Raw genomic sequence first — 47207 nt, forward strand, 5'->3', positions numbered from 1 at the left:
AGGGCGAAGACGGTGCCTGCGGGGACGGCCAGGTCGATGCCGTCCAGGACGGTCTTGTCACCGTAGGACTTGCGCAGCCCGTTCGCCGCGATGGCGGTCGGCGACGGGTGACTGTCCTGGTGTTTTGAGGTGGACATGACAGACGAAGGCATGGTGCCCTCCCGTTCGAAGGCTGGAATGGATGGGGGAGCGGCTGGGCCGTGAGTCGGGGGCGGAGCCCCTGGCCTCAGACCTTGGCGCGGCGGACGTCGATGTTGCCGTAACGGGTGCGGGCGCGGATCTTCACGGTGTCCTCCGCGTCCCCCGGGGTATCGGACGCGGTGAGCGAGTTGCGGACCTGGCCGGAGCCCGAGTGGACATCGAGCCAGGCCGCCGTGCCCTCCCGGACGCCGACCTCGATGGCCCCGTAGGAGGTCTCCAACTGGACGGTGCCGCGCGCCACTTCACCCACGCGCAGGGTGCCGTGGGCGGTGGTGGCGGTGACCGAGTCCTCGGCGCGACGGATCTCGATGTCGCCGTTGGCGCCGCTCACCCGCAGTTCGCCGGTGGCGGCGTCGACGGTCGTGGTGCCGTGCGAGTTCTTCAGGACGGCGGGGCCGTCGACGACGCCGACGCGCAGGCTGCCGGAGCTGGTGGTGATCTCGGCCGTGCCGTCGATCCGGTCCACGGTGATGGAGCCGTGCGAGGCGGTCAGCTTCAGCGGGCCGGTCGCGTCGAGGCGGACGTCGCCGGACGAGGTCTTCACACGGACCTCACCGAGCCGCCCCTCGCCGACCACCTGGGTCCAGGCGCCGGTCGTGTCGATGCGCGAGCCCATGGGGAGTTCGACCGTCACGTCGACTGTTCCGGTACGGCCGAGCAGGCTGGACTTGGGCGTCCTGACGGTCAGTACGCCGCCCGTGTACGTGACCTCGGTCTGGTCGGCCGTCCGTACGTCCAGGTCCCGATTCGGATCGCGGGGCCGCACCTCGACGACCGTGTCGGGGCGGTCGCCCGCGGTGAACTGGATGGAACCGGCTTCCACGCGTGCGGTGACCGAGACCGGTTCGGGAGTGTCGAAAGAAGGCATGGCTGTCCCGTCCTCTTGGCTCTTGTGGGCGTCCCCGCTGGTGGGACGTGGTGTGGGTGAAGTGGAAAGGGAAGGGGGAGGGCGGCTAGCGGACCCATCCTGTGAAGCTCTGTCCGATGGTCCGGGACTTGTGCGGCGTACCCGGTCGGGCGCCGCCCTCGACCGCCGCCGACACGGCCCGCACCAGCCACGCGTTGACCGACAGGCCCTCACGGCCGGCGGCCTCCTCGGCCCGCGCCTTGAGGTGGGCGGGCAGGCGCAGGTTGACGCGGGCTGTGCCGGTCTCGTCGCCCTCGGCGAGCGCCTGCGCGCCGACCGGTTCGACGGGTGCGGAAACCGCCTCCACGGCGCCGCCGTCGGAGGGCGGCAGCGTCACCACGAAGTCGGGGTCGAGTCCGCGCAGTCGTACGTCGACCGAGCCGGGGGCGAGTTCGCGGGTGATCTCGTCCATCGCGGCGGAGAGTACGTGGAGCATGGTCAGCCGCGTCGCCGACTCCAGGGGAGCGGTGAGCCTCTCGGCAAGCTCCCGGGCTTCGTCGCCGCCGGCTTGGGCGGCCACCGCGAGTTCACGGCGGAGGGTGTCGACATACGGGGTGAGGTCCATGGCGCCATCATGGCGCCATAGTGGCGCCATGCGCAAGGGGTTCGCGGGCGTTCGGGGGCCGGCTTCTGGGTGAACTGGCTCTGACCTGGGGAAATGTGATGGCATTGGCAGGCGCGCGCTGTGGTGTCATCCATGCCCATGGGGCATGGATGTGGCGGATGGAGCCGAGTGGTGCCAGGTGGTGCCAGGTGGTGCCATCAGGGTGTGCGGGGGTGCCTGCGGCCCGGTGCCCGACGGGGCGGTCGCGTCGGGCCCGCGCGGCCCGGGGGAGGCGCTGCCGCGGGACGTCGCGACCCTCGTCGAGGTGCACGTCCGGTCCGTCGCCGACTGGGCACCCCTGGTCGGTCGGGCGGGGCCCGGGCGACTGCCGAAGTCCGTTGCAGGGCATACCGCCGGCGCGGTCGCGGTTGGTGCGACAGTGACCAGGATTCTCGTGACCGGCGCGACCGGCACCACAGGCAGGGGGTCGTCCGCCGGCCGTACGGGCAGGCCTCCAGATCCTTGATCCACGAGCGTGACATCGCGGACGTGGCCGTACGCGTGCTCACCTCGTCCGGGCACGACGGGGCCGCGTACGTGCTCACCGGCCCCGAGTCGATCACTCATGCCGAGCAGGTCAGGATCATCGGTGAGGCCGTCGGCCGCGAGGTGTGGTGGGAGGACCTGCCGGTGGAGGTGGCGCGGAGGCAGTTGACGGCGGCGTGGGGGAACGCGGAGTTCGTCGACGCGAGACTGCGGGCGTGGGGGACGTTCGTGGAGTCCCCCGAGCGGGTGAACGACACCGTGGAGCGTGTGCTGGGGAAGCCGGCGCGGACGTTCCGCTCGTGGGCCGAGGAACACGCGGACGCGTTCCGCTGACCGGCTACCGGGGTGGGCGGGGGTCAGCCGTGCGGATGGCCCGGGTGATGGCCGGGGTGGTGGCCCGGGTTCCCCTGCCAGGGCTGGTACGCCGGAGCGCCGTGTGCCGGCTGCCCGTAGGGAGCCGGGGCCGGGCGGGCGTTGCGCAGCAGCGTCTCGAAATGGTCGTGCAGGTTGCGGGCCTTGTCGGCCGGGGGAACGTACGCGGTGACGGATCCGTCGGTCCGCTGGACCGTCACCACGGCGACGCCCCGCGGATCCACTTGATGCCACACCCCGAGGAGAGCGGTCCCCGCAACCCACCCCGGCTCGGTCTCCGGACCGCCGCCGCGCAGCCGGCGCGCCACCGTTCGCCGGTAGCCCGGAATCAGCAGCCCGGGGAACGTCACCATGACGAACAGGAACAGCAGCACGTTGGCGACCACCCCGGCGGTCCAGTGCAACAGCGCGATGAGCGTGCCGTAGCAGACCGCCACGATGAACACCCACATGCAGGCCGTGACGGCGGCCTCCGGCGCCCCGTTCTTGCGGAGCAGAGTGAACACCCCCACCGAGGCGAGCAGCACCAGTGCGGTGATGCACCCGGCTCCGTCGCCGAAGAGGGTTTCGGCGACGCGGCCGGCGCGCCGGTCCGGTCTGACGACGAAGCCGTGCTTGTGGAACCGGACGTTCAACCGTCCGCCCGGCGTGGCTCTCACGCCCTTGATCTCGTACATGGTGATCACGCTAGCGTCGGCGTTCACCCCGAGGAGGACCGCCCCCCTTCCGCCTGCTCTCCGGACGGGCCCGGTACAGCACACAGCGGCGGAGCGGCCCCTCGGGCACGCTCGGATCCTCGAAGTCGTCGGCCTGATCGCGGGTCATCCCGATGCGCCGCATCACCGCCTGGGAACGGAGGTTGCCGACGGTCGTCGTCGCGATGACCTCCGGCAGCCCGAGGGTCTCGAAGCCGAAGGCCAGGCAGGCGCGAGCGGCCTCGGTGGCGTAGCCGTTCCCCCACGCCGAACGCACCAGCCGCCAACCGACGTCCACCCCCGTGAACGGCATGCCCTCGTCCACCGTGTCCAGGCCGGCACGCCCGAGGAACTCACCGGTTTCCCGTGCTTCGAGTGCCCACCAGCCGAATCCCCGCGCGTCGAAGTCCGCCCGCATACGGGCCACCACGGCGTCGCTCTGCCGCCGCGTCAGCAGTTCCCCCAGGTGTTCGCGCACTTCCGGATCGGCGTTCATCGCCGCCCACGGCTCGAGGTCGGACTCCCGCCACCGGCGGAGCACGAGACGGTCGGTACGCAGCTCTGGCATGCCGGTCAGCAAACGTCATCACGGCCACCGTGTCGACCGGATATTCGGTTGCGACCCGGCGGCGTGGTCGATGCAATGTCCCACACGGTCGCCCGGGTGCGCCCGCCGGGGCGAGTCGACGAGAACGCGAACGACCGGGCGCCGCTCAGCGATCCGGGCGCACCCCGACCGGATCGCCACACGGGAGACACCCACACATGAACACGCCCCCATCGCCTTCCGCTGCGGTACGCACCGACGGACCCCCCGTCCGTATCGGCGCCCTCGTTCCGCTGACCCCTCCCGGCTGGGTCGAGGCGGGGCGGCACCTGCTCGCCGGCCTCGAACTGGCCGTGCGCGAGGTCAACGACACCGGAGGGATCTCCGGAAGCCCACTGGAACTGGTGGTCCGGGACACCGCGGCCGATCCGCAGAAGGCCGCGGCGGCCGTCGACGAACTCGACCGCCTGGGCGTGGCCGCAGTGGCGGGGGAGTACCACAGCGTCGTCGCCCGCACGGCCGCTGCCAGGGCCGACGCCCTCGGCCTGCCGTTCCTCTGCTCGTCGGCGGTGCTCGACGCGCTCACCGAACAGCCGACGCCATGGGTAGCGCGCCTCGCCCCGGCGCAGTCCCACGGCTGGCGGACCTACGCGGACTTCCTCCTCGCCGCCGGCCACAGCCGCATCGCCCTGGCGGTCGATCCGAGCGTCTACTGGGCCTCCGGGACCCGCATCCTGCGGGACCACCTCGCTCCACGCGGCGCAGCCGTCATCGAACTCGACATGCGTGAGCTCGCCCCCGAGGCCGTGTGCGACGCACTCGTCGACCACCGGGCGACGGCCCTGCTGCTCCTGGTCGGCCACCCGGAGCCGACCGTGCCGATCGTCCGGTCCGTCCGCCGCGACCCGCGCCTCGCCGACGTCCTGATCGGCGCCCCGGCCGGGCAGCCGGAATTCTCGCAATGGGCGACGCTGCTGGGCTCCGCCGGCACCGCGGTCCCGTTCCTGCGCTACCTGCCCCAGCACCTCGGCCCACTCGGCGCACGGGTCGCGAAGGCCCTTCGCGAGCGGCTGGCCGAAGCGCCCTCCTTCGTCGCCTTCGAGGGCTACGACACGGTCACCGTCCTCGCCGACGTGCTGCGCTCCCACGGCCCGGACCGGGCGCGCATCGCCGAATCCTGGCCGCACGTCACGGTCGAAGGCACCCGGGGGCGGATCCGGTTCTCCCGCACGCCGGACATCAGCGTCTGGCAATGGGCCTGGGCACCGGTCCAGGTCGTCGACCGGGATCCGGCGGAACCGGCGCGCTTCCGGATCCTCCACACCGGCTGAGGGACGACGCGGGGACGGGGCGGTGCCGTGACCGCCCCCGGGACCGTCCGTAATTCACTTGCCCCGACCGCGGATCAACGCTGCACTGTGGCCCGGCACCACGAGTCGTGGTGCCGGTTCATCGAGGAGGCGGCGGCCCGCAATGGAGATTCGTTCCACGACCGATGAAGACTTCGACGTCTTCGTCGATACGGTCCATGCCGCGTTCGGGCGTTTCCGGGAAACCCCGGTCGACGGCGGCGGACTCTGGTGGTCGGCACTCGAAACCGATCGCTGCCTGCTCGCCCTGACGGCGGACGGGAGGCCCGTCGGCACCGCCGGCGCGCACTCCTTCGAGCTCACCCTCCCCGGTGGGGTCCCCGTTCCGGCCGCCGGAGTGACCGCCGTGGGCGTCCTGCCCTCGCACCGGCGCCAGGGCGTGCTCGGTGCGATGATGCGGCACCAGATCGCCGAGTTGCGGGACCGGGGGGAGTTCCTCTCCGTGCTGCTCGCCTCCGAGGCCCTCATCTACCGCAGGTTCGGCTACGGACCGGCGACCTACACGACGCGCCTGACCGTGCCGCGCCGCGAGGCCGCCCTCGCAGTACCCCGGGCGCGCGCGGTCGCCGGGGCACCGGCGACCGGCTCGGTGGAGGTGCTGCGGCGCGCCGAGTGCGGCGAGATCCTGGAGGAGGTCTACGACCGGTACCGCCGGGCACAGCCCGGTGCGCTGTCCCGGCCGCACCGCTGGTGGGCCCTGGGCGCGGGGCAGCCCCCGGTCGCCCCGGCACCGCGCTACGTCGCCGTCCACCGTGACGCCGACGGAATACCGGACGGGTACGCCAGCTACTCGGTCGACGGACCGGCCACCTTGACGGTCGACGAGACCATCGCCACCGACGACGCCGTCTCCACGGCCCTGGCCCGGTTCCTGCTCGGCCACGACCTGGTCACTCAGGTCGTGTTCAAACGCTTCCCGCCACAGCATCCGCTCCGCTGGCAGCTCGCCGACTTCCGGGCCGGCCAGCTGAGCGACGACACGGACTGGCTCTGGGTGAGGCTGCTGGACGTACCGCGTGCGCTGACCGCACGGGGCTGGTTCACCGACGGCGAGCTCGTCCTCGACGTCGACGACCCGTTCCTCGGCGAACGCAGCCGCTACCTGCTGACCGTCCGGAACGGCACAGCGGACTGCGTCCCGACGGACCGGGAGCCCGACCTGTCCCTGGACGTGAGCGATCTGGGCTCGGTCTACCTCGGAGGCACCGCCCCGAGCACGCTCGTGCGCGCCGGGCACGTCCGGGCCCATCACCCGGACGCGGCCGTCCTCGCCGACGCCCTCTTCCGCGCCGAGCGCACCCCGCACTGCCTCCACTGGTTCTGACGGCGCACCCGCGGCCGGGCCGGTCAGGGAGCCAGCAGGGCCCGGGAACCGGCCGGCCGCGGGGAGGCGATCAGCCGTTCGCCGCGGCCAGGAGCACGTCCACGAGCCGGTCCGCGGCGTCCGGCCTGCCGTACGCACGCGCCCGGTCCGCCATCGCCGCGCGCCGACCGGGGTCGGTCAGGAGCGGGCCCAGAGCGTCCCCGAGGGCCTGCGTCGTGACCTCGCCCAGCAGGGCGACCGCCGCGCCCGCGTCGGCCAGGTGCTGGGCGTTGTGGGCCTGCTCGTTCCCCGCGGAGGTGGCCAGCGGCACGAACACGGCCGGCTTGCCCAGCGCGGTCAGCTCCGCCAGCGTGCCGGCCCCGCTCCGCGACAGCACCACGTCGGCCAGCGCCAGTACGTCGGGCAGCTCCGGCCCGACGAAGCCGGTCAGGTGGTACCGCCCGGCCAGGACCGGGTCGAGGGCGGCGGCGGCACTGCGGAGTTCGTCCACGTTCGCCGGGCCGCACTGGTGGATCACGTTCGCGTAGGTCAGCAGCCAGGGGAGCAGGTCCCGCACGACGCCGTTGATCTGCTGGGCGCCCTGCGCACCACCCGTGACGTACACCGTGGGCAGCCGCCGGTCGAACCCGTACAGCGCCAGCGCCTCGACCGCCTTGTCCGGGTGACCGGACAGCACCTCCGGCCGCACCGGGTTCCCGGTGACGACCGCCCGGTCCCGCACGTCGGCGGGCAGCAGGGCCAGCGACGACTCCGAGGACACCGCGATCCGGGTCGCCGAACTCGCGAGCTTGCGGTTGGCCAGGCCGAGCCGGACGGTCTGCTCGTGCAGTACCAGCGGGCGCCGGTTGAGCCGTGCGGCGAGACCTGCCGGAACCGCCACGTAACCGCCGGTCGCCAGGACGACGTCGGGCTGGAACTCGGACACGATCGCACGGGCCTGTGCCACGCCGAGCGGCACCCGGGCCATGTCCTTCACGTTCGCGGCGGACAGCATCTTCAGCGGGTTCGACGAGCGACGGATCTTCCCCGTGGCCACCGTCTTGAAGGCGATGCCCTCCGCCGGGGCGACACGCGCCTCAAGACCGTCCTGGGTACCGATCCACAGGACGTCCAGGGTGCTGCCCGCGGCTGCGAGACGGCCCTGCAGGGTCCGTACCGCAGTCAGGGCCGGATAGGTATGACCGCCGGTGCCGCCGCCCGTCACGAGCAGCCGGAAAGAACGCGGGAGCGAGGGAGTATCCACCTGGTCACCCTACTGTTCGACGGCCGGTGACCACGACCGGGGGTCGGGCGTCGTCGCGGCGCGACCGTCGCGACGCACGACCCCCGGCCGGTCGCGCCGCGCCCGAGCGCGCCTCGCGAGGGTGCGGGTGCGGGCCCAATTCCCTGTCCCCGGGCGCCGATCCGTCCGTAGGGGGGGGAACGTCGTCCATCTGCACAGGAGCTGGACGGGCCACGGGGGCGTCGAGCGACCTTCGCTCCGCTCGACGGCGGCAGCCGCCCGGGGGCCGGGCCGCGCCGAGGCCGTCCCCCCCCGCCCCGCCCCCCCCGCGATGGGGGCGCGCTCGCGGTCGGGGTATCAGACCCAGGTGTAGTTCGCGTCCGTCACGGCTTCCAGGGCGGGGTTGGCGACCGGTGCGCGGGGGTGGTCCAGGGCGGCGAGCGCGGGCCCGATGGGCGGGAAGACCGGCAGCAGGGCGGCATCGCGGTAGGGGACCCACTCGATGACGCCGATCTCGTGGCCGCCGTCGGGCAGTTCGTCCAGCTCGTGCGTGGCGAGGCGGGCGCGGACCTCGGGGGTGATGTGGAGGCGGTAGATCAAGTGGATCTTGCGCGGGGACGGGGTGGGGCCCGGGCGGGTGACGCGTTGGTCGACGACCCACATGAGGTCACCGCCCTCCGCCTGGTCCACGTCGAGTTCGAGCTCTTCGTCGAGCTCCCGGCGCAGGGCCCGCTGGAAGTCTTCGCCGTCCTCGACGTTGCCGCCGGGAGGGGTGTAATGGACGGAGCCGGCGCGCTCCCGCCGGATGAGCGCGATGTCATCGCCGCAGAAGACGACGGCCCCGGCGCGGACCTTGATCCGGGAGAAGGCGGTCGCGTGGTCGTCGGGAGTGTTGGCCATGGCGCCAGTATCACGGTGATGACCGGGCGGCGTGCCCGGCCGCTCCGGTGTGGGTGACCGCAGGGCCGTGGATCGAGGCGCCTTGACAGCCCAAGTGATTAGGCGCCATATTACTTGCATGACGAGGAACGGAACCGACGGCGAGGCGCCCACGCTGGACCAGGCCAGGCGGCAGGTCGAGCGCTACGGCCTGGAGGTCGATCCGCAGGCGGTGCTGGTCGCGGTGCGCCTGATCTCGGCGGGTGCGAGGGTCGGCCGGGCGGCCGAGGCGCACTTCGCCAGGTTCGGCCTCTCGACGGGGCGCTACCGGCTGCTCGCCGACCTCGAAGACCACGGCGGCGAGAAGACCCCCTCGCACCTCGCGGCCGACCTCGATGTCTCCCGGGCCACGGTCACCGGCCTGCTGGACGGCCTTGAGCGCGAGGGCCTGATCGCCCGTCGCCCGTCCACGGAGGACGGACGGGGCACGGTGGCCGTCCTGACCGCGCGCGGGGCGCAGCGTCTGCGCGACATGGCGTCCGAGCATTTCGGGCGGCTCGAGGCGATGGTGGACGGTCTCTCCGGCGAGGAGCGTGCGGTGTTCCTGGACCTGCTGGCCCGCGTCGTGCGCGGTAGTGCGGCCCTGTTCGCGGACTGACGCGACGCGCATCGGGGCTTGGTCCCGCCCTTGGGAGGGGCCTCTTTTACGGCGTAATAGTTAGCTGCCTAATCATATCGGCGTACGTGGCGCGCTGACCCCGAAGGCCCCGCCGTACCCCTTCGCTTCCCTCCCACGAACGAGAAAGGGGCCAACATGCCCGCAACGAAGGACAGCACCCGCGGAACCCGCGGAATCCGGGCAGCCTCCCGGCCGGCCCGGCCGTTCACCCTGTGGCGAGAGGTGCTGACCGCCTATGCGGCCCCCGCGCTGACGGCCGGTGCCGCCGGAGTCGTCACCGGGCAGCGGGACCTGGCCGTGGCCGCCTGCACCTCCATCGCCGGCACCTCCGCCGTCGTGGCCTTCCTGGTCGGCGCCTGGCTGCGGCACGGAGGGCAGCCCCGACGGTGGACGACCACCATGCCGCGCGTCGTCCTGACCACGGCCCTCGTCCTCGCCACCGTCGGCGCGGCGGCCCCGCTGGGATGGTTCGCCGCCCAATGGCTGCCCTCCCACACCCCGGTTCCCGCCGGCCCGTGGCTGGAGCGCCTGCGCATCGACCTGCCCGCCTCCGCGGCCCTCGCCACCACCATCGTCACCCTGCGCTGGCGCGGCACCACCACGGCCTCCCCGGCATAGCCCGCCCCAGCGACACCCCGGCCGGGCCGCCGTACAAGAACGAGCCCGACCGAACCCACCCCGACCGAACCGAGCCCGACCAAACCCACCCAGGAATGAGCACACGATGATCGTCGTCATGGGAGCCACCGGAGCGACCGGCAACGCCCTGCTCCACCGCCTCCTCGCACTCGGCGCACCGGTCCGCGCCCTGACCCGCACCCCGCACAGGCCCCTCCCCGGGATGACCGGCGCCCACCAACCGCCCGTCGAGGTCCAGTACGCCGACGCCGCCGACCCCCGTTCCCTGCGCACCGCCTTCGAGGGCGCCGACCAGCTCTTCCTCGCCATGGCCAACGGCCCCGCACAGGTGGAACTCGAAACCCGCGTCATCGACACCGCCACCCGGGCCGGCATCGGACACATCGTCAAGATCTCCGCACCCGCCGCCGAACCCGACTCCCCTGTGGCCGTCTCCCGCGGACACCACGCCGTCGAGGAACACCTGCGCGCCAGCGGCCCCACCCACACCATCCTGCGCCCCTACGCCTTCATGCAGAACCTCCTGCGCCTGGCCCCCACCGTCGCCCGGGGCATCATCCTCGGCACGACGGGCGACGCGCCCTGCAACCACATCGACGTCCGCGACATCGGCGACGTCGCCGCAGCCGCCCTCACCAGGCCGGACATCGCGGGCGGCACCTACGTCCTGACCGGACCCGAGGCCGTCACCTACTCCGAACTCGCCGCGAGGCTCACCGTCCTGACCGGAAACCACATCCGCTACGTCAACCTCGCCCGGGACGAAATGCGAGAGGACCTCGTCCGCCGCGCCCACATGCCCACCTGGCTGGCCGACCACGTGACGGAGATCCAGCAGCTCGCCGTGACCCGCCCCGAAACCCCCACCGGCACGGTCGCCGAGATCCTGGGCCGCCCGCCCCGCACCCTCGACGCCTTCCTGCGGGAACACCGCGCCCATTTCCGGCCGCACGGTGCTGCGGACCGGGGGACGGCCTAGGCCGTCTCCTTCAGATCATCGGAGCGTTGGTTGATGTGTTTCGTTGACTGACGCCCAGTGGGCCCGTATTGAGCCGTTGCTGCCGGACCGGACCCCGAAGCGGGGTGGCCGGTGGCGTGATTACCGGGAGGTGATCGACGCGATCGCGTTCAAGTACCGCACCGGCACGCCGTGGATGGACCTGCCCGAGCACTTCGGGTCGTGGAAGGGCGCCCACAACCGGCTGCGGATGTGGGCGGCCGACGGCACCTGGGCCGTGGTCCTGGCGGACAAGGCCTACTCGTCCCGGGCGATCCGCCTCCACCTGTGACGGCGCGGAATCCGGGCTGTGATCCCGCAGCCCGCCGACCAGGCCACCAACCGCCAACGCCTCGGCCGCCGCGGTGGCCGACCGCCGGCCTTCGACCGCGAGGCCTACAAGCAGCGGAACACCGTCGAACGGTGCATCAACAAGCTCAAGCAGTGGCGCGGCCTCGCCACCCGATACGACAAGACCGCCACCAGCTACCTCGCCGGACTCCACCTCGCCGCCATTTTCATCCGGTCAGCCAGGTGATCCGCAGGCAACGGCCTAGCCGGCCGGCGGCGCTGCCGGTCGGCCGGCTCAGGGCTTCCAGACCGCGCGTACGGTGTCCACGTACGAGGCGGCCTGGACGTGCCCCGCCCGGGCGGCGGCGGCACGGCGGCTCTGGTCGAGCATGTTGCGGCCGAACGCCGCGCGCGAGGCGCGGTCGGGGGTGAGGACGGCCACCGAGGCCCCGCCCGCGGCGAGTTCCGCGCCCTGTTCGGTCGCGCTCGGGTGCGGACCGACCGCCTTCGGGATCGGGGCGATGGCGACGACCCGCCGATGGCCGCGGGCAAGCTGGACGTTGGCCGTCGAGCGGCTGCCGCCGTCCATCCAGCGGCGGCCGGCCACCGATACCGGCGGCCAGACCAGAGGTACCGCGCAGCTCGCCGCCACGGCTTCGGGCAGGGTGACGCCCGAGGCGGCGTCGAAGAACTCCAGGGCTCCGGACCGGGCGTCGACGGCAGCCAGGCGCAGGCCGTGGGCGGGCCACTCCCGTACGCCCTCCAGGAGCGTGGCGACCGCGCTGTGGACGGCCGACTCGGGGGCGGTACGGGCAGCCAGCGCGGCCCGGCCGAGTCGCCGGACGGAGCGCTCCGGGTCGCGTGATCCGAGGGCGGCCCACAGGAAGCGGGCGGTCTGGCCCAGGGTGACGGTGACGTCGAGCTCGGGGGCCCCGGCGAGGTTCTCCTCGTACATCGCCTCGGCCGTCACGCCCGAGGCGAGCCGGGCGCCGATCACCGAGCCCGCCGAGGTGCCGATCGTCACGTCGGCGCCGGAGAGGTCCAGGCCCGCTTCGGCCAGGCCCGCCAGCATCCCGACGGTCCAGGCGAGCCCGACCGCTCCGCCGCCGCCCAGTACCAAAGCCGTGTCCGCCATCGTCCGCGTCCTTCCCACGAGTCAACCGGCAACCGGTGAGTATTCCCCGTTTCCCGAGGGGTTGACGTTACCACGCAAAGCGGGGAGCGTTCCCCGTTTCATGCCCGATCGCCGCGTGCCCCCTTGCCCGCACCCCCTCGCGCACGCCGGACCGGGCCGGACCCCTCTGCCGAGTGCCGTTCCGTTTACCCACTCCCCACCCGGCGCTGCATTCCCTCGGCTCACATTTGCCGGCGTCCGGGTGTGTGTAAGGGAACCCCAGTTTGCTTTTCAGTCGATCCCGAGCAGCAGTTCGGTATTCGTTAATTCTTCAACCTTCGTGAAGAGGTGCAGCTCAGGGGCGTGATCGTGAATCGCGGTGACAAGCCGGACCCTGTCCCGCAGCAGGTAGGCGTCGTGGCGGGATCGGACCTTTACTGCGGGCGGAGTGGGAGGAAAGCTGTACGGCGTAAGTGCCTCGCAGATAGCGTTCAGTGCAACCGGAAAAGCCTCTCCTGTCGAATGTGGCGCTCGGGTCGACACCAAGAACCCCCTGGTGGGAGAGGTGAAGGGGGCGACACCGGTCGCCGTCGAGCGTGAAGACCTTGATGGCGGTGCGGAAAATAGTGTGTTCACTCGCGGTCGGCCAGGATTTAACATCCGCAGCCTCTTCGGTCCATGGAGAATTCCGAATGAATAAACCCGGGACGCATTCATCCCCCGGAGTCGGAGTCATTTTCGGTGCACTGCCGGGTGCGCGGGGCCTATCGCCACCCCATACGCTCCCGCGCACTTCTTTTCTGCGCCGGTTGACACCATCCGACAGCACAACAACACCGTGCGCTCGTCAAACCGACTGACGTCCATCGGGCCACGGCTATACGTTTCTTCTTACCGAAGGCATATTCCAACCAGCGGTCCTCGCCGTTGAGAGGGACGGGCATGACGAGCCACGCAACCGAAGTCGACCTCGAAGATCTGCTCCGCCGGGCGCTGGACGCCACCGGTGAGGGCGCGCGTTGGAGCACCGACGCGGACGAGATGTGGTGCCGCCTCACGCCCCTGTCCGCGACGCAGCACCAACAGGGCTGGAAACTGCACGTGTCGGCGACCTCCGCCTCCGCGCCGGCAGTCCTCGGGAAGGCCCTGGACGTGCTGCTGAGAGAGCATTCGGCGTTCAAGTTCGCCCGGTCCCTGGAGCAGGTGAGCGCACTCAACTCCCGTGCCACGCCGCGGGGGAGCTCGGGGAAGTTCATCACCGTCTACCCGCGCTCCGACTCCGACGCTGCCCGGATCGCGCTGGAGCTGCACCAGGCCACGGCGGGCCTGGCCGGCCCCCGGATCCTGTCGGACCAGCCCTACGCCGCGAACAGCCTGGTGCACTACCGCTACGGCGCCTTCGTGGGCCGGCGGAGACTGTCTGACGAGGGACTGCTCGTGTGGTTCATCGAGGACCCCGACGGCAACCCCGTGGAGGACGTGCGCACCGGTCAGTACTCCCCGCCCTCCTGGGCGGTCAGCCCCTTCCCCGCATCGGTACCGGCTCCACCGCGTCCGGAGAAGGCGGCGGCGGGCCCGGTGCTGCTCGGCGGTCGCTTCTCGGTCCGGGAGGCGATACGCCACACGAACAAGGGCGGCGTCTACCGGGGTACGGACGCCACCACGGGCGCACCCGTCGTCATCAAGGAGGCCCGGCCCCACGTGGAGGCCGACGCGTCCGGCAACGACGTACGCGACTGGCTGCGCGCCGAGGCCCGGACACTGGAGAACCTCACCGGCACGGGCCTGGCACCGGAGCCCCTCGCGATGTTCGAGCACGGCGGGCACCTGTTCCTGGCGCAGGAGGAGATACCGGGCGTCCCCCTGCGGAACTGGGTCGCCGAGCACTTCCGCGACGTCGGCAGTGAGCGCTACCGCACCGACGCCCTGGCCCAGGCCGGGCGCCTGGTGGACCTCCTCGCCGCGGCGCACGCGTGCGGGTGCGTCCTGCGGGACTTCACCCCCGGCAACATCATGGTCCGGCCGGACGGTGAACTGCGCCTGATCGACCTCGAACTCGCCGTCCTGAAGGACGACGACCCCCTGCCGACGACGGTGGGAACCCCGGGCTTCAGCGCCCCCGAGCGGCTGGCGGACGCACCCGTCTCCCCGACGGCCGACTACTACAGCCTCGGCGCCACGCTGTGCTTCGTCCTCGCCGGGAAGGTACCCAACCTGCTGGCCGAGGAGCCCGCCACCAGATCCGCGGAGCAGCGGCTCGCCGAGTGGCTGGCCGCCTGCGGACGCACGCTCCGCCTGCCGGACGGCCTCCCCGAGACGATCCTCGGGCTGATGAAGGACGATCCGGCCGAGCGCTGGGACCCGGCCAGAGCACGCGCGGCCCTCCGCCGCGCCGGCAGGACGCTCCCCGGGCACCCCGCCGCCGGGCCGACGGGCCAGGACCCCGGGCGCGACGCGACGGCGGCCTCGATCGAGGGGATCGTGGACCACTTCCTCGATGCGATGACCCCCGGGGACGAGCGGCGGCTGTGGCCCGTTTCCACCATGGCGGGGGAGACCGACCCCTGTACCGTGCAGCAGGGCGCGGCCGGTGTCCTGGCGGTCCTCACCCGGTACTTCGAGCTCACCGGTGATCCGCGCCTGCCGGAGGCCATATCCACCGCGGGCCACTGGATCGCGGCCCGGACGGACACCCGCTCCACGCGCCCCGGCCTGCACTTCGGGGGCCGGGGAACCGCCTGGGCCCTGTACGACGCCGGACGCGCCGTCGACGACCGCACCCTCACGGACCACGCGCTGGCCCTGGCCCTGGCTCCGCAGGAGCCGACGCCCAGTCACGACATCACCCACGGCTCCGCGGGCAGTGGACTGGCCGCCGCCCACCTGTGGCACCGCACCGGCGACCCGCGCCTCGCCGCACTCGTCGCCGACGCGGCCGACCGGCTGGCCGCCGCCGCACGGCCCGAGCCGTCCGGCGTGAGCTGGCCGATCCCCGCGGAAGCCGTCGCCAAGGAAGCCGGCAAACGCTACCTCGGCTTCGCCCACGGAACCTCCGGCATCGGATGCTTCCTCCTCGCCGCCGCTGCCGTCACGAACCGCCGGGAGCACCTGGACCTGGCCCTGGCGGCGGGGGAGGAGCTGGTGGCCACCGCCATCATGGTCGGCGAGACGGCCCAGTGGCCGGCCCAGGCCGCGGACGTGCCCACGGCCCCCTACTGGTGCCACGGTTCGGCGGGAATCGGCTCCTTCCTGGTCCGGCTGTGGCAGACCACCGGGGACGACCGGTTCGGCGACCTCGCCCGCCGCGCCGCCCGCGCCGTCGTGGAACGGGCGTCCCGCGCACCCCTCACCCAATGCCACGGACTGGCGGGCAACGGCGACTTCCTCCTCGACATGGCCACGGCCACGGGGGATCCCGCCCACCGCACGTCGGCCGAGGACCTGGCCCGCCTCATCGTCGCCGAACGGGCCCACCGCGACGGCCACGTCGTCTTCCCCAACGAGTACGGGGACGTCTCGACGGGCTGGAGCGACGGATCCGCGGGAATCCTGGCGTTCCTCCTGCGGACCCGCCACACAGACTCCCGGCACTGGATGATCCAGCAGCCGGGTTGAGCGGCAGGGAACCTGCCGCCCACCTCACAGAGAAGGAGAAAGCCATGGAGAACCGCGACCTCGAACTGCTGGCTCACCTGCACGCCCTTCCGGAGACCGACCCGGTCGGCGCCGACGGTGTGGCGTTCGCCAACACCTGCGAGTGCGTCGGCCTGCTGACGCTGCTCAACACCGTCTGTGTGGGCATCAGCTGTAACTGACCAGGTGCCGAGCCCCTTCGGATCCGGTACCGCCCAGCGGTCAAGACGACGGCGGTCCCGTTTCCGAGGAGCTGAACACCGGCCCCGCCGGGAGGGAGCACCCGTGCTCCCTCCCGGTCGACGCCCGAACGGAACAAGACGAAACGGGCCCCACGAACCTCCGGCCGGCGGCTGCCCCACCGGCGCCGCCGGCCGGAGCGTGGCCCCTCCACCACCCCACGCCCGAGTCCGCAGACGACACCCCGCAGACGAGGACCCGACCATGCAGCCACACGCCGGCGGCGACGCCCCCGCCCAGGCACCCGCCCCGACGCCCGCCCTCACGAGCCCGCACGCCACGGGGGCCGCGCCCGAGCCGGCGTACGCCATCAGCACACGCGGTCTGGTCAAGAGCTACCCGGGCCCGGACGGCACCACCACCCACGCCGTTCGCGGCCTGGACCTGGACGTCCGGCAAGGCGAAACCTTCGCCTTCCTCGGCCCCAACGGCGCGGGGAAGTCCACCACCATCGCCCTGCTGTGCGCCCTCGCCCGCCCCACCGCCGGAGAGGCCACGGTGGCCGGCGCCGACGTGCTCGGCCAACCGGACCAGGTGCGGCGACAGGTCGGCATGCTCTTCCAGCACAGCGCCCTGGACACGGACCTGACGGCCGAACAGAACCTCCACATCCACGCACGCCTCTACGGGATGAGCCGCCGCCACGCCCGCCGGCGCGCCACCGAGACCCTCGAAGCCGTCGGCCTGACCGACCGGCGACGCTCCCCGGTACGCACCCTCTCCGGCGGCATGCGCCGACGCCTGGAGCTCGCCCGCGGCCTGCTGCACGAACCCCGGATCCTGTTCCTCGACGAGCCGACCACCGGACTCGACCCCCACGCCCGCGCCCAGGTCTGGGAACACCTGCGCGCACTGCGCGACCGGCAGGGCACCACGCTCTTCGTCACCACCCACTACCTGGACGAGGCGGAGAACTGCGACCGCCTCGCCATCATCGACGCCGGCCGCCTGGTGGCACAGGGCACCCCCCTCGCGCTCAAGGCCGCGATCGGCGACGACCGGGTGGTCCTGCGCACCAGCGACGACCCGGCCGCACACCACGTCGTACGCCGGACCGCCCCGCCGGGCACCCTCACGACCCTCGACACCGAGGGGATCAGCCTGCGCGTGCCGGGCGGCAGCTCCTGGATCCCCCGCCTGTGCGCGGCCCTGGAAGCCCACGGCATCCCCGTCCGGGCCGCCTCCGCGACCCCGCCGACGCTCGACGACGTCTTCTTCCACCACACCGGCCGCAGCATCCACACCGCCCGCCCCCACCCCACGCCCGCCACCACCCAGCCGACCGGAACCACCCAGCCGCCCGGAACCACGGCGACGACCGGAACCACGGCGACGACCGGGGGGAGCCCGTGACCACACCCGCCCTCAAGAAGCCCGGAGCCCCGGACACCCCCGGCAGCCCCGACGCCGAGGCCCCCGCGCCGCCGCACCGCCTGCGCCGTGAACTGCGCGCCGTCCACGCTCTGGTCCACCGCGATCTGCTGCGCCTGTCCACCCAGCGCACCCACACCGCCCTGATGCTGATCCAGCCGGTGCTCTACCTCTTCATCCTCGGAGGCGGTCTGGCCGCCCTGATCCCCAACTCCACGCTCGGCGTCGGCTACCAGACCTACCTGTTCCCCGGCATGCTGATGATGACCGTCCAGACCCCGGCCATCATGGTCGGCATCCGCCTGATCACCGACCGCCAGAGCGGCTACCTGCGCGAACTGCTGATGGCCCCCGTACGCCGCTCCACCCTCCTCCTGGGCAGCTGCGCCGGAGGCACCACCGTCGCCGCCGTCCAGGGCGCCGTCCTGCTCGCCCTCGCCGGAGCGGTCGGCCTGCCCTACGATCCGCTCCTCCTGGCCCTGCTCCTCGCCGGCATGGTCCTGGCCTCCTTCACCATCACGGCCCTCTCCCTGGCCCTGGCCGTGACCCTGGGCCGCCCCGAGGTGTTCCACATGCTGCTCGGCCTGGTGATGATGCCGCTGCTGTTCCTCTCCGGCGGCTTCTTCCCACTGGAGAACCTGCCGGGCTGGGCCCGCTCACTGGCCGCCCTCAACCCCCTGGCCTACGGAGTGGACCTGCTCCGGCGCAGCATCACCCTCCGGGTACCCGACCGGGCGGCCGTGGCGGGCCTCGAATGGTTCGGCCAACAGCCCCCGCTCCTCCTCGAAGCGACGGCCCTCCTGGCGACCGGGGCCCTGGCCCTGCTCTGGGCCGCCCACCGCTTCAACCGCCCCGAATGACCCCGCGCCGCGCCGTGATCCCGACCGGTCAGGGCGTGGGCGAGGCCTCGGTGAGGGACATCCAGTCCCGGACCGCCATCCGGTGCGAACCGCTCGCCGTGCCCGTGGCCACCGCTTCCGCGTCCTCGACGGAGCACGGCGTTCCCCCGCGGGTCAGCAGGACCAGCGGCCATCGCGGACCCGCGTCGGCCGGTCCTCCGTCGAAGGCGGCCCAGTCCCAGGGCCCGTCGAACCGCCACGCCCGCCCGGCGGCGTCGGCGACCTCGTCGCCCGCCCGGAGCCAGGCGTACGGACGCATCAGCAGCTCGAAGGTGAAGGGGATCCCGTCGCCGGGATGGATGGGGTACCCCGTGCCGTCGAGATGACTTTCTTCCGGGAACTCGCGATAGGACAGGCCACGACGCAGCACGCTCACGGTCAGACGCGGGCGCGGCAGCCAGCCCGTCTCCGGCGGGGGGGGGGCGTGGTGGTCGACGGCCGTCACGTGCACCACGGTCGGCGGCACTCCGACCCGGCACGTGTCGCCCGCCCTCAGCTGCCCGGGCGGCGCTTCGGTCCGGAACAGTTCCGTCTCCACCTCGGGCGAGGTGCGCCCGTTCCCCTCCACCCCCAGAGCGACGATCCCGTTCCAGTGCAGGAATTCACTGCCGGTGTCGATCTCCCACCAGGGCCACCGCACCGACACGTGGTCCCACGTCACCCCCCGCTCGACTCGGGCAGGCGTGAAGGGACAGGCGACCGACAGCACGTCACCGACCCGGAGTTCCCCCACATCCATCATCCGGCCAGGGTAAACAGGTCGGAGGAGACCACGAACGGGCACCGCGGACCGTGCCGGTTCGACGAGCCCCTTCAGACCTTGTCGAGGTAGGTGAGCACCGCGCGGACGCGGCGGTTGGTGTCGTCGTCGTCCGTGACGCCGAGTTTGCCGAACAGGGAGGTCGTGTACTTGCTGATGGCGCCCTCGCTGAGGAAGAGGCGCCGCGCGATGGCGTGGTTGGACAGCCCCTCGGCCATCAGGCCCAGTACGGAGTACTCGCGTTCGGTGAGCCGCCCCAGGCCCCGGTCGGGGGCGCTGCCGGACAACAGCTTCGCGATCACGGCCGGGTCCATGGCGGTGCCGCCCTGCGCCACGCGCTCCAGGGAGCCGATGAACTGGTCGGCGTCGAACACGCTCTCCTTGAGGAGGTACCCGACACCTCCGGAGCCGTCCGCCAGCAGTTCGCGGGCGTACAGCTGCTCGACGTGCTGGGAGAGGATCAGGACCGGTAGGCCGGGGACCTCGGCGCGGGCGGTGAGGGCCGCGCGCAGGCCCTCGTCCGACTGGGTCGGAGGCATCCGGACGTCGACGACGGACACGTCCGGGCGGTGCGTCCGCAGTGCTTCGAGCGTCTCGGGCCCGGTGGCGGCCGTGGCCACCACCTCGTGCCCGAACGCCTCGATCAGGCGGACCAGCCCATCGCGCAGGAGGTACAGGTCTTCGGCTACGACTATTCGCATGGTACGGCCATCCTCACACGCGTCGGCCCGCCCGGGGGACTGCTGATCGCGAGCGTGCCGTCGAAGACGGCCAGGCGCCGGCGCAGGCCGGCGAGCCCGCCGCCGGGCCGCGCGTCGGCCCCGCCCCGGCCGTCGTCCTCGACCTCCACGACGATGCCCGTCTCGTCCCGTACGAGGGAGACGTGCGCCCGGCCGGCTCCGGCGTGCTTGACCGCGTTGGTGAGGAGCTCCGCGACGCCGAAGTAGAGGGCGGACTCGATCGGCGGGTCCAGGCGCAACGGGCCCGCGGCGCGGACGGCCACGTCCAGGGGGACGTCCAGCGCGAGCGCGCGGACGGCGTCGACGAGCCCCCGTTCGCTCAGGACGGGCGGGCTGATGCCCCGGATCAGTTCGCGGAGTTCGGTCAGCGAGGCGACGGCCCCCGCCCGCGCCTCCCGCATCAGCGCCTTGGCCTGCCCGGGGTCCCGGTCCATCAGCGCTTCGGCGGTGGCCAGACAGAGCCCGAGGGCCACGAGCCGGGCCTGAGCACCGTCGTGGAGGTCCCGTTCGATCCGGCGGATCTCCGCGGCCTGCGCGACGGTGGCGTCCGCGCGCTGGGAGGTCAGCTCGTCCACCCGCTCGGCCAGCACCATCGCCGGTGAGGGCCGCAGGAAACGGACGGCCACCCGGTGGAGGGACCGCCAGGCGAACGGGCCGCAGCCGACGGCCAGGACCAGGGCGCCCGCCCCGACGAGACGCGCGGCGGTTCCGGGCCGGGCGAACCCGAGGACAGCGACGGCCAGCGCGGCCGGCGGGAGGGCGGTCACCACCCCCGCGGTGAGCGGGGCGACGACGGCGAACCGGAGGTCACGCCAGGTGGCGGGGTCGCTCCACCACAGCCGCATCCGCTGGTCCATGACGGCGTCCCGGCGGCTGCGCTCGTAGCTGAAGCCGTTCCACCAGTACCCGGTGGACAACTGCATCACCGGCCCGGCCTCCAGGTACCCGGCGGGAATGTCGGTGCCGGCCCACCGCGCGACGAGGAACCGGACCGCCCGGCAGACGGTCCGCGACAGGGCGAGCGTGCCCGCGCACACGATCACGGCCGGCCCGATCCACGACCACGGGTGCTCCGCCCCGCACCACACCCCCAACCCCACGGCGGCGGCCCACACCACCGGCACGATCAGGCAGACGGCAGCGGCCGCACACGTCCGCCCGAACCCCACCCCGGCCCCCACCACCCATGAACCCACACGTCCCATGACTCCCCCTCACTCCTCGTTCGACACCCCCACTGTGCACCGCCCGGAGCCCACGAGGTCCCGGCCCGGCGGGGGAGTGGGCCTGGCCCCACCCCCCTGTGGGTCCAGGCCGATACCGGTCGCTACGGCCGCTCCGTAGCGTCGTGGCCATGGAAACCAACGCGAACACCACGACCACCGACCCGGACCTCCTCAACACCCCCGCCGCGCGGGCCGCCTTCGGCGCGACCCGGGCCGGCATCAAGATCTACGGCGCGCTCACCGCCGCCGCCCTCCTCGCGGTCATCGCGGTGGCGAGCACCGGCCACCTGGTGAACCCGTTCATGTGGATCCGCGCGATCCTGCTCCCCCTCATCGCGGTACTGCTCCACCGCCTGGCCGTCTCCGCCTCCCAGGGCTCCCGCCGGGCCTTCGAGCGCCTGCGCGGCATCTCGGCCGTCTTCCCGGTCGCGATCGTCGGTGTCGACCTGATCCCGGGCGTCTGCCCGTGGTGGTACGCGGCGGTGCAGGCGCTCTGCGTACTCCCGGTCATCCGCATCGCCTTCACGATGCGCGGCGCGCCCCTGCGGGCGGCGTTCCCGAAGACACGTTGAGCCGTGAGAAAAAGGTGACGTGATCTGTCACCTTTGGCATGCACGGTGGTGACATGGACAAAAACACCGACACGACCGCCCGGCACCTCGACCACAACACCCCCCTCGCCGACCGGATCGCACTCGTCGCCGGGGCGACCCGCGGCGCCGGACGTGCCCTCGCCGTCGAACTCGGCCGCGCCGGCGCCACGGTGTACGTCACCGGCCGCACCACCCGCGAGCACGTCAGCGAGGTAGGCCGGACCACGGAGACCATCGAGGAGACCGCGGAGCTCGTCACGGCGGCCGGCGGCACCGGCATCGCGGTGCCCACCGATCACCTGGACGAGGATCGGGTACGGGCCCTCGTCGGCCGGATCGACCGCGACCGGGGAAGGCTCGACATCCTCGTCAACGACCTGTGGGGCGGCGAGCACCTGACGGCCGGTTCCGTCTTCGGCAAGAAGAGCTGGGAGACACCGCTCGCCGACGGACTGCGCATCCTGGAACTCGGAGTGCGCTCGCACGTGATCACCGCGGCACTCGCCCTCCCGCTCCTGATCCGCTCGGACGCGCCGCTGCACGTGGAGGTCACCGACGGCACGGCGCGCTCCAACCGCCGCTACCGCGAGAACCTCTACTACGACCTCGCGAAGAACGCCCCCATCCGGATCGCCTTCGGACTGGGCCAGGAGCTGGCGGAGTACGGGGGCATGGCGGTGGCCGTCACACCGGGCTTCCTGCGCTCGGAGCAGATGCTCACCCACTTCGGCGTCACGGAGGAGAACTGGCGCGACGCCGTGGCGCAGGTGCCGGACTTCGCCATCGCCGAGTCCCCGTACTACCTCGCCCGCGCGGTCGCCGCCCTCGCCGCCGACCCGGCCCGGGCGGCCCGCTGGAACGGGAAGTCCGCCTCCAGCGGGGACCTCGCCAAGGCCTACGGCGTACGGGACCTGGACGGCAGCCGGCCCGACGCCTGGGCCTACTTCGAGGACGTCGTCTTCGGCGGCAAGGACGGCTCACCGGACGACTACCGCTGAACCTCCGGCTCCGCGCCGTACAGGGCGGCGAGGGCCTGCGCGTGCTCCCGGAAGCGTGCGCGCAGGCCCGGCGGAGCCAGTACCTCCACCTCCGCGCCCAGGCCGGTCAGCTGGGCGAAGGCGACGTCGTCCGACTCCACCGGCAGGTCGAGCGTGACGCGCCCGGCGGGGTCCGGCGCGGACGCCGACGCCAGCGCCTCGCCCACCCCCGCCGGATCCGCCACGGCGGGCAGCCGGCGCAGCCCCCGCTCCGTCAGACGTACGGTGACGGTCGCGCGCAGCAGCGCCCGGGCGAACCCGGCGGCGTGCTCCTGCCAGTGCGCGGCCAGGTCGAACGACGGTTCGCGGACGAACGGTTCATCGGCGCCGGGGGCCGGGGACAGCGCGGTGACACGGTCGACGCGGTAGGTACGCCAGGCGCCGCCCCGGCCCGGCCGCCCACCCGGGACACGGCCCACGACGTACCACACCCCCGCCTTCAGGACGAGCCCGTACGGCTCCAGCAACCGGATCACGCTCCGGGGCGCCGCGCCGTCCCGCCCGGGCCGCGCGTACGCCAGCTCGACCGCGCGGTCGGACCACACGGCGCGCGCCAGCTCCGGCAGCAACTCCGGCGCCGACGGCTCGCGGAACCAGGCCGGGGCGTCGAGGTGGAAGCGGCGCACCGACGACTCGGCCGCCGCACGCAGCGACGGGAGCAAGGTGGCCGACAGCTTCAGCCGGGCCGTGTCCGCGGGGCCCGACAGCCCGAGATCGCGCAGGGCCGCGGGCAGACCGGAGAGGTAGAGCGTCTCCGCCTCGGTGGGATGCAGCGTGGTCAGCCGGGTCCGGTGGCCCGGCGCCAGGTGGTAGCCGCCCGTGCGACCACGCTCGGACCGGACGGGAACGCCCGCCTCCTGCAGGGCCTGGGCGTCGCGGATCACCGTACGTTCGGAGACGCCCAGCTCCCGGGCGAGGGACGCGGCGGTCAGGCCGGGGCTCGACTGGAGGAGGAGGGCCATACGGATCAGGCGGGCAGCACGCATGCCCACAGCATCGCGGACCCGGCGCCCCGGACCCAGCGCGCCCGAGCGGTGGCCGCTGCGGAGGGGGAAGACGGGGGCACGGCGCGGGCACGCGCCCGGTCGCGCGAACCGGCCGTCACCCGGTGGTGTGAATGTCCTCGCGCGGGCCCGCGGGGGCGCTCGAAGCCGTGGTCCGAGGGGTGGTTCGTCCGGCCTACACTCCACGCACATGTCGCTATGGCTGCTCAACCACTACAGCACCACCACCCTGGCCGTCGTCGCCGTCGGCGGAACCGTCCTCCTCGCCGTCGCCGGCAGCGTGCTGCTGCGCCGTAGGTACCCGTCGCTGGCCAAGGGTGAGCACAACGACATGGTCGGCGTGACCCTGGGGATGTTCGGTGCGATCTACGGGATCATCCTCGCGTTCGTGATCGTCACCCTGTGGACGCAACTGGAGGACACCCAGACCATCGTCGCCTCCGAGGCCACCAACGCGGCGCTCATCACCCGTGACGCCGGCGCGTTCCCGGAAGCGGTGCGCGCCCGTCTCGATGCGGCCGTGAGCGGCTACGTCCACGCCGTCGTCGAGGACCAATGGCCCCTGATGCGTGCGGGAAACCCCAGCTACGGGGCCACGGAAGCCCATCTGCAGGACGCGTTCCGGGTGCTCCAGACGTACGAACCGCAAGGCCAGGCACAGCAGGTCTTCTACGAGCAGGCCGTCGGCCATCTCAACGACATCGCCTCCCAGCGCCGCGCCCGCATCACCATGGCCCGCCGGGAACTGCCCCCGCTGCTCCAGGCCCTGGCCTTCGGCGGAGCGCTGGTCCTGATCCCGCTCACGTTCCTCTACGGTCTGCGCAAGCTGAGGGTCCAGGTCCTGTTCGTCGCCTCGGTCGCCGGGCTCGTCGGCTTCAGCCTGCTGCTGGTCTTCGTCCTGGACCGCCCCTTCTCCGGGGACCTCAGCGTCAGCCCCGCCCCGTACCGGGAAGGAGCCCTGGCCCGGTACTGGACCCCGTGAACCGGCGACACGGCGCCCACCCGGCCCGAAGAGCGCGGCCCGCCCCTGCCCGCGACGGGGCAGCGGCCTGCGCGGCACCGGCGTGGCCGGCTTGACCCGTCGGGCCGCGGGCCGCAAAGTCGAGACGGGCACCAATCGGCCTCCGCCGCCCCCGCCCACTGGGCACGCGTGCGCATCGCCCGTCCGGCGACCCCGGGCGGCCCTGACCTCCGGGAGCGGTTGTGCCGATGGTCGTCGACCTGGTCGTGATCGGTACGGCCATCACCCTCGGACCGCTGCACAACAGCGGTTTCATCCTGCTGCTCGCGTCGCGCCGAGGTGTGCGCAAGGGCCTCGCCTTCCTGCTGTCCTGGCTGGCCAACCTGGTCGCCGTGGTCGCCTGCGTCGTGCTCCTGACCGGCGGGACGCCACCCGTTCACCACAGCACGCCGTCAACCGCCGCGGTCGCCGCCAAACTGGCCATCGGCGTCGGCCTGGTGCTGTTCGGCGGCTACCGGCTCCGGCGGCCGCCCCGCCCGCGCCGGCCACCGAGCTGGACGGCCCGCGTGGACAACGCCTCACTCGGCACCGCCGCCGCGCTCGCCTGGCTGCTCCAGCCGTGGGCCCTGGTCGGCGCCGGCGCGGCCACGGTCGTCGACGCCGACCTCTCCTCCTTGTCCGACTGGCTCGCCCTGACCGGCTACTGCCTGCTGGCCACCCTCAGCCTCCTGGTCATGGAGCTGTACACCGTCTGGGCGCCGGACGCCGCCCAGACCCGGCTGCACGCTCTGCGGACCTGGCTGGAGCACCACCAGGACCAGCTGATCGTCACCCTCTCCCTGCTGGCCGGAGTCTGGCTGACCGCGAGCGCCATCTTGGCGCTCGTCACCTGACGACACACCCTTCGCCGGCCGGAATGGCGCGGTGTTGAAACGGGCCTGCTCCGGCAGCGCGGAAGGACACGCGTCGGGCCTGTCACTTCCATGCGCGAAACGCAAGCGGTGCAGCCGAGTGTGTGTGATCATCTCACTTTCGCGCGATATTCCGCCCACACCTTGGGTGATTTCAAAGAATCCGATCCGTCCGCACGCTGATAGTTTCCTGGCGTTGACGTTCCGGCCTTCGGGCATTCGGGCGTTCCGACAGGCCGAAAGCGCGGGGGAGCGCACACGGTCCACGCCCGCTCGGGGAATCCCGGAACCACGTCCGCGTACGCCCGGCCACGAACCGGGGGCCGGACACGGGGGGAACGGCGGGCGGGAGTCCGGACCGGTTCCACGGGCCCGCGCGGCGCCTGCCGGACGGCCCGCCCCGCACCTCCCAGGAGCCCCCGTGTCTTCCGCGCCGTCCGCCCGGCCCTACGCCGCCCACCCCCACCTCCACGGCGACCTGCTGGTCTTCACCGCCGACGGCGAGGTGTGGGGCGTTCCCGTCTCCGGCGGCCCCGCCAGGCGGCTCACCTCGGACCGGGCCCGCGCCGCCCACCCCAGAATCTCACCGGACGGCACCCTCCTGGCCTGGACCTCGCACCGCGACGGCCTACCGGAGGCCTACGTCGCCCCCGTCGACGGCGGACCCCCGCGCAGGCTCACCCACTTCGGCCACGCCCGCACCCGGGTCGCGGGCTGGACCCCGCGCGGCGAGGTGCTGGTCCTCACCGCCCAGCACACCCACTCTCCGCTCGCCACCTGGGCCTGGGCCGTCGCCCCGGACGGCGGCCCCCCGCGTCGCCTGCCGTACGGGCCGGTCGGTGACCTGGCCGTCGGGCCGGAGGGGGAAGTGCTGCTGCGCAGCGTCACGATGTTCCCGCAAGCCGCCCACTGGAAGCGCTACCGCGGCGGTGCCGTGGGCCGGTTGTGGCTGGCACGCCCCGGAGCCGGTCCGCACGACACCGAGGCCGGTGCGGACCTCCGGTTCGAGCCCGTCGTGCCCGCGGGACACGGCGACCGCGAAGCCGACCTCGAATGCCCGATGTGGTTCGCCTCGCCGTCCGGGACGGGGCGCCGCATCGGCTGGCTGAGCGATGCCGGAGGAGGCCGCGCCCGGCTGTGGTCGAGCCCGCAGGACGGCTCCGACCCGCGCCCGCACACCCCCGACGGCGTGCACCCGGGCTTCGCGGCGCGCAATGCCGCCACCGACGGGACACGGGTCGTGTACCAGAGCGGCGGTGACCTGTGGCTGCTGGCGGACACCGCGTACGGCACCGAGCCGGTCAGGGTCGACATACGCCTGACCGGGGCCCGCCCGGGGCGGGCCCCGTACCGGGTGTCGGGCACGCGGTGGTCGGGCGACTTCGCGGGGGTGCACGGCGCCCCGGGCTGCCTGCTGGAGGTACGCGGCACGGTCCATCTCCTGCCCGACGCCGACGCCGACGCCGACGCCGAGGCCGATGCCGACGGTCATGACGCGGACGGCGGCCACCACGCGGTCGGCGACGGCGACGGCGACGGCAAGGGAGTCCCGCCCCTCCTGCTGTCGCACCGCCCCGGCGTACGGTGCCGGATGCCGAGGGCCCTCGGGGCGACGGGCCGGATCGCCTGGGTGTCGGACGTCGCGGGCCGCGACGCCCTGGAGATCCTGGACCCGGCAGTGGACCCGGCCGTGGACCCGACCCCGCACTCCGCCCCCGCCCCAGACCCCGCCCGTCCCTCCCCGCCCCGCGTCCTCGCGGCCGGACGCCTGGGCCGGGTCATGGAATGGCGTGCCTGCGAGCGCGGCAGGTCCCTGGCCGTCGCCTCCCACGACGGCCGCGTCCTCGTCGTGGACGCCGCCACGGGCGCGGTCACCGAACTCGACCGCAGCGCGCACGAGGAGGTCTCCGGGCTGGCCTTCTCCCCGGACGGGAAGTGGCTCGCCTGGTCCCACCCCCGCCCCGAAGGCCTGCGGCAGATCCGGCTCGCCCCGATCGGGGGCGGCCCCGTCGTGGAGGCGACCGACGGGCGGTTCCGTGACGAGTCGCCCGCCTTCACCCCCGACGGCGCCCACCTCGCGTTCGTGTCGGACCGGGTGTTCGACCCGGAGTACGAGACACACGTCCTGGACCTGGCGTTCCTCGCCGCCAAGCGCCCCCACCTGCTGACCCTCGGCGCCGACACCCCCTCCCCTCTCCTGGAGCCCCTCCCGCTCCCCGCACCGACCGCCGCCGCCCCCGCCCCGACCGTGGTCGATCCCGTGGGCCTGGGGGACCGGATCGTCGCCTTCCCGGTGCGGGCCGCCGAGTACGGCCGGCTGACGGCCGCGCGCGGAGCCCTCCTGTGGATCCGCACACCGGCCGTCGGCACCCTCGGCGACCGCTGGACGGGTACGGCGGCGCCTCCTCCGCGCCCCCGCCTCGAACGCTGGGACCTGGGCACCCGCACCCTCACCACGGTCCGCGAAGGCGTCGACGCGTACGAGGTGACCGGCGCGGGCGGCCACGTACTGGTGCGCGACGGCTCCGACCTGCTCGTCCGCCCCCTCGGCCCCGAAACGGCCGGCGGAGCGGGGGAGCGGCCGGTGCAGCTCGGGCGGGTGACGGTCACCGTCGACCCGGCGGCCGAGTGGGCGCAGGCCTTCGCCGAGGACGAGCGGCTGATGCGGGACAACGTCTGGCGCGCCGACCTCCCGGAACTCGACGACGGCGGGCCCTGGGCCCGCTACCGGCCACTGCTCGAACGCATCGGCGACGCCACCGAGTTCGCGGACCTGCTCTGGGAGACGCACGGTGACCTGGGCTGCTCGCACGCCTACGTCTGGCCGCGCACCGACGCGGCCGCGGCCGCCCGGCCCGGACTCCTCGGCGCCGACCTCGCGCCCGATCCCGGCGGGACGTGGCGGATCGAGCGGATCGTGCCGGGCGAGAGCTCGGCCCCGGCGGCCCGGTCGCCCCTGGCCGCCCCGGGGACGGGGGTGCGCGCCGGAGACGCCCTGCTGGCCGTGGACGGCCGTCCCGTGGACCCGGCCGCCGGACCCGCGCCCCTGCTGTGGGGGAGCGCCGACCGCCCGGTCGAACTGACGGTACGACCGGCTTCCGGAGGCCCCGACCGCCGGATCGTCGTCGTACCACTGGCCTGCGAAACCGCCCTGCGCTACCACGACCTGGTCCGTACCCGACGGGCGCGCGTACGGGAAGGGAGCCGGGGCCGGCTCGGCTACGTGCACGTACCCGACATGATGGCGACCGGCTGGGCCCAGCTGCACCGCGACCTGCGGGCCGAGGCGGGCGCGGACGGGCTGCTCGTCGACTTTCGGGGCAACAGCGGCGGCCACCTCTCGGCGATGGTCCTCGAACGCCTCGCGCGCCGTCCGGTGGGATGGCAGCTGCGGCGCGGCAGCACACCGGAGTCCTACCCGCCCCTGGCCGCCCGCGGCCCCCTGGTCTTCCTCGCCGACGAACTGTCCGGCTCCGACGGCGACAACGCGATCGCGGCGGTGCGCGCGAGGGGCCTCGGCCCCGTGGTGGGCACGCGGACCTGGGGCGGCGTCCGGGGCATGGAGGTGGCCCACGGGCTGGTCGACGGCACGCGCCTGGTCCATCCCCGGGGTGCCTTCTGGTTCGTCCACGGCGGATGGGAGCTGGAGAACCGGGGAGTCGAACCGGACATCGCGGTGGTCGTCGCCCCGCACGACCGGGCGGCCGGTGCCGATCCGCAACTGGACACGGCCATCGCCGTGGCGCTGGCGGCCGTGGACCGGACCCCGCCCCTGCGCGCGCCCGAACCCCCGGCAGCCGGGCCGGGGGCCTGAACACACCCCCGGCCGGGCCTCCGTCAGAGGCGTACCGGCCCCCCGCCGGCGCCCAGGGCCGTCAGCGCCGCGCGGGCCGCCGACTCCCCCTCGGCGTAGGCGTGTGCCGCGGCCTCCCGCACCGCGTCGGTCAACTGGCGTACGGCGTCCTCGGTGCGGCCCATGCCGGCCAGCGCCTCCCCGCTCAGCGTCCGCAGCACCACGCGCCGGGGCGCCGAGACGGGCGGCGCGGCCAGGGCCAGTCCGTTGGAGGCGTGTTCGGCGGCCTCCGGGTAGGCGCCGGTGCTCACGAAGTGCCGGGCGAGGTGCAGGTGGGCCAGGGTGACCGTCTCGGCGGGGGCACCGCGTTCCGCGAGTACGAGGGCCCGCGCGAGCTGCTCCCGGGCCTGCTCGTGCCGGCCGTGCCCGCCCAGGGCGGCGGCCAGGTTGATCCGGGCGACGGCCTCACCGGCCGTGTCCCCCGCGAGGGCGGCGAGTGCCGGGGCGCGTTCGAGGTGGGTCAGTGCCTCCTCGGGCCTGCCCTCCTCGATCAGGACCCACCCGAGCAGCGCGCGGGCACGGGACTGGGCGCCGGGCTCGCCGGCCTCCTCCGCCGAGCGCAGACCCAGTTCAAGCAGGGGCGTCCAGCCGTCCCGGGACTGCCACAGGACGAGCGGCCACTGAAGGAGGACCAGCCGCCAGGCGTGGGAGTGCAACCTCGCGTCGACCGCCGTGGCGACGGCCCCGCGCAGGGTGTCGCGTTCGGCCGCGTACCAGGCCAGCGCGTCAGCGCGGTCGCCGAAGCGGCGCACGCCCGCGGCCCGGCCCGTCCCGGCCGGCAGCGTGCAGCAGGGCTCGCTGCCGGGCTCGGCCGCCGCGGCCGCGGCGAGCAGGGTGTGCAGCCAGTGGTCCAGGAGCCGGGCCGTCGCACGCGGATCGGCGACCGGGGAGTCGGTGCGCGCGAAGAGCCGTACGAGGTCGTGCACCGCGTACGACTCGGGCCCGGTGGGGGTGAGCAGATGGGCGGCGGCCAGCCGGTCCAGGGCCGAGGCCGCCTGCCGGGGCGAGCACCCGGCGAGGGCGGCGGCCGTCCCCGTGTCCAGGGTGCCCCCGGTGTGCACGCCGAGGGACCGGAACATGCGACGGGCCGGATCGGGCAGGTGGTGGACCGTCAGCCCGAGGGCCGCCGCGACCCCCGTGTCCTCCAGGTCCAGCAGCTCCAGTCGCTGCTGCTCGTCCGCCAGCTCGTCGGCGAGGCGGCCCAGACCGGTGTGCGGGCGGGTGGCGATGCGGGCCGCGGCGACCCGTAGGGCCAGGGGCAGCCCCTCGCACAGCCGCACGAGACGGGCCGCCGGCTCGGGCTCGGCCCGGACGGGTTCCTCGCCCAGGACCGCCGCGAGCAGGGCCAGTGACTCGTCGGTGGGCAGCGCGGCCAGCGGCAGCGGTCGGGCCGCGTCCGAGGCGACCAGGCCGTCGAGCCGGTCGCGGCTGGTGACGAGCGTGACACAGTGCTCACCGCCCGGCAGGAGGGGGCGGACCTGCCGCGAACCGCGCGCGTTGTCCAGGACGACCAGCAGACGGCGCCCCGCCGTCAGCGCACGGTAGCGGGCGGCCATGCCGTCCGGGGTCTGCGGTATGCCGTCGGCCGGGACACCGAGGGCGAGCAGGAACTCGCGCAGGACGGAGGTGGTGTCGCGGGCCGGAGCGGGGCTGTAGCCGCGCAGGTCCACGAAGAGCAGCCCGTCGGGGAAGTCGCTCCGGCGCCGGTGCGCCCAGTGCACCGCCAGTGCCGTCTTTCCCGTCCCGGCGCCGCCGATGATCGTCGCGAGCGGACCGGGAAGGCCGGCCGTGGCCCGGTCCAGCGCCGCCAGCTCGCCCGCGCGCCCCGCGAATCCCCGGGTCCGGCGCGGGAGCAGGTCCGCGACTGCGACGGGGTCCGCGACTGCGTCGGGCGGCGTCGGGCGTGTGAGTACGGCGCCGGGGAGCCGACGGCGGGCGGTGCCCCCGGCGGTCGTCGTGCCGGCGGCATCCCCCGTATCCACGGCGCCGCCGACGTGAAGCCCTCCCGTGGCGACGGCGCCGGTGCCGTGCGGATGGCTCTCGTCCGGCGTGGCGCTGACGGCGTCCGCCTCGCCGCCCGGCAGGGCGGAGTACGCGTGGACGAGGGCCGGGCCGGGCTCGGCCCCGGACCGTTGCGCGAGCAGCGCGCGGGTACGGAGGAACAGCTCGCGCGCCTCCGTCGCCCGGCCGGCCCGGGCCAGGGCGCCCATCAGGGCCGCGGCCAGCTGCTCGCGCAACGGGTGCGCCGCGGCCGCGGCCCGGAGCACCGACACGGCGGAGGCGTGGTCGCCGAGCCGCGCACGGGACTCCGCCAACTCCTGTACGGCGGTCAGTCTCAGTTCCTCCAGGGCGTGCGCCGCACTGCCCAGAGCGCGTGTCGCCGCCGTCCCCTGCAGGGCGGTCCCGCGCCACAGCGCGAGCGCGTCGTGCAGCAGGGCCGCCGTCTCCTCGGGTTCCGTCCGGGTCCGCGCGAGACGGAGCAGCTCGCCGAAGCGGTGGGCGTCGAGCCGTTCCGGGGGCACGCGCAGCAGGTACGCCGTGCCCAGGGTGACGAGTTCGACGCCGTACGCCTGCGCCCGGTGCGTGGCGAACAGCCCGCGCAACCGGGAGATGTGCCCGTGCAGCACCGTACGGGCGTGCCGCGGCGGCTCGTTGTCCCAGAGGGCCTGGGCGAGCCGGTCGACCGTGACGGTGGTGTTGGCGTGCACCAGGAGCACGGCCAGCACACTGCGCCGTTTGGCGGGGCCGAGCGGGAGGTCCTCCCCGCCCTCCGTCGCCACGGCGACCTCCCCGAGAACCCGGAACTCCATGCGGACAACCCCTCCGTCGATCCGTTCGCGCGCCGCGGCCGTCCCGGCCGGCGGCGGCCGTGTGCCGGGCGTACCGCTATCGCTCGCTAACGCCCGGCTCACGCTGCGCTAATATCCGCAGCATAAGCCGGACGATATCCACTAACGCAATGTGGAAGTACACGTTCCAAGCCCTGTGGAAACGTGCTCGCGCCCACGTCTTGGATATCCCGTTCCGGCGCGGAACCGGGCATGTGTAAACCTCTAGTGTTCGTCACGGAAATCCGGCCCGCTCTCTGATGATCATCCCTGGAATGGACTCGCGGGTAACTTGTTAGCCTCCTCGGAGTGACGGCCATTCAGGACGTGGGGGAGGGTTGCGTGACATCGGAAAACAGCCGGGAAAAGCTGGAACCGGATACGCGGATATTTCTGAGGCAGGATTCTGTTTTCCTGGAATCGGAGGACGGTGCATTCCTGCGGAGCGGTGTGGGGGACTTCTACATCAAGGGCTCGTCGGCCTACGCCTGGCTGAGCCGGCTCGCCGGCGACCTGGCGGGAGGGACGACCCTGCGGGAACTCTGCGACGGGCTGCCGGAGGAACGGGCGGACGTCCTGTCGGGACTGGTGCGCCACCTCGCCGACAAGGAGTTCGTCAGGAGCCTCGCCGACGAACCGGAGGATCTGCTCGACTCCGACGAACAGGAGCGTTTCGCCGAACAGCTCGCCTACCTCGCGCACCACACCCGCACCCCCCGCAGGGCCTTTTGCCGGGTCCGCGACGCCCGGGTGGCCGTACTGGGCGGCAACGGTCCGGGCAGCGGAGCGTGGAGCGCCGTACGGACCCTGGCACGCAACGGCGTCGGACACCTGGCGCTGCTCGGCGGCGCGCCGCCCGTCACCGCGCCCGACGGCTCCGCGTCCGCCGGGAGTCCCGTACCCGCCGACGTACCCGCCGTGCTGGACCGGCTCCCGGCGACCTGGACGGACGGCTGGCAGGAGGCGCTCACGGCCTGGCGGCCCACGGCGGTCATCGCCACCCCCGACGAGGTGCCCGGTGCACTGCTCGGCCCGCTGGCCGACCTCGCCCGCCGCACGGGCGCGGCCTTCCTCACCGCACGGGTCCACGGAGACCTCATCGTCAAGGGCCCCCTGACCCCGGCCGATCGACACGCCGCGGACCGGCACGCCGCGGACCGGCACGCCGCGGACCGGCAGGACGCCACCGCCTGCCCCGCCTGCCTCGGACTCCAGCTCGCCGAGCACGCCGACGAGCCCCTCGCCGCCCGCGTCCTGCGCGACGGGTCGATGACGGCGGACCGCACCCGCCACCGGATGGGCACCGCACGAGGAACCCTCAGCCCCCTCCTGCGGGCCGTCACCGCCGGCGAACTCGCGACGGAACTCTTCAAACACCTCTCCGGCGCCCTGGAACCGGACCTCCTCGGAGCGGTGGTCCTCCAGGACGCGGACACCCTGGAGACCTGGCGCGAACGCGTTCCCCGGCGCGCGGACTGCCCGGCCTGCGGCGCGCACCCCGGGGACGGCAGTGCCACCGGGAGCCGCCTCAAGGAGTTCCGCGAGGGCCTCCTCGACCTCCCGGCCTCACCCGAGGACCGCTTGACCCGCTACCGCTCGGTGTCCGGCCGCACCACCACGATCCTGCGCGCGTTCGACGACGACGACCTCCCGCAGACCCCGGTACGGTCGGCGCGCGTCCGCACGGCGGCCGCGGTGGGGGGCGAGGCCCACGGGTTCGGCGTCACCACCTCGCACGGGGCCCGCGCCCGGGCGGCGGAGCGCGCGCTGCGGCACGCCGCGACCCACGCACCCGCCCTCCTGCCCGTCCGGCACGCCACGGCGGCGCAACTGGACGCCGAGGGCGCACGTTCGGCGCCCTACCCCGAGGCGAGTGCGCGGACCGGCACGGCCTGGACCCCGGCCCTGCGGCTGCGCGACGACGCACCGGTCTGGGTCCCCCTGGAACGGGCGCTCACGGACGGGGGCGTGGGCGTCGGTGCCACGGTCCGCGAGGTCGTCGGGGCCGCCCTGACCGCCGCGCTGCTGGACGAGCGGCTGCGCGACTGGCTGGACGGCAGGAGCGTCCCGGGCCCCGTGGACCCGGCCGAGGTGGACGCGCCGCACCTGCCCCTCGCCCTGTCCCTGCTGCGCGCGGGGCGTCTCACGCTGACGGCCCTCCCGCCGGCCGCCGGACACGGCCTGGAGGTCGTCCTCGCCCGGCACGAGCCCGCGGACGGAGGACGTCCGCACCAGGTGGCGGGCGGCGGCCCGACCCGGGGGGAGGCAGCCGCCACGGCACTGCGCGAGCTGGCCGGTGTGGTGGCCCACCCCGACGCGGCACGGGGACCCGGCGGGCCGGACCACGTCCTGTGCCCGCCCGACTGGCCCGCACCGCCCGGCCACCCCCTGAGCCTCACAGACGTCACACACCTTCTGGACCGCACGAATGCCACACCTCCTGCGGTTTCTCCACCTCCTGCACCCTCCGCTGCCTCCGCACCCCCTGCACCCTCCGCAGCCGCCGCTGCCTCCGCACCCCCCGCAGACCCCGTCGTGGCCTCCGAGGCCCCGTCCCTCGGCAGCCGCCCGGGCGACCCGGCCGACCCGGCTGACCCGGCCGACCCGGCCGACCCGGCCGACCCGGCCGGTCTGGCCGACCTCCTCGGCCTCCTCGGCCCGGGCCGTGACGCGCTCCTCCTGGAGCTGGCCCCCGCAGGCCTGCCCCGTACGCCGACCGGAGAGCCCATCGTGCTCGCCGGCCGGGTCCTGCTCGTCGGCGCACCCCCGCGCCCGGCCTGAGCAGCCCCCAGATGTCCCCGGCCGGCCGGCCGGGGAGTGCCGGGCGGTCCCGCCGCCCGGACGCCCCACCCGTACATCCCCGAAGGAGAACCACATGCCCGGCAAGAACAGCAGCTACGACGACCTGACCCTCGAAGACTTCCAGATGGAGCAGGTCCGCATGGAGAACGACCCCACCATGCTGGCCGCCACCTGTAGCAGCAACGTCGGCTGCTGCTCCACCAGCGGCGCCCCGGTCGGCGAGGACGCCTGACCCTCCGCGTCGGCCGTCGCACGACGGCGGCAGTGACCCTGGAAACGGTGTGATCCGTGGTGACCGGCCCCACCGGGCCGGTCACCACGGCGCCCTGACGGAGACCCAGTGACCAACACCCGCGCAACGTCCCGCCCACTGCCCGCCGCGCCCCCCACCGTCAGCGCGTCCGACGCGCGCCACGAGGCGTTCGTACGGGAGCTGCGGGCCCACCTCGCCCGCCACGACGACGTACTCCCCACGACCCACGTGCCGGTCCGGGCCCTGGGCCTGGCCCTCGACCCGCCCGACCGCACCACCCCGCCCGGCCGCACCAGCCCGCCCCACGACCCTTCCCCGGGTGACCCGACGATCCCCGTCCACCTCTACGGCGACACCGTCCTCATCGGCCCCGCGCACGCCCCCGACGGCACGACCCGCCCATGCGGCGCGTGCCTGCGCCGCCGGTGGACGAGACTGCGCCCCGAGCGCGAACGCCAGGCACTGGAGTCCGCGGGTGCCCACTCCACCGCCGGACCGGGCAGCCCCGTGCCCGCAGGCTGGTACGTGCCCGCCGTCGCCGCCGCCCTGCACCGGCTGAGGGACGCATGGTCACACACCCCGGAGGGGGCCCGTCCGGAAGGGCTGGGCGACGTCCTGGAGATCGACCTCACCAACGGGGCCACCGCCCGGTTCACCCTGCTGGCCGACCCCGCCTGCCCCCACTGCTCCCACCCGCGCGACGACGGCCCGCCGGCGGCGCGGGGCTTCCCGCTCGCCCGGCCGCTCCCGCGACCCGGCCTCACCCGGCTGCGCCCCTGGCACGCAGTCCCACTGCCCGTCGACGCGCTCACCAACCGCCTCTTCGGCGCCCTCGGCACCTCGCGCGCCAATCGCCTCTCCACCGGGATCAACGCCCCCGTCACCGGCAGACTGCGGCTCGGCGGACGCCGGTCGGACCGCACCACGCTGTACGACATCACCTGGGGCGGCCACGCCGCGAGCTACCGCGAGAGTCGCGCCCTCGGCCTCCTCGAAGGCCTCGAACGGTACGCCGGGCAGCGCCCGCACGGCCGACGGCCCGCCCTGCGGGCCGCCCTCGCCGACCTGGACTCCGCGACGGCCGGCCCGGAGGCCGCCCGCCCCGCCCTCGACCCCCGCGACACGGTGCTCTACGAGGAGGGCTTCCACGACCGCGACCACGCCCGGCCGTTCGTCCCCTTCAGCCCCACCCGTGAGATCGGCTGGGTGTGGGGCCACTCCTTCACCCGAGGTGGCCCCCTCCTCGTACCCGCCCAACTCGCCTACTACGGACCGCACCCGCTGCGCGAACAGTTCGTCCTCGGCTCGTCGAGCGGCTGCGCCACCGGCGGCTGCCTGGAGGAGGCGGCCCTGCACGGCCTCTTCGAACTCGTCGAACGCGACGCCTTCATGGTGGCCTGGTACTCGGCCGCCACCCTGCCCGAGATCGACCCCGCCGGCTGCACCGACCCGCAGACGGCGGCCGCGATAGACCGCATGCGGGCCCTCGGATACGAGGTGCGCCTCTTCGACCTGCGGCTCGACCTGCCGATACCGATCGTCCTCTGCGTGGCCCGGCTGCACACGCCGGGACCGGGAAACCTCTGCATGTCGGCAGGCGTGGCCCCGGAACCGGAGGACGCGGCCCTGGCTGCCGTCCGCGAAGTGGCCAGCTATCTGCCGGGCTTCGCCGAACGCACGGTGCGCGACGAAGCCGAACTCCTCCCCCTGACCGCCGACTACACGGCGGTGACCGAACTGGACCACCACGGAGCCCTGTACGGCCTGCCGCAGATGGCGGACCGCTCGCCCTTCCCCGGCCCCCGCACGACGACCCGCACGCTGCGCGAGGCATTCGCCGACTGGTCCCCGCCCCGGCACGACGACCTGCGCGACCAACTGCTCCACTACGTCGACATGGTCCGCACCGTCGCCCGGGACGTCATCGTCGTCGAGCAGACCTGCCCCGAACAGGAAGCCGTCCGGGTCTCGACCGCCGCGGTCATCGCGCCAGGGCTCGTCCCCATCGACTTCGGCTGGGACTACCAGCGCGCCCCGCACACCGAACGCCTGCGGACGGCGGCCTGGCGCGCGGGCAAGAGGTCCCGGCCGCTGCCCGATGACGAGATCCACCGCCACCCGCACCCCTTCCTGTGAATCCGCCCCCGGCCGAGAGGACCCGAGGAACCATGGCCGAATCCGACGCAGCCCGTGCGACCTCGCTCCCACCGGCCCCGCACCCCACCCGTCCGGCGGGGGTCGTCACCGTACTGGCCCACCTCGCAGCAGTCCGGGACCGCCCGCGCCGCGCCCTCGACGACGCGGACTTCACCCCCGACTGGTCCGACCGTCCCTCGCCCCACACCGCCCACCCCGGCGCCGAGGAGTTCCCCCTGCCGACGGCGTGCCCGGCCGACGGCGCCGGCAGCCTCGCGGACGCCCTCGCGTACGCCCTCACCGACGCGCGATCGGGTACGGCGGCGGAACGCGGCGACCCCGGTCTCACCCTCCGGTCCTTCGCCGGGGCCCTGCACCTCACGGCCGGAATCCTGTCCCGGCGTTGGCAGATCGACTGGAACGGCGACGCGGCCCGGCGCGCCCGGCTCCCCACCGCGGCCTGGGGCAGGGGCACACCGTCGGGCGGCGCGAACCACCCCTGGGAGCTGTACTGGGTGCCCGCCCCCGGACTGCCCCTCGCGCCGGGCCTCCTGCACTACGCGAGCGGCCGCCACACCCTGGAGCGCCTCGCCACGGGCGACGCGACCCCCGCGATCCGGGCGGCCCTCCCCGGCCGCACCCCACCGCCCACCGGCGGATACCTGATCTGCACGCTGCGCCCCTGGAAGACCGCCTTCAAGTACGGGAACTTCGCCTACCACGTGGCCACCCACGACATCGGCGCCTTCCTGGGATCCTGGAACCTGCTCCGGCGGGCCGCCGGCGACCCGGCCACGGCCGTGCTGGACTTCGACGAGCGCGCCGTCGACCGGGTCCTCGGCCTCGACCCCGGCGAGGAATCCGCCTACGCCGTCCTGCCGCTGGCCTGGCACCCGGACGAACGCCGCACACCCCTGCCCGGCACGACCCCACCCCCCGCGCCCGAGGGCGGCGGCCCGGGCCGCCCCCGGCCCCGGGAGCAGTCCCGCAGCCCCCGGAGCTTCCCCCTCCTGGAGGCCCTGCGCCACGCCACCACCGGCGGCGGGCCCCCCACCACGCCGACCGCCACCCCCCGAACGCCCCCGTCCCAGCCGTCGCCCCCGTCCGCGCTCCTCCGGCTTCCCCCGGCCGTGATACCCGGTGCGGACCTGGCCGCCCTCCTGTCCCGCCGCCGCTCGGCCGTCGGCCGCCTGGATCCCTGTACCCCCCTGACGGCCGAGGACCTGGCGGCCGTCCTGCGATCCGCAGCCGCGGCGGGGGAGCGCCCTCTGGTCCGGCTGCGGGTGATCGCGCAGCGGATCGAGGGGGTCAGGCCCGGAAGCTACGCGTACCGCCCCGAACAGCACGCCCTCCTGCGGACCGGCTCGGTATCCCGCCTCGCACCACACGACTACGCCCTGGACAACTACGCGGTGGCACACGCCGCGGCGGTCATCGCCTTCACCTGGCGCCCGGCTCCCGTCCTCGACGCGCTCGGCGCCCACGCCTACCGGTCCGCGCACGCCGAAGCCGGGGCGGCCGCCCAGCACCTCCACCTCGCCGCCCAGGCCCTGGGACTCGCCTGCGGACTGGTCCTGGGAACCGATCTGCGCGCCGTCGACCACGCCGTGACGGACCCGGCGGACTGGGAGGACGAACTCCGCACGTCCCTGTGCGCGTTCCTGGCCCCCCGCCTACCGGGCACAGCCACCCTGGACGACCGTCTCGTCTAGCGAACCCGCTCGCCCGACCACGCGGCGGACAAGCGGCGCCCCGGGGGCGTCCGCTACCTGGGGCGTCCGTGCTGCCTCTGCGTGTGCCGCCTGAGCTGGGCGGAGAGCTTGTCGACGAGACTGTCGATGGCCGCGTGCATGTCCGGGGCCGTCGCGGTGATGGCGGTGAGGTCCTGGCCGTCGACCCGGAGGGTGCCCGAGGCGGTCTGCTCCGAGCCGTTGCTCTTCAGGCTCACCTGAGCGCTGGTCGTCTCGGTGCCGAACGTGTTGAGCCGGGCGAGCTTCTCGCCGACGAGATCGCGCAGTGCGTCGGTGATCTCGACGTTGTCTCCGTTGAGTGTGTGGATCATCTTTTGCCTCTCGGTTCTGACAGGTCCTCGCAGGTCAGGCTAGGTGCCTTGACGGGCACGAACGAAGCCGTGACAGAGCTATATACCCTTTTGGGTCGATTACTGCGTGCCGGATTCCTCCGAGACCGGGTGTGGGGCGGCCGACGACGGGGCCGCCGGCGTCGCCCACGACACGCCGAGGCCCGCGAGTGCGCGCAGCTGCTCCGGGGACAGCCGGTCGCGGCGCTGTTCCTGGTTGGCGTACCAGATCCCGGTGCGGTGCCCGGCACCGTCGGGCAGGACCTGGACGACGGCGCGCCCCGGCATCCGACCCTCCCGCTCGACGTACTGCGCGAGTGCTTCGAGGCCACCGGAAGGCCATGCCGCTCGGCCTGCCCGGGGCCGCCTTCGCCACGGCCCTGCGGGCCGGCACGACCCTCTTCACGCCGAGTCCGCCGAGCCGGCTCCGCTGGTCCTCGTTCAGCCTGCTCCAGCCGTGTCGTTGGGTGGTGAGCCAGCGCCCGATGTCCTCGCCGTGGCGGGTCACACCCGGGACGATCGCCGAGAGCCGCGCGCCGTCGTCCAGGAGCTGTTCCAGGTACGTGCAGTGGCTCTGCCAGCCGACGGTCCAGCCGCATTCTCCCGGGTTCCAGTCGGGGTCGATCGCTGCCAGTGCCGCCGCCCGCCGCTGTGCCCGTGCCGGGTCCTTGCCGAGCCCGCCGGGCCTCCTGATGTTGGTCAGCCATTGTCCGACGGCCCGGTCGAGCATGGTGGCGTGTCGTGGGGCGGCGAGCGTGCCGTGCAGTTCGTAGTAGGCCTGGGCGGCGCCGAGGTTCGCCTCGAAGCCGGCGTCGGCGGTGTCCCACACGATCCCCAGGTCCTCCAGCCCGGCGGCACGCTCCCCGTTCATCTGCCCGGCGCGGAAGGTCCGGCGCTGGTCGGAGAGCCACCGTCCGAGCGGGTAGGCGCCTTCCACGTGGTCGTACGGCACCTCCAGGTGTTGCTCCCGCTCCCGGAACCGCCACGCGGCTTCGGCGCCGCGGCGCCAGTCCTGGCGTTCGGTGTCGAAGACCTGATAGCTGATCCACTCCGCGATGAGCGCCGGGTCGCGCGGGGCGGCGAACCGCAGGAGCAGCCTCGTCTCCTCCTTGCCGTCGTCGGGCGCGGAGCCGATCAGTCGCGACGGATGCACGATGCGCTTCTGTGCTTCCTGTGGGATGGCGAGCATTTCCACGGCGCGTTCATCATGAGCCCGAAGACCGTTCAGGACCCGAATCAGCGGCCCGTACGATCCCGAGGAGACGATGTCCTCGGGATCCTCGTCGGCGGCCAGGAACACGGGCACGACCAGGGTGGCCATCTTGCCTTCCCCGGGCGTCTGCCGAAGGGCCCGGCCGATGGCCTGGACGATGTCGACGGCGGATCCCTTGGGGTCGATCAGCGCCACGCTGTCCACCGCCCGGATGTCGACGCCCCCGCCCAGAACGCGGCAGTTCGCGAGCACGGCGCGGCCGGCCCGATGGCCGAAGCCGGCGAGGACGGCGGCCCGGTGTCCGGCCTCGTGCTCCCCGCGCAGCCACCCCGTCCACACCTTCGCCGGGTGCCGGGCCGGGTCGACGGCGTGCAGCCGCCCCGCCACCCGCTCCAGGCCTTGAACGCCAGGTCCCCGAGGGCCGCCGCGGAGGTCTGGAGGTTGAGATCGGCCACCGGGGCGGACCCCTCCTCCTCGCCGAGGGCCCCGCGCGGGCTGACCCGGACCCGCAGTACCAGCTCTCTGGCCGCGGCATCGACGCGTTGGACGGTGGCCTCCACGTCCACCTGGTCGGTGGCCCCGGATCCGACGGCGTGGACCGTGTCGACCGCCTGCCGCTCGCTGAACTGCAGCCAGGACCCCACGGCCACCGCCACCACGATCAGGACCGCGATCGGAACCAGCACCGGCAGGATCGAGGCAGGGGAGCGGCGTGGGCGAGGCGGGTCCGGGGGTGGGGGGGCGGACCTCGCACCCATGCGGCGGCGGTCTGCACTGCGATCCTCGTCCACCGCGCCGACGATCCACCGCAACCGGGCGGGTGTGTCGGCACCGCCCGGCAACCCGGGCGGAGGGGTGGGCCGAGGACGGTTCCATCGCCCCCTTCCGGCCGGACCCCGTCTCGGGCAGGATGCCCGTCGCACCGGGGCGTTCCTCCCGGGTGCCGGCACCGACAGGGAGGCTGCGTGTCAGCAGGGGACCAGCGGACGCTCCGGGACGCCTTCTACCGCGACCCCTATCCGCACTACGCACGCGCCCGCCGCGCCGACGGGCTGACCTGGATACCCGAGGCCGAGGCCTGGCTGGTCGCGCGCGACGGCGACGTACGCGAAGTGCTACGTCGTGCCGAGGACTTCTCCTCCGCCAACGCGCTGCTGCCGGACGTCCCCGTGTCGGAAGCCGCCCTCGGCGTCCTCGCCCGGGGGTTCGGGCCGCGGCCGACCGTGGTCTCCTCGGACGGCGCGGCCCACCGCCACTACCGGATCCCGCTGAACCAGGGGCTGGCCCCGGGCCGGGTCGACGCCGTACTGCCGTACGCCCGCGAGCAGGCGCGCGAGCTGCTGGACGCCTTCGCCTCCGACGGCTCCGCCGAGCTGGTGGGGGCGTACGCCCGCCGGCTGCCCGGTCTGGTCATCGGGCGGCTCATCGGACTGGACCCGGCAGACGTCCCCGCCGCGGTGCACGGGGGCTACCGGGCAGAGGAGTTGCTGTTCCGCCCCCTGACCCCCTCCGGCCAGGCGGCCGCCGCCGAGGACGTCGTCGCACTCCAGGTCCTCCTCGACGGATACGTGCGCGACCGCCGCGCCCACCCGCGCGAGGACCTGTGCTCGGACCTGGTGGCGGCCCTCGCCCCCGGGGACGGCGAGTTGACGCTCGAACAGCGCCACGAGCTGGTCGCCAACCTGCAGAACCTGCTGATCGCGGGCTTCCTGACGACGAGCGCGCTGATCTCAACCGCTCTGCTGCACCTGCTGGGCGACCGGGAGCAGTGGTCACTGCTCTGCTCGGATCCGCTGGTGACCGAGGCCGCCGTGGAGGAATGCGCCCGCTTCGACACGGCGATCCAGGCCTTCAGGCGGGTCACGACGCGACCGGTGACGCTGGCCGGTACGCGGCTGCCGGCGGGAGCCGCCGTGCTCGTGGCCTACGCTTCGGCCAACCGCGACGAGCAGCGCCACGCGGGCGCGGACCGCTTCGACATCCGGCGCCCCGTGGACCGGCGCCACCTCGCCTTCGGCCACGGCCCGCACACCTGCCCGGGCGCCCGCCTGGCACGCGCGCAACTCCGCCTGACGCTGGAACTGTTCTCCCGCGCGCTGCCGGGCCTGAGGCTGGACGAACGCCGCCCGCCGCCGTCGATGCGTCCGACACTCATCCACCGTTCACCGCAGACCCTCCACGTGACCTGGTGAATGGTTCCCGACCACGGGGCGACCCCGGCGCACACACGTGATCGAGACCCCATTACGAGGGGCGGAGGACCGGATCGATCTCGGCCAGGCTCTCGCGCAGCCGCCGGGCTCCCCGGGCAACACCCTCGTCGGCGTCGCCCGACAACTCCTCGCAGAGCCGTAGCGCCTCGTCCAGGTCGTTCGAGAAGACGCCGAAGACGTCGACGACCGCGGTGTGGATCCAATCGGCGTGCTGGTCATCGGCGATTGCCAACGCGGACGCGATGATCCCGAGTCCGACCCTGTCCCTTCGCCGAAGCAGGCCCTCCGCCGTCCGCCGGGTCACGAAGGTGTCACCAGGATCGAGCACGAGCCCCAGCAGCGGCCCTACGGCCTCCTGCATCTCGGCGAACCCGGCCAGGCCGTGACCGGCATCCGCTCGGTCGCGCCAGTCGTCGCCCCGCGCGAGTTCGCCAAGGGCCACGACGACCGCACGCCGCAGGTCACCGTCCACGCATCCACCCGTCCCTTCCACTGTCTCGATCCAAGTATCAGCGGGGCACACCCTGCCGGCCGACCGCCGATCACTCCTCTCCCGGAGGGTCCCGCCGCTCGTACGGCGCGTCCAGCAGGGCCAGCAGCCCCGGGTGGACCAGCGCGTCCCCCAGACGGGGGTGGGCCGCGAGGACCCGCGCGTCCCGCAGCCGGACCAGCGCGGGCCCGGGGTCGTGCGCGGTACGCCCGCGCAGCCACTCGGCCGACACGGCCGGGCCGCAGCGCAAGTGCCGCAACACCTCGGCAGCGGCCGGGTCGCCCGCGACCCGGCCGAGCGCCGCGTCGAGGAGGTTTCCGTACGCGATGACGGTGGCGGTGCGGTGCCGGGCCGTATCGGTGACGGCCCGGGCGAACAGGGCGCCCCAGCGCTCCCACTGTCCCTCGGCACCGGCCACGACGGCCTCGTCGTGCTCCGCGCGGTGGGCGTCGACCCAGCCCTCGATGTCGAGCAGCAGGCCGGGCAGCAGGCCCGCGCCCACCAGGTCGCACTGCGCGAGCAGGCGGGCGGTGCGCCCGTTGCCGTCGGGGAACGGGTGGACGGTGAACAGCCGCAGCATCCCGAACGCGGCCGCGTCCAGCGCCGGCGACGCCGTCCCCACGGCCCAGCGGTACCAGCGCTCGACGTGGCCGTGCAGGGCCCGGCCCGGAGCGACGGCGATGGCGAAGCGCTGCCCGTCGGGCCAGGTGACGCGCGCGGGCGAGCGCCGGAAACCACCCGGGCCGGGGATGCTCGGGTCTGCCGCCACGAGCATCCGGTGCAGCTCCGCGAGCGCGTCCGGGGTGAAACAGGGCCGTCGGCCGGGCCGTTCGCGCAGCTCCTCGCGTACGGAAGCCACGGCGAGCAGGCCGGCGGTCGTGCGGCCTTCCGCGGCGTCGGCGATCCGCTCGGCGAGCAGCGCGGGATCGGCGGGGTCCACGTGGCGCAGGTGCAGCCGGGTGCGGATACGGGGCCGGTGGAAGAGGTCGGGGTTGCCCAGGTGCGCGGCGGTGGCCGCCGCCAGGTCGGCGAGTGCGTCGAGGGCACGGGCGCGGGCGTCGGCGGGTATGCACACGGCGCCCGGCGGCGGTACGACGGGACGGATCCGTCGTACCGCCGCGGTGGCGGGAGCGGCCATCAGCAACTGCGGGCCGTGACCACGCCGGTGGGAGCGGTGACGTTCACCAGTTGGGTGGTCTGGCCTGCGCTGCTCGTGGTGGTGATCGCGTAGACGTTGGTCTGGTACTCGATGTAGAGGCCGATGCTCTGGCCCGGGTTGAGGCTCGTGGTCAGTCCGTAGGACTTGTTCATCGTGGTGTTGAGCTCCGTGCCCACGGCGGCCTTCAGCGCGGCGCTCAGATCGGCCGTCAGGCTCGCGTTGACCTTCACCGACACCGTGTAGGTGATGGTGCGGTTGACCTGGAGGACGGTGTCGCCGCTGTTGCGCTGGCACTTGGGGAGGTCGTCGGCCTGCTCCTCCCACTTCTTGCCCTCGCTGGCCACGATGGCGGTGGTGTGCGAGCCGCCCGCGCCGCCGCCGCCCCCGTACCAGGGCTGGCCGCTGTGGTCCGACTCCGGCGGCGTGTGCCCGATGACGAGGATGGGGTCGTTGATGTTGTCGTCCCACGGGTCGCAGCTCGTGTAGCAGTCGGCGGCGAACGCCGCCTGCGGGACCACCAGGGCGGGCGCGGCGGTGAGGACGGTGACGCCGAGTGCCACGGCACCCAGCGCTTTCTTGAGCTGCACGGTCTCTCCACAGGAGGTGAGTTGGGGGGTGGGGTGCGCGCTGCGCGCCCCCGTCGTGGAGGAGTCTGGCGGCCGCCGTGCCGGCGGACATCCGTAGGTCTACGCAAGGCACCTACGCAACCGGGGGCCCGAGGAGCCGGGCCAGGGCCACCCGCGAGGAGACACCGAGCTTGCGGTAGGCGTTGCCGAGGTGGGTCTCGACGGTCCGGGTGCTCAGGACGAGGCGCTCGGCGACCTGCCGCGAGGACAGCCCGGCGGCGGCGAGTTCGGCCACCTCCCGCTCCCGGACGCTGAGCGTGGCGAGCGGACCGGCCGGACGGGAGACGGGGGCGGTGGCCGTGAGCGCGGCCCGGGCCCGCGCACCGTCCTCGCACAGGCGAAGCGCCCCGCACCGCCGTGCCGCCTCCAGGGCCTCGTCGAGCGGTCCGAGGGCCGCCGCAGGGCCGTGCGCGGCGGCCAGGGCGGGGGTCGCGGCGATCAGCGTCCACGCCTGCAGGACCGGCATCCGCAAGGCCTTGAAGGCACGTGCGGCATTCAGGGAGAGGTCGGCCGCACGCGCGGGGTCGCCGTGCGCGAGGGCGAGTGCGGCTCCCGCCCGGTCCGCCTGCGCCTGCTGGAACGGTGTCCTGCCCAGCCGTGCGGCGGCGGCGTCGGCCGCGCGGGCGGCGCGGGCGGCCGAGGCGAGGTCGCCGCACTGGGCCGCCGCAGCGGTCATCAGGGCGAACAGGGAGGGCCGGGACGGGGGTTGGAGCAGCGCGAGGTCCTCGCCGCCGCCCTCCACCAGAGTGCGCAGGCAAGCGGCCGGGTCACCGCCGATCAGCCTGCCCACCGCGAGCAGGCCCAGGGCGGAGCCCGCCCACCAGCCGGTGCCGGGAACGGTGGCCCGCAGCCCCGCCTCCGCCAACTCCACCGCCTCGGAGGTCCTGCGCCGCGGGGCGGCCCACAGCAGTGCCGAGGCGCGCAGCGCGAGGGCGAGTCCGGCCGCGTCCGGGGCGCCGATCTCCCCGGCGAGCCGCTCTGCCTCGTGGGCGTGGTGCTGCGCCGCATCGAGACGGCCCGCCCACTGGTCCAGGATCGACAGGCCGAGCAGCTGGTTGACCGCGATGTGCTTGTGCGCGCCCCCGCCCGCGGTCGCCAGGCCCCGCGAGAGGTGCCGGCGGGCGTCGGCGAACCGCTCCACGAACAGTTCGGCACAGCCCAGCAGGGCCAGCACCTCGGGGGCGCGTCCCGCCACGGTGTCGGGGCGGGAGTCGACGAGCCGGGCGCATCGGGCGACCTCGGGAGCGGCCCGCGCGAAGTCGCCGACATAGCTGTCGCAAAAGGCCGCCAGAACCCCGAGCGCGGTGCACACGCCCTCCCCCTCACCCTCCCTCTCGCCCCCGTCCGCTCCGGCGACGGCCCGGGCGGCCTCGTGGGCGAGGCCGCGGACCTCGGCGGCCGTACCGCGCAGCGCGTGGAGGAGGCCGTAGTCGAAGACGAGACCCGCGGTCTGCGCCGGCAGCGGTGCGGACAGGGGCCGGGCCAGGGCGTCGACGACCGTACGGGCCGTCGCGTCGGCCTCCTCGTACCGCCCCAGGAGGCGCTCGGCCTCGACGCACACCGCCAGTGCCTCCGTACGGAGCCGGCCGGGCAGGGCACCGGGGGTGCGCAGGAGTTCGTGGGCCAGGGCGCGCGCCTCCTCCGTACGGCCGGCGGCGGTGAGGGCCCGGCAGCAGTCCAGCGCGAGGCGGGCGCGGGCCCCGGCGTCCGCGCCTTCGGCGGGTGAGTATTCCAGGGTGAGGCGCAGCCAGCGGGCGGCGGTGGCGGGCTCGCGGGCGAGGACCTCGGCGGCGCCTTCGGCGAGTACGCGTAAGGCCGCGGCGGGGTCGGCGGCTGCCGGCAGGGCGGGTTC

38 protein-coding genes and 3 pseudogenes are annotated in these 47207 nt (G+C 74.0%); 21 read left to right on the plus strand and 20 right to left on the minus strand.

The window, feature by feature from the left end; all coding sequences use genetic code 11:
- The 3 genes and pseudogenes from ABZW32_RS28200 to ABZW32_RS28210 form a co-directional block, all read right to left on the minus strand.
- A pseudogene (locus ABZW32_RS28200) lies at window positions 1-152 on the minus strand (ABC transporter); the annotation flags it as partial.
- A 74-nt stretch (window positions 153-226) separates the two neighbouring features.
- Complete coding sequence (locus tag ABZW32_RS28205; protein ID WP_356220926.1) at window positions 227-1069, minus strand: DUF4097 family beta strand repeat-containing protein; 843 nt, start codon at window positions 1067-1069, stop codon at window positions 227-229.
- An 85-nt stretch (window positions 1070-1154) separates the two neighbouring features.
- Window positions 1155-1673 (minus strand): hypothetical protein, encoded by a 519-nt coding sequence (locus ABZW32_RS28210; RefSeq protein ID WP_356220928.1) that lies wholly within the window; start codon window positions 1671-1673, stop codon window positions 1155-1157.
- A gap of 501 nt (window positions 1674-2174) precedes the next feature.
- On the opposite strand from ABZW32_RS28210, the gene ABZW32_RS28215 reads away from it, so the two are divergent.
- Window positions 2175-2531, plus strand: a complete 357-nt coding sequence (locus tag ABZW32_RS28215; protein WP_356220930.1) for a hypothetical protein — start codon at window positions 2175-2177, stop codon at window positions 2529-2531.
- Between the two features lie 23 nt (window positions 2532-2554).
- On the opposite strand, the gene ABZW32_RS28220 is transcribed toward ABZW32_RS28215, so the two are convergent.
- A complete protein-coding gene (locus tag ABZW32_RS28220) occupies window positions 2555-3247 on the minus strand; it encodes a hypothetical protein (RefSeq protein WP_356220933.1) in 693 nt (230 codons plus the stop codon).
- Between the two features lie 10 nt (window positions 3248-3257).
- Window positions 3258-3833, minus strand: a complete 576-nt coding sequence (locus ABZW32_RS28225) for a GNAT family N-acetyltransferase (RefSeq protein WP_356220935.1) — start codon at window positions 3831-3833, stop codon at window positions 3258-3260.
- A gap of 197 nt (window positions 3834-4030) precedes the next feature.
- On the opposite strand from ABZW32_RS28225, the gene ABZW32_RS28230 reads away from it, so the two are divergent.
- Window positions 4031-5143, plus strand: a complete 1113-nt coding sequence (locus ABZW32_RS28230; protein WP_356220938.1) for an ABC transporter substrate-binding protein — start codon at window positions 4031-4033, stop codon at window positions 5141-5143.
- A 142-nt stretch (window positions 5144-5285) separates the two neighbouring features.
- Window positions 5286-6506 carry a GNAT family N-acetyltransferase gene (locus ABZW32_RS28235; protein ID WP_356220940.1) on the plus strand — a complete coding sequence of 407 codons (1221 nt, stop codon included), beginning with the start codon at window positions 5286-5288 and terminating at the stop codon, window positions 6504-6506.
- 70 nt (window positions 6507-6576) lie between these two features.
- Here ABZW32_RS28235 and ABZW32_RS28240 read toward each other — a convergent pair whose 3' ends face one another.
- Window positions 6577-7749, minus strand: coding sequence for a UDP-N-acetylglucosamine--N-acetylmuramyl-(pentapeptide) pyrophosphoryl-undecaprenol N-acetylglucosamine transferase (locus ABZW32_RS28240; protein ID WP_356220943.1), 1173 nt, complete (start codon window positions 7747-7749; stop codon window positions 6577-6579).
- 336 nt (window positions 7750-8085) lie between these two features.
- The gene (locus ABZW32_RS28245) at window positions 8086-8628 is read right to left on the minus strand and encodes an NUDIX domain-containing protein (protein WP_356220945.1); all 543 of its coding nucleotides are present in this window, start codon (window positions 8626-8628) and stop codon (window positions 8086-8088) included.
- 118 nt (window positions 8629-8746) lie between these two features.
- On the opposite strand from ABZW32_RS28245, the gene ABZW32_RS28250 reads away from it, so the two are divergent.
- The 4 genes and pseudogenes from ABZW32_RS28250 (at window position 8747) to ABZW32_RS28265 (ending at window position 11460) form a co-directional block, all read left to right on the plus strand.
- Window positions 8747-9265, plus strand: a complete 519-nt coding sequence (locus ABZW32_RS28250) for a MarR family transcriptional regulator (RefSeq protein ID WP_356220947.1) — start codon at window positions 8747-8749, stop codon at window positions 9263-9265.
- A 156-nt stretch (window positions 9266-9421) separates the two neighbouring features.
- On the plus strand, window positions 9422-9904 hold the full coding sequence (locus ABZW32_RS28255) for a hypothetical protein (RefSeq protein WP_356220949.1): 483 nt from the start codon (window positions 9422-9424) through the stop codon (window positions 9902-9904).
- Window positions 9905-10022: 118 nt separating this feature from the next.
- A complete protein-coding gene (locus ABZW32_RS28260; RefSeq protein ID WP_356220951.1) occupies window positions 10023-10904 on the plus strand; it encodes an NmrA family NAD(P)-binding protein in 882 nt (293 codons plus the stop codon).
- 43 nt (window positions 10905-10947) lie between these two features.
- Window positions 10948-11460: pseudogene (locus ABZW32_RS28265) on the plus strand (transposase).
- A 48-nt stretch (window positions 11461-11508) separates the two neighbouring features.
- On the opposite strand, the gene ABZW32_RS28270 reads toward ABZW32_RS28265, so the two are convergent.
- A complete protein-coding gene (locus ABZW32_RS28270) occupies window positions 11509-12348 on the minus strand; it encodes a patatin-like phospholipase family protein (protein ID WP_356220953.1) in 840 nt (279 codons plus the stop codon).
- A gap of 921 nt (window positions 12349-13269) precedes the next feature.
- On the opposite strand from ABZW32_RS28270, the gene lanL reads away from it, so the two are divergent.
- The 4 genes from lanL (at window position 13270) to ABZW32_RS28290 (ending at window position 18431) form a co-directional block, all read left to right on the plus strand.
- The gene (gene lanL, locus ABZW32_RS28275; RefSeq protein WP_356220955.1) at window positions 13270-15942 is read left to right on the plus strand and encodes a class IV lanthionine synthetase LanL; all 2673 of its coding nucleotides are present in this window, start codon (window positions 13270-13272) and stop codon (window positions 15940-15942) included.
- 44 nt (window positions 15943-15986) lie between these two features.
- Complete coding sequence (locus tag ABZW32_RS28280; RefSeq protein ID WP_356220958.1) at window positions 15987-16142, plus strand: VenA family class IV lanthipeptide; 156 nt, start codon at window positions 15987-15989, stop codon at window positions 16140-16142.
- Window positions 16143-16404: 262 nt separating this feature from the next.
- Window positions 16405-17553, plus strand: coding sequence for an ATP-binding cassette domain-containing protein (locus ABZW32_RS28285; protein WP_356220960.1), 1149 nt, complete (start codon window positions 16405-16407; stop codon window positions 17551-17553).
- 80 nt (window positions 17554-17633) lie between these two features.
- On the plus strand, window positions 17634-18431 hold the full coding sequence (locus tag ABZW32_RS28290) for an ABC transporter permease (protein WP_356221014.1): 798 nt from the start codon (window positions 17634-17636) through the stop codon (window positions 18429-18431).
- Window positions 18432-18459: 28 nt separating this feature from the next.
- Here ABZW32_RS28290 and ABZW32_RS28295 read toward each other — a convergent pair whose 3' ends face one another.
- The 3 genes from ABZW32_RS28295 to ABZW32_RS28305 all read right to left on the minus strand — a co-directional run bounded on the left by ABZW32_RS28295 (window position 18460) and on the right by ABZW32_RS28305 (window position 21175).
- Complete coding sequence (locus ABZW32_RS28295; protein ID WP_356220963.1) at window positions 18460-19212, minus strand: hypothetical protein; 753 nt, start codon at window positions 19210-19212, stop codon at window positions 18460-18462.
- Between the two features lie 71 nt (window positions 19213-19283).
- Window positions 19284-19931 carry a response regulator transcription factor gene (locus ABZW32_RS28300; protein ID WP_356220965.1) on the minus strand — a complete coding sequence of 216 codons (648 nt, stop codon included), beginning with the start codon at window positions 19929-19931 and terminating at the stop codon, window positions 19284-19286.
- Window positions 19922-21175, minus strand: coding sequence for a sensor histidine kinase (locus tag ABZW32_RS28305; protein WP_356220968.1), 1254 nt, complete (start codon window positions 21173-21175; stop codon window positions 19922-19924). Before ABZW32_RS28305 ends, ABZW32_RS28300 begins: the two co-directional genes overlap by 10 nt.
- Window positions 21176-21324: 149 nt before the next feature.
- On the opposite strand from ABZW32_RS28305, the gene ABZW32_RS28310 reads away from it, so the two are divergent.
- Both ABZW32_RS28310 and ABZW32_RS28315 read left to right on the plus strand, forming a co-directional pair.
- Window positions 21325-21768, plus strand: a complete 444-nt coding sequence (locus tag ABZW32_RS28310) for a hypothetical protein (RefSeq protein WP_356220970.1) — start codon at window positions 21325-21327, stop codon at window positions 21766-21768.
- 53 nt (window positions 21769-21821) lie between these two features.
- The gene (locus ABZW32_RS28315; protein WP_356220972.1) at window positions 21822-22787 is read left to right on the plus strand and encodes an SDR family oxidoreductase; all 966 of its coding nucleotides are present in this window, start codon (window positions 21822-21824) and stop codon (window positions 22785-22787) included.
- On the opposite strand, the gene ABZW32_RS28320 is transcribed toward ABZW32_RS28315, so the two are convergent.
- Window positions 22778-23812, minus strand: a complete 1035-nt coding sequence (locus ABZW32_RS28320; RefSeq protein ID WP_356220975.1) for a WYL domain-containing protein — start codon at window positions 23810-23812, stop codon at window positions 22778-22780. The genes ABZW32_RS28315 and ABZW32_RS28320 overlap by 10 nt on opposite strands.
- A 208-nt stretch (window positions 23813-24020) precedes the next feature.
- Here ABZW32_RS28320 and ABZW32_RS28325 point away from each other — a divergent pair, with 208 nt between their 5' ends.
- From ABZW32_RS28325 to ABZW32_RS28335, 3 genes are all read left to right on the plus strand, one after another.
- Window positions 24021-24812, plus strand: a complete 792-nt coding sequence (locus tag ABZW32_RS28325; RefSeq protein WP_356220977.1) for a DUF4239 domain-containing protein — start codon at window positions 24021-24023, stop codon at window positions 24810-24812.
- A 227-nt stretch (window positions 24813-25039) separates the two neighbouring features.
- Entirely contained in the window at window positions 25040-25684 is a 645-nt protein-coding gene (locus ABZW32_RS28330; RefSeq protein ID WP_356221016.1) for a GAP family protein, read from the plus strand.
- A 439-nt stretch (window positions 25685-26123) separates the two neighbouring features.
- Window positions 26124-29516 (plus strand): PDZ domain-containing protein, encoded by a 3393-nt coding sequence (locus tag ABZW32_RS28335; RefSeq protein ID WP_356220980.1) that lies wholly within the window; start codon window positions 26124-26126, stop codon window positions 29514-29516.
- Window positions 29517-29539: 23 nt separating this feature from the next.
- Here the strand turns inward: ABZW32_RS28335 and ABZW32_RS28340 are convergent, their stop codons facing one another.
- Window positions 29540-32365: a BTAD domain-containing putative transcriptional regulator gene (locus tag ABZW32_RS28340; RefSeq protein ID WP_356220982.1), complete on the minus strand. Its 2826-nt coding sequence runs from the start codon at window positions 32363-32365 to the stop codon at window positions 29540-29542.
- 468 nt (window positions 32366-32833) lie between these two features.
- Between ABZW32_RS28340 and ABZW32_RS28345 the strand changes: the two genes are divergently transcribed.
- The 4 genes from ABZW32_RS28345 (at window position 32834) to ABZW32_RS28360 (ending at window position 39286) form a co-directional block, all read left to right on the plus strand.
- Window positions 32834-35164, plus strand: coding sequence for a hypothetical protein (locus ABZW32_RS28345; protein ID WP_356220985.1), 2331 nt, complete (start codon window positions 32834-32836; stop codon window positions 35162-35164).
- Between the two features lie 94 nt (window positions 35165-35258).
- Window positions 35259-35417: a hypothetical protein gene (locus tag ABZW32_RS28350; RefSeq protein ID WP_356220988.1), complete on the plus strand. Its 159-nt coding sequence runs from the start codon at window positions 35259-35261 to the stop codon at window positions 35415-35417.
- 108 nt (window positions 35418-35525) lie between these two features.
- Complete coding sequence (locus ABZW32_RS28355; RefSeq protein ID WP_356220990.1) at window positions 35526-37574, plus strand: TOMM precursor leader peptide-binding protein; 2049 nt, start codon at window positions 35526-35528, stop codon at window positions 37572-37574.
- Between the two features lie 32 nt (window positions 37575-37606).
- Window positions 37607-39286 carry a nitroreductase family protein gene (locus tag ABZW32_RS28360; RefSeq protein ID WP_356220993.1) on the plus strand — a complete coding sequence of 560 codons (1680 nt, stop codon included), beginning with the start codon at window positions 37607-37609 and terminating at the stop codon, window positions 39284-39286.
- A gap of 53 nt (window positions 39287-39339) precedes the next feature.
- Here the strand turns inward: ABZW32_RS28360 and raiA are convergent, their stop codons facing one another.
- The 3 genes and pseudogenes from raiA to ABZW32_RS28375 form a co-directional block, all read right to left on the minus strand.
- Complete coding sequence (gene raiA / locus ABZW32_RS28365; RefSeq protein WP_356220996.1) at window positions 39340-39636, minus strand: ribosome-associated translation inhibitor RaiA; 297 nt, start codon at window positions 39634-39636, stop codon at window positions 39340-39342.
- Window positions 39637-39670: 34 nt separating this feature from the next.
- On the minus strand, window positions 39671-41254 hold the full coding sequence (locus ABZW32_RS28370) for a Helicase associated domain protein (RefSeq protein ID WP_356220998.1): 1584 nt from the start codon (window positions 41252-41254) through the stop codon (window positions 39671-39673).
- 68 nt (window positions 41255-41322) lie between these two features.
- Window positions 41323-41625: pseudogene (locus tag ABZW32_RS28375) on the minus strand (DUF4436 family protein); the annotation flags it as partial.
- 207 nt (window positions 41626-41832) lie between these two features.
- Between ABZW32_RS28375 and ABZW32_RS28380 the strand changes: the two are divergent.
- Entirely contained in the window at window positions 41833-43059 is a 1227-nt protein-coding gene (locus ABZW32_RS28380; protein WP_356221001.1) for a cytochrome P450, read from the plus strand.
- Between the two features lie 52 nt (window positions 43060-43111).
- Here ABZW32_RS28380 and ABZW32_RS28385 read toward each other — a convergent pair whose 3' ends face one another.
- From ABZW32_RS28385 to ABZW32_RS28400, 4 genes are all read right to left on the minus strand, one after another.
- Window positions 43112-43552, minus strand: a complete 441-nt coding sequence (locus ABZW32_RS28385; protein ID WP_356221002.1) for a hypothetical protein — start codon at window positions 43550-43552, stop codon at window positions 43112-43114.
- 70 nt (window positions 43553-43622) lie between these two features.
- Window positions 43623-44708, minus strand: a complete 1086-nt coding sequence (locus tag ABZW32_RS28390) for a Fic family protein (protein WP_356221005.1) — start codon at window positions 44706-44708, stop codon at window positions 43623-43625.
- Complete coding sequence (locus tag ABZW32_RS28395; RefSeq protein WP_356221008.1) at window positions 44708-45316, minus strand: DUF6426 family protein; 609 nt, start codon at window positions 45314-45316, stop codon at window positions 44708-44710. The genes ABZW32_RS28390 and ABZW32_RS28395 overlap by 1 nt, the downstream gene beginning before the upstream one ends.
- A 112-nt stretch (window positions 45317-45428) precedes the next feature.
- Window positions 45429-47207 (minus strand): helix-turn-helix transcriptional regulator (locus tag ABZW32_RS28400; RefSeq protein ID WP_356221011.1); only part of this gene is annotated, 1779 nt, incomplete at its 5' end.

This window comes from Streptomyces sp. NPDC004667, from assembly GCF_040609475.1.
Lineage (GTDB): Bacteria > Actinomycetota > Actinomycetes > Streptomycetales > Streptomycetaceae > Streptomyces.

Coding starts and splice junctions, on each gene's coding strand:
- ABZW32_RS28325 (WP_356220977.1), top strand. CDS start 24,021: ATGTCGCTATGGCTGCTCAACCACTACAGCACCACCACCCTGGCCGTC.
- ABZW32_RS28295 (WP_356220963.1), bottom strand. CDS start 19,212: ATGATGGATGTGGGGGAACTCCGGGTCGGTGACGTGCTGTCGGTCGCC.
- ABZW32_RS28250 (WP_356220947.1), top strand. CDS start 8,747: ATGACGAGGAACGGAACCGACGGCGAGGCGCCCACGCTGGACCAGGCC.
- ABZW32_RS28205 (WP_356220926.1), bottom strand. CDS start 1,069: ATGCCTTCTTTCGACACTCCCGAACCGGTCTCGGTCACCGCACGCGTG.
- lanL (WP_356220955.1), top strand. CDS start 13,270: ATGACGAGCCACGCAACCGAAGTCGACCTCGAAGATCTGCTCCGCCGG.
- ABZW32_RS28300 (WP_356220965.1), bottom strand. CDS start 19,931: ATGCGAATAGTCGTAGCCGAAGACCTGTACCTCCTGCGCGATGGGCTG.
- ABZW32_RS28245 (WP_356220945.1), bottom strand. CDS start 8,628: ATGGCCAACACTCCCGACGACCACGCGACCGCCTTCTCCCGGATCAAG.
- ABZW32_RS28285 (WP_356220960.1), top strand. CDS start 16,405: ATGCAGCCACACGCCGGCGGCGACGCCCCCGCCCAGGCACCCGCCCCG.
- ABZW32_RS28280 (WP_356220958.1), top strand. CDS start 15,987: ATGGAGAACCGCGACCTCGAACTGCTGGCTCACCTGCACGCCCTTCCG.
- ABZW32_RS28360 (WP_356220993.1), top strand. CDS start 37,607: ATGGCCGAATCCGACGCAGCCCGTGCGACCTCGCTCCCACCGGCCCCG.
- ABZW32_RS28230 (WP_356220938.1), top strand. CDS start 4,031: ATGAACACGCCCCCATCGCCTTCCGCTGCGGTACGCACCGACGGACCC.
- ABZW32_RS28320 (WP_356220975.1), bottom strand. CDS start 23,812: ATGCGTGCTGCCCGCCTGATCCGTATGGCCCTCCTCCTCCAGTCGAGC.
- ABZW32_RS28340 (WP_356220982.1), bottom strand. CDS start 32,365: ATGGAGTTCCGGGTTCTCGGGGAGGTCGCCGTGGCGACGGAGGGCGGG.
- ABZW32_RS28235 (WP_356220940.1), top strand. CDS start 5,286: ATGGAGATTCGTTCCACGACCGATGAAGACTTCGACGTCTTCGTCGAT.
- ABZW32_RS28225 (WP_356220935.1), bottom strand. CDS start 3,833: ATGCCAGAGCTGCGTACCGACCGTCTCGTGCTCCGCCGGTGGCGGGAG.
- ABZW32_RS28330 (WP_356221016.1), top strand. CDS start 25,040: ATGGTCGTCGACCTGGTCGTGATCGGTACGGCCATCACCCTCGGACCG.
- ABZW32_RS28390 (WP_356221005.1), bottom strand. CDS start 44,708: ATGGCCGCTCCCGCCACCGCGGCGGTACGACGGATCCGTCCCGTCGTA.
- ABZW32_RS28270 (WP_356220953.1), bottom strand. CDS start 12,348: ATGGCGGACACGGCTTTGGTACTGGGCGGCGGCGGAGCGGTCGGGCTC.
- ABZW32_RS28220 (WP_356220933.1), bottom strand. CDS start 3,247: ATGTACGAGATCAAGGGCGTGAGAGCCACGCCGGGCGGACGGTTGAAC.
- ABZW32_RS28255 (WP_356220949.1), top strand. CDS start 9,422: ATGCCCGCAACGAAGGACAGCACCCGCGGAACCCGCGGAATCCGGGCA.
- raiA (WP_356220996.1), bottom strand. CDS start 39,636: ATGATCCACACACTCAACGGAGACAACGTCGAGATCACCGACGCACTG.
- ABZW32_RS28315 (WP_356220972.1), top strand. CDS start 21,822: ATGGACAAAAACACCGACACGACCGCCCGGCACCTCGACCACAACACC.
- ABZW32_RS28350 (WP_356220988.1), top strand. CDS start 35,259: ATGCCCGGCAAGAACAGCAGCTACGACGACCTGACCCTCGAAGACTTC.
- ABZW32_RS28310 (WP_356220970.1), top strand. CDS start 21,325: ATGGAAACCAACGCGAACACCACGACCACCGACCCGGACCTCCTCAAC.
- ABZW32_RS28210 (WP_356220928.1), bottom strand. CDS start 1,673: ATGGACCTCACCCCGTATGTCGACACCCTCCGCCGTGAACTCGCGGTG.
- ABZW32_RS28260 (WP_356220951.1), top strand. CDS start 10,023: ATGGGAGCCACCGGAGCGACCGGCAACGCCCTGCTCCACCGCCTCCTC.
- ABZW32_RS28305 (WP_356220968.1), bottom strand. CDS start 21,175: ATGGGACGTGTGGGTTCATGGGTGGTGGGGGCCGGGGTGGGGTTCGGG.